The following is a 57,671-nucleotide window of genomic DNA, read 5'->3' as shown; positions in this document are numbered from 1 at the left end:
GATGACGTCATCGCTGTCCGAGCCGACATCGACGCGTTATGGCAACAAGTTGACGGGACGTTCCAAGCCAATCACTCATGTGGCCATGATGCCAATATCAGCATGGTGCTCGGTGCACTTGATGAGTTGCGACACGAACACTTGCCGAAACGGGTCCGGTTTATTTTCCAACCGGCCGAAGAACAAGGCAACGGGTCGCTCGCGATGATTCGACACGGGGCGTTACAAGACGTCAGTCAGCTGTACGGCATTCATTTGCGTCCGCTCGAGGAACTGAAACGCGGTCAATATGCGGCTGCGATTCAACATGGGGCCGCGTTCTTCTTGAAAGGCAAGATCAGCGGGGACGATGCTCATGGTGCGCGGCCGCATCAAGGTCAGAACGCGTTAGACGTCATCTTCACGATTCAACAGATGCTCAAAAGCATCTATTTGTCGCCGTTCGAGCCGCATTCGGTCAAACTGACGGGCGTCCAAGCCGGGAGTGAGAATTTGAATATCATTCCGGGCAATGCGACATTCTCGATTGACGTCCGGGCCCAACAGAACAAGGAACTGCTCGAGCTACGCGACCGGGTCGAGACGATGTTGCACCAGATTGCAGTCCTGCATGGAGTGACGATTGACTGGGAGTGGCAAGATTTCACCCCTGGCGCCTTGATTGGCGAGCGTTCGAGCCGTCATGCGGCCGAAGCGATTAGTCAGCGGTTCGGGGCCGATGTGCTTGTCGATCGCATCATCACGTCAGGTAGCGACGATTTTCATTTTTATACGGTCGAACAGCCGGGACTCGATGCGACGATGATTGGAATCGGGGCCAATTTGACGCCAGGGCTTCATCATCCACAGATGATGTTCGATCGTGACGTATTACCGGAAGCGGCCGCCCTGCTCGCCGATACGTTGCGCCGGGCCGTACACGCTATATGAACGACGAAATGAACGAGGCGACTTCGCTTCCGTTCATTTTTGTATTGCCTTCCCCGAATGTAAGCGTTATCATCATCTTATTAGCGACAATATAACGACAATTCAGAATCTTTCGCTATCGGGGAGGAAGACACATGGAACAACAGGGGAACAAGGTAGACATGAAGCTTCGCTGGGTAGTATTGCCGCTACTTGTCATGATCGGGGTCATGCTCGTAGCCATCGTCCAATTAAAACAAGGGCCACACATCCCGCTCATCATCGGGACGGCGGTGGCGGCACTTGTCGCCTGGCGACACGGCTATAAGTGGAAAGAGATTGAAGAGATGATGTACAAAGGGATTCGGCTCGCCTTGCCGGCGGTCGTCATCATCATCTTGGTCGGCTTGACGATTGGGGCGTGGATTGGGGGAGGTGTCGTCGCGACGATGATTTATTATGGGTTGACGATTATCTCGCCGGCCTATTTTCTTGTGACGATTTGTATCATCTGTGCGGTCGTTGCGCTCTCCATCGGCAGTTCATGGTCGACGATGGGGACGATTGGCGTCGCCGGGATGGGCATCGGGCTAAGTATGGGGATACCAGCACCGATGGTCGCCGGAGCGGTCATTTCTGGCGCCTATTTTGGGGACAAGATGTCGCCGCTGTCGGATACGACGAACTTGGCGGCCGGTTTGACGCATACTGACCTATTCGTCCATATCCGTCACATGCTCTATACGACTATCCCGGGCCTTATCATTGCGCTTGGCGCGTATTGGTGGCTCGGCCGCCGCTTCAGCGAGACGATGACGGACTCGTCGGAAATCGTCCAGACGCTCGCGATTTTAAAAGACAGTTTTGTCATCTCACCGTGGTTGTTGCTAATCCCGCTCGCCGTCATCGCGCTCGTCGCGAAAAAAGTGCCGGCCATTCCGGCACTCGTCGTCGGCATCGCCCTTGGCTTTTTGGCGCAAGTCATCGTCCAAGGCGGCTCGCTCTCAGATAGTGTCGGCGCGCTCCAAAGTGGATACGTGATCGACACCGGCAACGAACTCGTCGATAACTTGTTCAGTCGGGGTGGTCTCGATGCGATGATGTATACCGTTTCGATGACGATCGTCGCGATGACGTTTGGGGGCATCTTGGAATACTCGGGCATGCTCCAGTCCATCATGAACCAAATCGTCAAACTTGCGAAGACGGCCGGATCGATGGTCGCTTCGACGATTTTAGCGGCGTTCGCGACGAACGCATCATGTTCCGAACAATACATCTCGATCGTCGTGCCGTCACGCATGTTCGCCAGTGCCTACGAGAAGATGGGACTTCATTCGAAGAACTTGTCGCGAGCGCTTGAAGACGGCGGTACGCTCACGTCGGTCTTCATCCCGTGGAATACGTGCGGCGTGTTCATTCTCGGGACACTCGGCGTCGGGGCGTTCGAATACGCGCCATACGCTATCTTAAACTTTGTCGTTCCTGTCATTTCAATCATCTATGCGTTCACAGGCTTCACGATTGAACGGATCGCTGTGTTGAGTGCAGAACCACCGATTGAACAACAAGCGGCGCAATAAAAAATTTCCCGGCCTCATGAGGTCGGGAAATTGAATTTATAGACGGCGCGAGGCCGGCCTTGGCCATAGCTCATCTCTTCACCGATCACATCGACGATGCCGGCGTCATGTAGTTTTTTGATGAGCCGTTCCGTCGTACGTCGCGTCACGTCGAGATAGTCGGTCAACTCTTTAGCCGTGAACTCGTGCTTTCGTTTGGCGAATTGTAAAATCTTCCCGATATTGACGGGGCTGACTCCGGCTTGTTTGATGAAGTCGAAGGCAAGTTGTTCCGTCACGCGATACGGGATGTGCGCGTCACGGGTCGGGAACGATAATCGTTTGGAATCATCGACGATGCGGATGCGCTCTTCACTTGCGGCAGACAAGGCGATTTGAGCATGCTCGTCCGCCTGTTGATAGTCCGTGCCATAACCGATTCCAATGCGGTACGTCCCGTTCGGTGCGAGCGTATCTTCTTCGAACGCGTTCAGCACTTCACCTTTGGTCGTCAATACTGTGATGTGATGGTCCTCCGCGGACTCGAGATGTCCACCCAGATACCGGACCGAGTCGAGATGGTCACGCAACGCCATATCGTCCGTGTCGTAGCGGATGATGGCGAACTGGGCGGCATCGGCCAACTGTTGCCGAACTTGTTGAATTAACTGTTCGAGATGGTTCCTGACGGTCACTGTCGGCTCAATCATCAGTTGACTGTTGAACCCGGCACGAACGAGCTCATGATGTACCCGCTCGATGCTCGTGATGGCCAGATTCGTTTGTTTGCCTTGGTGATTGGTATGAAAGGCGATGACGTCCTCGAATGCGAGATCAGGACTGATGCGCATGACGGTGGGGGCGACCCGTTCGTTTGGAAACGAGTCGAGAATCGACGTCAGTCGTCTCGGTTCGACCAAATCGATTGATACTTGATTGAGCGACACGGAGTGGGTGAGCGTCGCATATAGAAGCGTCGTCAAGAGGACAGTCTCGTCTTGGACGACGTGATGTGCCGCCACGTGGCTAAGATGAGGGGTCGCATAGGCGAACGGGAATGAGCCGGAAAAAAAGACGCCGTCGAACGAGCCGAGCGTTTGAGCGATGGTCGCTGCTTCGTGCGGATGCTCATACGGATGATAGGCGAACCGGACGTCCTCTGGTGAACCGAGCGAGCGAATCGTCTCCACAAATTCGTGCGATCCGACGATGGCGATATGGATGGACATCAAAACTCCTCCTTGCAATTTAACGACTATTTAACGACAATATAGCTAATGACAAGTAAGAAGTAAAGGAGAATGGATATGAGAATAGAGAAAATCGAACTGTTTGCGATTCGTTTACCGTTAAAAGTGCCGTTCATCGTCAGTTACCATCGTTATGACGACATGCCTTCAGTGATTGTAAAATTGACAACCGAATGTGGTCACGTCGGCTATGGAGAGGCCGTCGCCGATGAACATGTCACGGGCGAATCGCTCGATAGTACAATCAGTGTGATTCGACATGTGCTCGGACCGCTCTTAATCGGAGAAAATCCGATACAGATGGAACGGATTCACGACGTGATGGACCGGGCCATCCGTGACGTGCCGGCGGCGAAGGCGGCTCTCGATATCGCCTGTCATGATGTCGTCGGGAAAAAGCTCGGGCTTCCAGTGTATGATTTGCTCGGTGGCCGTTATCACGACGCGTTTCCGGTCACGCACGTCCTCAGTATCGGCGAGCCGGAGGCGATGGCGGCCGAGGCTCGCGAACAGATTGAACAAGGGTACACGGCCGTCAAGATGAAAGTCGGCGTCGACGTCGCCTCGGACGTACGTCGGGTCGAGGCGGTCCGTCGTGCCGTCGGCCCAGACGTGCCGATTCGGGTCGACGTCAATCAGGGTTGGGTGAATGCCGCCAAGACACTCCAAGCGATGAAGCAGCTCGAGCCATTCCAAATCGATTGGGTCGAACAGCCGGTCAAGGCCGACGACTTTGAAGGCATGGTCGAAGTGAAAGGGAAAATCACGGTGCCGCTCATGATTGATGAAGGGGTGCGCGGCGTGACGGAGATGCGTCGGTTGACGATGATGCAGGCCGCCCACAAAGTGAACATCAAACTGATGAAGTGTGGCGGCATCTACCCGGCGAAAAAACTCGTGCATATGGCCGAAATGTCGGGCATCGAGTGTCAAATCGGGTCGATGGTCGAGTCGTCGGTCGCCTCGAGTGCAGGCTTTCATGTCGCCTTCTCGAGCAAAATCGTCCAATCGGTCGAGTTGACAGGTCCGCTTCGTTTCGCCGAAGACATCGGCAACTTGATGTACGACTTGCCGTTCATCCGCCTGTCCGATGGGGCAGGTCTCGGTGTCGACGTCGACGAGGCCGTCTTGTCACGGCTTACAAAGGCGACGTATGTCATCGGAGGGGTCGACCATGTGGCGCAGTGAGTGTAACGGCCTCGACATCGAGGTCAACTATTTGACGATGACAGAGCTCGCACAAGTCGAGGCGGTGCAACAGGCCGTCATGGCCACATTGACGGAAGGAAGCCAGTACCAGTCCCTCACGACTGAGGAGTTCGTAAAGCTGTTGACCGACCGCACATTGATTGGGGCGTACCACGAGGGCACGTTGATCGCATTCCGCGCGCTCCTGATCCCGCCGCTCGACGAAGAGCATCTAGGATACGACATCGGTTATCCGCTTGATGCGCTCGACCGTATCTTGTATCAAGAAGTGACGAACGTCCATCCGGACTACCGCGGCTACGGTCTGCAACAGTATCTCGGTAGGCTACTCATGAAAGAGCTTGAACATGGCAGTCGGTTCGACCTCGTCTGTGCGACCGTGGCGCCTTTCAATATCCCGAGCCTGAAGGATAAGTTCGCCCTCGGCCTTCGCATCGGTGCCCTCAAACCGAAATATGGCGGAAAGCTGCGCTACATTTTTATGAAAGAACTGCACAGCGACTGGCTCCCGACTGGTGACACGACGTGGCTCGATATGGGCGAGACGGAGCAACAAGTCGCCTTATTGAAGGCAGGCTGGTTTGGGACGACGATGACACGCGACGGGGAGAGCTGGCTCGTCAAATATGAACGATAAAACATGGCCTGATCGCGACGATCAGGCCATGTTGCTTATTCGAGGATGAACAATACGTCCTCGGCTAACTTCTCATATGTCCGGTCGCTCGGATGGAACTGGTCGGTCGCAAGGTCACGGCCGACGTCCGAGACGTAAGCGAACGGATCGATCACATCGATGCGTTGCGCGTTAGCGAACGTGGATGCCGAGGCGTTCCAATCGAGAATCAATTGATTGAACGCCTCTCCGTTTTCGTTCTCTTGGAACGGGTTATAGAGCGCGATATAGACGATTTGCGCCGTATCGTTCAATCCGCGAACTTGTTCGAAGATCTCATTCAAGTTCGTCTTCGCTTCGGTCACGACTTGATCGATATCGACCGATTCGAAATTGTCGACATTCTCGCCGCGGTTGAACAAGTCGTTGCCGCCGATTGTGAGCGTGATATAGCGGGCGTTCTCAATCGTGCGTCTTACTTCAGGTTGTTCGAGCTGCGCCAATAAGTCTTCCGTCCGGGCGCCGGAGACGGCCAGATTCTGCGTACGGATATTATTCTCTTCGAGCGCTTCACCGACCGGTTGGACGTAGCCCGCACCGGATGTAGAGCCGACACCGCGTGTCAATGAATCTCCGAGTGCGACGTAAACATCACCGACCGGTTCGGGTCTCGTATCTTCGCTGACCGAGAGTGTCCGTTCCGGCGGATTGACGATATCTTGGTAACCGATCCATAAACCGTATAGGGCGATGCCCGTCAAGAAAACAGAACCGATTAAAAACGTATACCATTTCCCATTTTTCATGTGATGACCTCACTTTCTATAGAACTATCATATCAAATAAGTGTGAACCTGCCCTATGTGAATGTTCGAATAGGACAGATGCGATCGAGTCCGATAGAATGTAGGAGAGGTGAGATGATGCAACCAACATTGAAGATAGATCATTTGACAAAAGTAATCGGTAAAAAAACGATCATCGATGACATCTCGTTCGATGTGTTCCCCGGTGAAGTGTTCGGCTTCTTAGGGCCGAACGGGGCCGGTAAAACGACGACGATTCGGATGATTGTCGGATTGATTAAGCCGACGAACGGGACCGTCTCGATTTGTGGGTTCAGCGTCGAACGTCAATTCGTTCAGGCGATGAATCAAATCGGCGCCATCGTTGAGAATCCGGAATTGTACAAGTTCATGAGCGGGCGTGAGAACTTGAACGCCTTCGCGCGGATGTTGCCCGGTGTCGATGAGGCCCGGATTCAAGAAGTAATCGATCTCGTCGATTTGACGGCACGAATCGATGATAAAGTGAAGACCTACTCGCTCGGGATGCGGCAACGTCTCGGCATCGCCCAGGCCATGTTGAACAACCCCCGTGTCTTGATTCTCGATGAGCCGACGAACGGGCTAGACCCGATGGGGATTCGTGACCTTCGACTCTTCATCCGCCGTCTCGTTGAAGAGACAGGACTGAGCGTCCTCGTCTCTAGCCACATCTTGGCCGAGATTGAACTGCTCGCGGACCGCGTCGCCATCATGTCGCGCGGGAAAATCGTGAAAGTCGGCACGGTCGAGGAACTGATTCATGAGTTGGCGTCGACGGTCGATGTCCACGTGGCCGACAGTTTTGAAGTCTTGCCGATCATCCGCGGATTCGAGTCGATTGATCACGCCGATGTTGTCGATGAACGGACGATTCGGGTCTCAATGAATCTGGAAGAAACGGCTCGCTTGAATCGCTACTTGCTCGATCGAGGCGTCGACGTGTTCGGTCTCGAACGACGCGTCCAGACGCTAGAAGAATTGTTTATTTCATTGACCGGGGGTGACCATATTGTCTAATCCGTCAATCCTTGGCCTCATTCGGAACGAAGTCTTAAAGATTCATAAGAAACGTCGGCTTCTCGTCGTGTCGACCATTCTCATCGTGCTCGTCTCGATGTTCACGTATGCCAACTACCGGCAGATCGAGAAACAACGGGAAGAACAAGGAACGATTGACTGGCGTGTCGATTTACAGCAAGAGATCGTTGATACGCAAAACCGGCTCGCCTCGGCGAACGTTCAGGATGAGTTCCGTCAAATTTTGGAGTTCCAGGTCCAACAGAATCAATATTACTTAGATAATGATATTAACCCGAACTATCCTGGGGCGCCGACGTTCATGCGTGTCTTCTTCTCGCAAGGAACGACGCTCGTGCTCCCACTCTTCATCATCGTCCTGATGGCCGATATCGTCAGCGGTGAGCATAATGATGGCACAATCAAGACGCTGTTGTCCCGTCCGGTCCGGCGCTTTAAGATTTTGCTTGCTAAATGGATGACGACGCTGCTGTATACGTCGATTCTTATCTTCATCACGGCACTCGTCAGTTATGTCATCTCTGGCATCGTGCTCGGTTGGGACGGATGGACCGCGCCGATTTTGACTGGGTTCCAAGCCTCGGCGACCGGGACGTTCTCGACCGACTTCGTCCATACGCTGCCGATGTGGCAATATTTGCTCATGTCGGTCGGCCTATCCTGGTTCGTCGTCGCGGCCGTCGGGACGATCGCACTCATGATCTCGGTCATCGTCAAAAATACGGCGACTGGGATTGGGATCATGATGGCGGTCCTGATTTCAGGACCGCTCCTCACGTCGCTCGGGTCGAATTGGGACAGCTCGAAATATTTGGTGAACGTCAACTTCGGTCTTCATACCTATCTCGAGGGGCAAGCCCCACCGATCGAGGGGATGACATTACCGTTCTCGCTCATCGTCATATTCGTCTGGTCGCTAGCGGCTCTCGCTTATGCGTTCTACCATTTCACACAAAAAGATGTTTATTGATGACTGGCGTCACCTTCCACGGTGACGCTTTTTTTGTTACGGCTGATACGACTAGAGAAAATGATGGGTTAGTCCAAATGTCTTAATAATTTGAATTGTCAAAATAATTAAAAAGTTGGATACATTAAATGTGGGAAACTATGTAAAGTAGGAGACACCACATAAGGAGGGAAACACACATGAAAAAAGTTTTATCTACATCACTCATCGCAGGCGTCTTGCTTGTGCCGCAACTTGTCGGCGCGGCGGAGCTCAAGTCAGGTACGTTGACGAAACCATCGAACGAGGCGCCGACGACAATCGTCAAAGAGTATGCGAAAGCGAAAGGCGAATTCAAAACGCTCGAATCGAAGCGTGACAAAGTCGGACAAGTCGTCAAATTACAACAGACGGTTGACGGTGTACCGGTCTTCGGTGGAATCGTCGTCGGTGTCGTCGATAATGATGGCCAATTGAAAACGGTCGTCGATGATACGAAACAACTCAAAGGATTACATAAGTCAATCAAGCTGAATGAACAAAAAGCGGTCGCTCGTTATAAAGAGCTTGTCGGCCACAAAGGCGCATACGAGCTTGAGCCGGCAGCGGAACTCGTCGTCTATCCGAACGGGGAAGAGGCGGTCTATGCGTATGAAGTGACCGGGACGATTCTTGATGCGGATGAGCCGTCACGTTGGACGTATTTCATCGATGCGGCAAGCGGGAAAGTATTGAACAAGTACAACCAATTGGCACACGCCAAACCGACGAACGGTGTCACGGGTACGACGTATACCGGCACGGGAATCGACGTCCTTGGCCAGAGCCAAACGTTCAAGACGACGAAGAGCGGTTCATATTACTATCTCCAGGACTCGACACGCGGCAAAGGCATCTATACGTATGACGCCGGTAACCGGACGCGCCTTCCTGGATCGCTTTGGGCCGATGTCGATAACGTCTTGAACACGACGTACGACCGGGCCGCGGTCAGCGCCCACGTCAACGCGACGAAGACGTATGACTTCTTCAAGAACACGTACGGTCGTAACAGCTATGACAACAACGGTGCGGCCCTCAACTCGACGGTCCACTATAGCCGCAGCTACAACAACGCGTTCTGGGATGGCAGCAAGATGGTGTACGGTGACGGGGACGGCCAAACGTTCACATACCTCTCGGGCGCCCTTGACGTCGTTGCTCACGAATTGTCACACGCGGTCACAGAGTACACGGCCGGTTTGATCTATCAGAACGAATCAGGAGCCATCAACGAGGCGATCTCTGATATCTTCGGTACGGTCGCGGAGTACAGCGTCGGCTCGAACTTCGACTGGTTGGTCGGGGAAGACATCTATACGCCGGGTATTGCCGGGGACGGTCTCCGTTCGATGTCGAACCCAGCGGCCAACGGTGACCCGGACCACTACTCGGTCCGCTACACAGGGACGCAAGACAACGGTGGCGTCCATATCAACTCAGGTATCGTCAACAAGGCGGCCTACTTGTTCGCGAGCGGGGGCTCACACTACGGCGTATCGGTTCAAGGCATCGGCGTCAAGCAAATGGGCGATGTCTACTACCGCGCGCTCACTGTCTACTTGACACCGACATCGAACTTCTCGAGCCTACGTCAAGCAGTCGTACAGTCAGCCAAAGACTTGTACGGTCCAACGAGTACACAAGCGGTCGCGGCAGCGAAATCGTTCGACGCGGTCGGAATCTACTAAGCCGAGTCCATTCAAACATCCTTTCCGTTTCGGCGGAAAGGATGTTTTTGTCGCTATTTTTTGAAAGAATAGGGTAAATACGGATTGTACGTAAAAATTGTCGCAATCAAGGAGGACATATGGACATTCAATCATTTCGCATTGACCATAAAAACGGGATTCGTCTGAACGATTACCCAACCACGATCAAGGGCCGCCCATCGGACGAGACGTTGCAAAACAAGCTGATTCCGGAGAGTGTCGAAAAATTGAAAGAGTTGCATTGGAAACTATATGCCGAAGCCAAAAAGGGTGTCGTCGTCGTCTTACAGGCGCTCGATGCGGGTGGTAAAGATGAGGCGATCAGTTACATTTTCTCGAATTTGAACGCGCAAGGGTTAAAGACGAATGCGTTCCAAAAACCATCGGATACAGAGAAGAAACATGACTATCTCTGGCGGATGCATGACCTCATGCCGGAACGCGGTCAGGTCGGCATCTTGAACCGTTCCCATTACGAGGAAGTGATTGCCCCGCGCGTCCATGATCTGCTCGGAGAAGAGGTCATCCCGGACGATGAGGACAAAGAGTCGGTATGGAAAGTCCGCTATCGTCAAATCAACGATTTCGAGCAATATTTGAACGAGAACGGATTCGCGGTCATCAAGTTCTTTTTCAATGTATCGAAAGAAGTGCAACGAGACCGTCTCCTCGAACGACTAAAAGACCCGAGCAAGAATTGGGAGTTCTCGTTCAGTGATGTCGAGGAACGAAAGCATTGGGACGATTATCAAGCTATTTTTGAGGATATGTTGTCGAACACAGCAACAGAACTTTCCCCGTGGTATGTACTGCCGGCAGATGATGACTGGTACGCACGTTATATCGTCTCGACGGTCATGATTGATGTTCTTGAAGACATCGATCCACAATTCCCGACGTTTACAGAAGACGAACAGGAACGAATCGATGAAGCGATTCAAACGCTCGAAAACGAGTGACGTTTGTCGAGTCCGTGAACGTCCATTTCTCCACTTGCACTGAAAGCGAATTCAAGTTACAGTGGACGTAGATAAAATTAGACGTCAGACATCTGTATGAAGGAGCAATGAGTGTGGGGAATATAAGTTTATTATTTGGAGGCGTAGCACTGTTCATCAACAGCCTCGTTTTGTTTGGAAAAGTGGACGTTAAGAGTGCGGGTGTGTTTAGTCTGTTCACTGGACTATTGCAGACGTTCATCGCGACGTGGCTCGTCATCGGGGCGAGTTCGGCGGAGATGTTTGGATATGCGAGCATCTACTTGTTCGCGTTCACATATTTGTACGTCGGTGTGACGTTCCTGTTCGATTTGGACGGTCGGGGCGTCGGATGGTTCTCGCTCTTCGTATCGATTTCGGCCGTCTTCTATGCGGTGATCGCATTCACGACGAGCGATGTGATGGGAGCAGTCACGTGGTTGTTTTGGTCGCTCTTGTGGGGACTGTTCTTCATGGGGATGGGCCTAGGGTGGCAGATTGACGGCTTGACGGCCCGGATCGCCTTCGTGCTCGCTTGGTTGACCTTGATTATTCCGGCGCTGTTCGGTCTCGCAAATTTGATGACGCCGCTCTATGGCGTTATGTGGTGGGCCGCGAGCGGCACCGCGATTCTTTATTTTGGATTGACGATGTGGCGCCAGCGCCGTTTAGTAGAAGTGACACAATGAACGATGCTCCTTTGGGAGCGTCGTTTTTTTGCGCATTCATTTGTGTCTAAAATGTGAAAAGCGGGAATGAGATACGTAAAGGAGGCGACCTCGGATGAGTGACGGCTTAATTTTACTGATGGGACTATTATTATGCGGATGGATGCTGTTTGCGGTCGTGTTTGATGATACAATAAAAAGAAGAATTTAACGGGCCGTTTCCTTTAAGGGACGGTCTTTCGTTTGAGGAGTGACAAGGATGGAAAAGACACCAGTCATCGTCCTCGTCGGACCGACGGCTGTCGGGAAGACGACGACAGGGATTGAGCTCGCCAAAGCGTTCAACGGTGAAATCGTATCGGGCGACTCGGTCCAAGTGTACCGCGGGATGGATATCGGTTCGGCAAAAGTGACGGTCGAGGAGGCGGAAGGGGTTCCGCATCATTTGATTGATATATGCGACCCGGACGAGGCGATGAGCGTCGCCACTTTCCAAAAGTTGGCCCGGGCGGCGATCGATGATATTTATGCGCGCGGAAAATTGCCGATTCTGGTCGGCGGGACAGGTCTCTACATCCGTGCGATTCTATATGACTATGAGTTCACAGAACGACCGGTCAATCACGAATTGCGTGAAGCGCTCGAGTTAGAAGCTGAAACGGGTGGACCTGAGGCGCTGCATGCGCGTCTGCAATCGCTCGATCCAAAACGGGCCGAGAGCATTCATCCGAATAACGTCCGCCGCGTCATCCGGGCCCTTGAAGTCGCGCTCCAAGGCGACGCCCAGGCGATGGACAGCCTCCCGTCGGAACATTACGCCTATAAACTGTTCGTCTTGCATGCGGACCGGGACGTGCTCTACTCGCGCATCAACCATCGTGTCGACTTGATGCTCGAAGCGGGCCTCATCGAGGAAGTCGAGCGCTTGCTCGCGGCTGGTTATCGGGACACGCAAGCGATGCGCGCCATCGGTTACAAGGAAGTCGTTCCGTATCTTGATGGATTGATGACCCGAGAACAGATGAGCGAGACGCTCAAACAGCACACGCGCAAGTTCGCAAAACGTCAATTGACATGGTTCCGTCATCAATTTAATGGGATTTGGGTCGATATGGGACGAAAATCATTTGAACTATCGTATCAAAATATTTATGATGAAGTTGAGGAGTTTTTTCGAAAATTCCGATTATTTCAAAGAGACATAGACTAGGGGGAATGCAACATGAAGGCTAGCTATAACATTCAAGATCATTTTTTGAATCAGTTACGTAAAGAAATGGTGCCGACGACCGTGTTTTTAGTCAGCGGGTTTCAAATTCGGGGAGTCATCAAATCGTTTGACAACTTCACGGTCATCGTCGAATCGGAAGGGCGCCAACAGTTGATTTATAAGCATGCGATTTCAACATTCTCACCAGCACGGAACGTCACATTGTTCGAACCGGAAGCGGTCGAAGTGACAGAAGGATAATTGAAGGCATAAAGAAAGAGCGGCCCGGGGACCGCTCTTTCTTTATGCCGTTTTGACGTTCGGATTGAAATCGATGGCCTCGAGCACACGATGGACGGCACAACCGCCGAGAAGTGAGTCGAGTTGGTCACAAAGCTGACTTGGTGCCGAGCGGTATAAGTGTGTATACGTCCGCTTCCATGACCGTTCGGCCGACTGGATGCGCACGAGCAGGTCGGCATGACCGAGTTCTTTCAGTTTCTCGATATTCATCCGGTTCGTCCGAGCGAATGCCGATAAGACGACGGCTTTGGCGAGCGGTGTTTGAATCGGATAACCGGCGACGACGAGGACGGCCATTGCGCCTTTCATCTCATGCTCGATGACCGAGTCGACGAGTTGGTCCGGCGTATATGGATTCCCCGCATGTCCCGAGACCGCCGCCACGAGTTCGTGATGTGAGACCGGGCAAGCCGATGCCTGTAAAATGCTATCAATTGTTGAGTGCGTTGTTGCGTAACGTGTCGCTTCCCCTGTTGCGATCAACCGTTCATACGTATCTATCAATGAAATCATGTGAGTTCCCCCTTTATCTGGCTGTCTTAATCGTATCAATTCTAGTAAGCGCTTTCAATATAATTTAGGAATCTTCATGACCTATAACGAAAGTATGTTCGCCTCGAAGTGGAAAACACGATACAATGGGCAAAGAGAAGAAGGAGGGCATTGTATATGAACTATTACCAACAGATTGATCCGATCACGGGGAGCGGCTTCGACCGGACGCGGTTCCAACTCCCGACCGTCGAAAAAGCGTCGACGCGATTGACTGACCTTACGGACGGGACACCGGTCCAGACGAAAGCGCTCGTCAGTACAGTCGAAGTGAGAGAAGGCAAATCGGGTGCCAAATGGCTGCAACTGAATTTGACGACATCGAGCGGACTTATCCGTGCCAAGCAATGGTTGCGTGGCAACGAAGAGCAGTTGTTACCGATTTACGAGTCTGGTGTGATCGAGCTTGAAGGGAAAATCGACGTCTATCCGAAACCGGACGGCGCCAAGTCGATCACAATCGACCGGGCCAAACCGATTGCCCGGGACGAGGCAGTCTCATTGTTGCCAGGTCTTCCTGGAGACGAGACGATGGAACAATACGCCGATGAGCTGTTCGCGATTCTGTCGACGCTCTCGCCTGACTATCAAGCGATTGCGATGTCGCTACTCGACCGCTATTGGGACGATTTCGTACTCGCACCGGCTGCACTGTATCATCATCATAACTATGTCGGCGGCCTCTTGAAGCATACGGTCTGTATGCTTCGACTCGGTTATCGCATCCAAGAACAGGACGACCATTTGGCGATGGCGTTCCGGGTCATCAAAGAAGCCGAGCAGTTGCACAAAGTAGACGTATGGAATACGATGAACGGTGTAAAAGTTGAACAGGCGTTCCGGGGCACGTTCGAGTCGCTTTACGCGGCCTGCGAGGCCATCGCGGAATTGAAGGAGCCGCTCCGTTGGGACGAACTCGCGCTCGGGATTTTATTCCATGATATCGGCAAGTTGTTCGAGTACAGTCACTTGCTGTCGTCCCCGAATCGGTTCGAGCAACTGTTCTCGGTCAAAGGTACAAGTGAGACGACCGGCATCTCGATCAATCCGATGGGAAGCTTCATCGGACATATGCCATACGGCGGACTGTTGTTCGAGAAGAGTCAACAGGCCGCAAGTGTCACATTGTCGCTCGACGCCCATCATCGGATTTGGCATATGATTTTATCCCACCACGGCAAGCGCGAGTGGGGATCGAGCGTGTTACCGGTCACGACAGAAGCGTGGATGCTACATTTGATCGACTTGCTGGATGCGCGCTATGAGAAATGGGCGCGGGTCCACGAAAATTTATAAGGTGAGGTGCAGTACATGATTCCCGTGCAATTGGTGACCGGTTTTTTAGGCGCCGGAAAAACGACCTATATGAATCGCTTGCTAGAAGCGACGGACGAGCGGCTGCTCGTCATCGTCAACGAGCTCGGGTCGGTGAATATCGACGAACAGTTAATTGTCAAGATGGACCAAGAGCAGATCGAGCTGTCGAACGGTTGCATCTGTTGCTCGATTCAAAGCGATTTAAGCAAGACGTTCTATCAGCTCGCATCGAAAAACACGTTCGACCGCATCGTCATCGAGACGACCGGTGTGGCCGACCCGGCGCCGATCATTCAGACGATTTATTATGATGACTACTTGCGCACGCGCTTCAAGTTGACGGCGATTTTGACAGTCGTCGATGCCAGTCAATTGGACCGTGAGCTATTTATTGAAGGAATTCATCAAATCGCCTATGCGGACGTTATCTTATTGAATAAAGTCGACCTCGTCGATGCGGATGCGCTCGAACAGGCGCATGAGCGGATTAATGCGCTGAATCCGACCGTTCGAGTCATCGAGACGGTTCAGACGGTCGGCGACTATGACTTGACGGAGAATACGTTCCAGCTCTCACGAGTCGACGAACAGCTCCTCGGCCAACTGACGGCAGGACACTCCTCGGTCTCATCACTTCGGGCCATCACGCTCACGACGGACGTGCCGCTCAAACGGGAACGCGTCACTCAATACGTCCGAGAAGTGCTCATGCACTATGAAGATGATGTCTATCGCTTGAAGGCGATTGTTCGTTTAGACGGAGAAACATCAAAATTCGTCGTCCAAGCGACGAATCAACTGATGGGGGCGACGTTCGCGAACGAACCGAGCGACGACTCACGTTCCGTCTTCGTCTGGATTGGAAAAAATCTTGACCGGGACGCGCTCACGCGCGGATTACAAGCTTGTGAGGTGAATGCATGATGAAATTGATGTTGGTCGATGGGTTTAACCTCTTGTCGCGATATTATTTTGCCACAGAGCGTCGTCGGGCTCTCGACCCCGATGTGACGTTGAAGGGACTGCTTCGAAAAGTTGACGGGTGGACGAACGACTTCACGCATATCGCTTTCTTTTGGGACGGACCACGCGAGACGACGCACCGTTACGCCCTGTTTCCGGACTATAAAGCGACTCGCACCGGCTTGCCGGAACCGTTGTTCCACGATTACGTCAAGTTGCGGGCAGCGTTGACCGAGCGCGGGATTTTTCAGTCTGAGCTCGCCGGGTACGAGGCTGATGACTTGATTGGGGCCGTCGCAACCGCATTCCCGGGCGAATCGTATATGTATTCGTCAGACCGCGATTTGCATCAGTTGCTTTCCCCGAACGTGTTTCAAATCGTTCCGAAAAAAGGGGAAGAGATGATGATGAATCGGGAAGTGTTCGTTGCGACATACGGCGTCCGACCAGAGCAGTTCGTCGATGTGAAGGCGCTCCAAGGCGACGCCTCAGATAATATTCCCGGTGTCCGCGGCATCGGACCGAAGACAGCGACCATCCTCGTCCAGTCGTATGACACGGTCGAAACGCTATACGACATCGTGAGACAAGAAGCGCTTCAAGAGGCGCATCAGAAGTTTGCGAAGAAACTTGATGGGCAAGAAGAAGTGGCGCTCTTGTCGAAACGTCTCTCGCTCATCGATATTCATGCACCGATTGAGACCGATTGGGAGGCGTATCGCTTTGGTTCACATTTATTTTGATGCGGCGACGAACCAAGAGGCTGGTGAGAACGGTATTGGCGTCTGGATCAAGAAGACCGACGGCACGGTGTCCACGTACATTGCCCAACGCGTCGGGTTAACGAGCGTTCAGGCGGAGCTCGCCGCGCTCGCGTTCGCCCTCGAACAAGCGCACGAACTGACGGGCGAATCGACGTTCATGTTCTATTCAGACGCCGAGACGGTCGTACGGGCGCTCGAACAGCGCTTCCTCAAAGACCAATCGATGCGTCCGTTGTTCGTCAAGGCGCTGACGCTTTATGACGAATTGCCGAATAAATTCATCAAATGGATTCCTCGAGCGGAGAACCGGGCCCATGACGTGGCTAAACGGGCATTGATGACAGGCTAAAAGTCGGGCGTGGGCCCGACTTTTTGTCAATTGCGGGGGAATGATTTCTTTTTTGCAAAAGTTTCGCTAAAATGAAAGCGTAGTCAAAAAAAGAGGGGGAATTTTCATGGAATATCGGATCGAACGGGACACGATGGGGGAAATCAACGTTCCGGCTTCAGCCAAATGGGGAGCCCAAACACAGCGCAGTCTAGAGAACTTTAAAATCGGGACTGAAAAAATGCCGCTTGAGGTCGTGCATGCCTTCGCGATTTTGAAGAAAGGTGCCGCACTTGCCAACGCCGAGCTCGGTGTGTTGGAGCAAGCGAAAGCCGACGTCATCGCCGAAGTCGCAGATGAAATCGTCGCTGGGCAACATGACGCCGAGTTTCCACTCGTCGTCTGGCAGACGGGTTCAGGGACACAGTCGAACATGAACGTCAACGAAGTCATCGCCCACTTGGCGAACGATAAGTTGAAGGCGCGCGGTCAGACGCTTACGATCCATCCAAATGACGACGTCAACAAGTCGCAAAGCTCGAACGACACGTATCCGACGGCGATGCACATTGCGGCCATCCTAGCAGTCGAGGATCATGTGTTGCCGTCAATCGAGGCGCTCCACGCGACGCTCGCGAAGAAAGCCGAGTCATTCATGGACATCGTCAAGATTGGTCGGACGCACTTGCAAGACGCGACGCCGGTCACGCTCGGTCAAGAGATTAGCGGTTGGGTCCGTATGCTCGAGCTGTCGAAACAGATGATTGAGCGTACGCTTGAACCGTTGACAGAGCTCGCTCTCGGCGGGACGGCAGTTGGGACGGGCATCAACGCCCATCCGCAGTTCGGCGAAGTCGTGGCCGAGAAAATCTCGCAAGAGACCGGAAAACAGTTCATCACGGCCGTCAACAAGTTCCATGCGCTCACGAGCCACGATCAGCTCGTATTCACCCATGGTGCCTTGAAAGCACTCGCCATGGACGCGATGAAGATCGCCAACGACGTCCGTTGGCTCGCTTCTGGTCCGCGTGCCGGTATCGGCGAGATTTTGATTCCGGAAAACGAACCGGGCAGCTCGATCATGCCAGGAAAAGTCAACCCGACGCAGAGCGAGGCGTTGACGATGGTCGCGGCTCAAGTGCTCGGCAATGATGCGACCATCGGATTCGGGGCGAGCCAAGGAAACTTCGAGTTAAACGTGTTCAAGCCTGTCATCATGTACAACTTCCTCCAGACGTGCCGCTTGTTGACGGACAGTCTACATTCGTTCGACGTGCATTGCGCCGTCGGCATCGAACCGGATTTGGACGTCATCGCTCACAACGTGGAACGGTCGCTCATGCTCGTGACGGCACTCAACCCGCATATCGGTTACGAGAACGCAGCCAAAATCGCGAAACTCGCCCATAAAAATGGGACGTCGTTGAAGGAAGCGGCGCTCGAGACCGGACTATTGACGGAAGAGCAGTTCGATCAATGGATTCGTCCGGAAGAGATGACGTCTCCTAACTTAAAAGTTGGTAAATAAGGGAAGGGCGGTCCATGACCGCTCTTTTCTGCTGTCTTATGGGTCTTAAGAACCATCTTACTGTCAAACAATAGGAAAAAAATAAGTAAATAGTTGTATTTTCGTGGATGAAGTCGCATAATCATAGTCAGAAGCGAATATCGGGAGAACGAAACTGGGGGGTCGGGAATGAAGCAGCAACTCACAGATCGTATACATAAGATTTTGGCGCAAATCACGAGCGCGAGACAGATTCAAACAACAGACATCGAGTTTTTATTGGATTGGATGAAACAAGAAGTGAAACAGAGACGGTTCATGCACTTGCTTGAAATCTTCAGTCGTGTCGAATCTGACGTGCGTGAGTTGCCGGCCGTCCTGACGCAAGCAGAAGCGATGGCATTGATTGCCCCGGTGAAACGATATATCCATACGATCCTGGGCATCGAGCAAGAAGACGAGGACCTCGTCTTGATTTTGTCGAACAACTTTGCGACGTTCAGCCGCTATAAGCCGCGGGTGGAAAAGCTCGGGGCACGTCCTGTTTTTTTACAGACGTTAGAAGAAGCCGGTGAATACGATTATGAGGACGTGCCGAAGGCGATCATCATGGATGTCGAACTGTGGGCCCGTTTCCCGGAACGGGCGATCCAATCGTTCGTCAGCAAGATGAAGAAGCTGTACGTCCCGCTCATCGTGATCGGAACGAATGAACATTATCGGCTCGCCGCCTACTCGTATGGGTTCGATGATTATTGGGAAGAGTGGATTCCGATGGAAGAGCGGCTCGTGCGGCTTGGACATCATATCGAGAAGGCACGGCTCGTTTCGAACGCGCTGCTCGTCGACGAATTGACAGGCGCCTTCAACCGTAAATATTTGAAAGCGACGTTCAGTCGCTTTATGTCCCGCGTGGAGCGGTCCGGTGAAAGCTTCACGCTCGCGTTGCTCGACATCGATCATTTCAAGCAGTTGAACGATACGTTCGGTCATGCGTATGGGGACGAGGTGTTGCATCGCGTTGCCGAGGAGATTCGTTTGGCGATTCGCTCGAGTGACGAGTTGATTCGTTACGGCGGGGAAGAGTTCCTCATCATCTTGAACGTGTCCGAGCGCCACGTCGTCGATGCGGTGCTCGAACGGGTCCGCAGCCGCATTGAGGAGATGACGTTCACATACGAACATCACGTGACGGTGTCCATCGGCTATGCGCGCGTCTGTCAGACCGGGATGACACTCGGGGAGTGGTGCGCTTACGCCGACGAGGCGCTCTACAAGGCGAAGCGTGACGGTCGCAATCGAATCATCCGTTATTCGACGGCGGTCCGGGAGGAGAAGCGGCTCGCTTACGTGACGATGAGCCCGGAGAAGTACACCATGCTCGCCGAACAATTGCCGAAACAGCATCGACGATACGAGGTCATCTATCGTCCTTACGACCGTTACGCCTGTAACGATCATATGGAGATGTTCATCTTAGACGAATCGAGTACGACGGAGACGAGAGGGACGCTCTCGGCCGTCAAAGAGCAGCGTGGCAAGTACAGTCATGTGTTAGCGTTGTCGAAACGGACGGCACTCGAGCTCGGTACGCTATACGACGATTTGGCCGAACAGGACCATCATGATGTCATCACTGAAAAAATCGAGAAGTGGCTCGAAAAATTGCCCGACTAAAAAGGGACGTCGACTCAGTCGATGTCCCTTTTGTCATATTGACGGAAAGTGAAGCTATAGGCATGTCGCTCGTCGACCGGATGGAACTGTTCGTCCGACACGGTGAGTCCGTCCGGCAGCGGTGGATAATACGTGTCCGCCTCGAACGTGCCATCGACCTCGGTGACATAGAACCGGTCCGTCATCGAAAGCGTCTGCTCATAAAGCGTGGCGCCGCCGATGATGTAAAGGTCTGTCGTCTCATTTTTGAGCGAATCGAGGTCGTACCAGACATCGACACCTTCAGCTGAAAACGATCGGTCGGACGTGACGACGATATTGCGGCGGTTCGGTAACGGACGACCGATTGATTCGAACGTCTTTCGACCCATGACGACCGTTTGGCCCGTCGTGATGGCCTTGAATTGTTTCAAGTCATCGGGCAGGCGCCACAACAAGGCGTTATCTTTCCCGATTTCCCGATTTCTCCCGATGGCGACGACGTGGACGATCATACGCTGACCGCTCCCTTGATATGCGGGTGCGGGTCATAGTCGACAATCTCGAAGTCCTCGAAGCGGAAGTCCTCGATTGACGTCACGTCACGCAAGATGTTCAATGTCGGGAGTGGGCGTGGCTCACGCGTCAATTGAAGGTTCACTTGTTCAAAGTGGTTATGGTAAATGTGGGCGTCGCCGAGCGTATGGACGAAGTCCCCGACCTCAAGGCCGGTCACATGGGCAACCATGTGCGTGAGCAAGGCGTATGACGCGATATTGAACGGGACGCCGAGGAACGTATCGGCGCTACGTTGATAGAGCTGACACGATAGTTTGCCGTCCGCGACGTAAAATTGGAACAACAGGTGGCACGGTGGGAGCGCCATGTCCTCGAGTTGCCCAGGGTTCCATGCCGAGACGATGAGTCGGCGCGAGTCCGGATTCGTCTTAATCTGCTCGATCACTTGTGCGAGCTGGTCGACACTCGTGCCGTCTGGTTTTGGGAATGAGCGCCACTGTGCCCCATAAACCGGACCGAGATTGCCGTCCTCGTCTGCCCATTCGTTCCAAATACGGACACCGTTGTCTTGAAGGTACTTGACGTTCGTATCACCGGTGATGAACCAGAGCAGTTCATGGATGATTGAGCGGGTATGTAGTTTTTTCGTCGTGACCAGGGGGAATCCCTCCTGAAGATTGAACCGCATCTGGTAGCCGAACACGCTCGTCGTCCCGGTCCCGGTCCGGTCCTCTTTGACGACACCGTGCTCAAGAATATGGGTGCATAAATCATGATATTGCTTCATGTGGGAAGTCCCCTTTCTCGTTCAAATTTACAAAAAGTCGCACTCATTATAACACAATATGTGGACTTCAGAACGTTTCGCTTTCCATATACAGATTTACTCTCGTACACATCTCGAGGATGCATAATCAGTCCCTTCTAGAGCGGGGGTGAAAAATTAGTGGCAAAGGACTTGGTTTCAGGTAGCTTCGTCATGTTTCGATTCGAGTACAAATAGACGTCACCGAAGATATCGAATTGATCGCCTTGAACACGAAGCGCACAATCTTTGTTCGACAAATAGATTGGTATTTCTTCAGAGAACGAGGCTAGCTCTTGCTTGACGACGTGCATGTGTTGTTCGAGATTGAAGTGGGAGAGCATCGAAAAATCGTTGAGGGCCACGCCTTGAAAAATAGTTGAGGTTGTTACGTTATAACCCATATTTGGCGAGCATAACCAAGACGAAGACATATTGATGGCGCCAGCACTAGCACCTAAGACGATAGCGTCGCTTTGTTGAATCGATTGGATTAGGTCATATTCATGAATAAACTGATTTTGCTTGATGGTGTCCCCACCTAATAAGAAAATCATCGAAGCTGCGTCGAGAAGATGTTTCGCATTAGTGCGATCCATTTCATAATTGATTACGTGAGAATCGTTGAACAAGATGCCAGCCTCCTGTAGCCACGATTGCTCGATAACACCATTAACCGCAGTTGAGGCAGGATCTGAGCTAATCATTACAAGGGACTGCCGATCTGTCACGTCTCGTGACAAGGCATTTGCCAAATAAGTTGGGAAAAAATCATTGAACCATCCAAGATAATAGCACGTCTTCATTGTAAACCTCCTTCGTGTAAGAGTTCTTTCAATAAATTGATATAGAAGCCACCTCATTGTAACCGAACTAGTTGAATTTTTTTCCATAAACAATATGTGATTGCTTATAATGAAGAAGACAAGCGAGTCTAGCTCGTCATGTTTATTGAAATACTTTTAAAAGGAGGATCATCTTGAAACAGCACTCATTACTTTTTGCATTATCTTTATGCTTACTGAGTCTTGGCCTAATCGGAAATGTTGTTTTTGAAACGATGGGTTTTTTCTCAAATCCAACCGTTCAGGTGATCAGTATCCCAATCGCATCCGCCGAAGGGTATTTCATCCATGGATTCCTAATCCTCGCCATCACTGTTCTTGGGCTATTTTTGCTTCCTTTTTCGTTGAATCGAAATAAAGCAAAGACCACTGCCGTATTTCTGTTGGCGGTCATTCTAATTCCTCAGCTTGTATGATGAAAAACCAATTTCAGAGATCAGATGACTCTTTCATCTGGTTTTATTTTATTGAAACGGTGAATTCCTCTAGTAACAACATCACGTCTTAAGAGGAGGGATACGATGAAAGCAGTAATTTGTACCGCATATGGACCACCGGACGTATTGCAGCTTCAAGAAGTCGACAAACCGGTGCCAAAATCGGATGAGTTATTGATTCAAGTTTACACCACAGCCGTTCATTCCGGGGACCGTCGGCTACGGTCACTCGATGTACCGGCTCTAGGTAAGCTTCCGATGCGAATCGTCGTCGGTTTCAAGGCACCGCGTCAACCGATTCTGGGTGTCGTCTTGGCAGGCGAGGTCGTCGAGACGGGCAGCCGCATCGAGCACTTCAAGGTCGGCGACCGTGTCTATGCGCTGACCGGGATGCGGTTCGGTGGCTATGCCGAATATGCGTGTGTCAAAGCGAGTAAATGTGTCGAGCGCATGCCGAACAACGCTAGTTTTGTCGAAGCAGCCAGCTTGCCGTTTGGCGGGACGACGACTCTTCACTTTTTGCGAAAAGTGAACATCGAACAAGCGAAGACCGTATTAATTTACGGGGCCTCCGGAGCAGTTGGTTCGATGGCCGTTCAAATCGCGAAATATTACGGGGCTCACGTAACGGCAGTTTGTCGGGAGCGAAACTTCGAACTGGTGAGAAGTCTCGGCGCGGACGTCGTGGTCGACTACACGAAGCCTAACTACGACGAGAAACTGACCACATACGACGCTGTGTTCGATGCGGCTGGAAACATCGATAAGCGGTTGGCACGGAAACATGTTGCCGAACACGGGAAATTCAGTTCTGTCGCCGGGCAAGGACCTGCGAGTGAACGGAAAGAGGATTTGGCTTTCTTGAACGAGCTATTCGAAGCCGGTCGGTTAAAGGCCGTCATCGATTCGGTTTACCCGCTCGAGGACATCGTCGCGGTGCATCGATACGTCGATGCTGGAGGAAAGGCTGGCAATGTGATTGTGACCGTGACATAAACGAATTGATGGGAGGCACGTACTTGGTGGACAGTCACTGTTTTCGCCACGTAGCTTATGGGGTATACTTGTGAAAGACAAATAAAGGGAGGGATTCGATGCAATTACAAGGTAAAAACGTCCTGCAAATCGTCAGCGACGACTTCGAAGATTTAGAATTATGGTATCCGGTCCATCGGTTACGCGAGGAAGGCGCAAACGTCATCCTGGCCGGTGAAAAGGCGGATCATGCTTATATCGGCAAATACGGCGTTCCGGCCAAATCGGACATTGCGTTCGATGACGTCGACATCTCATCGTACGACGCTATCCTCGTCCCGGGTGGCTGGTCACCAGACTTGTTGCGCCGATTCGATTCGGTGAAAGGCTTCGTCCGCTTTATGCATGACGAGAAGCGGCCAATCGGTCAAATCTGTCACGCCGGATGGGTGTTGATTTCAGCGAAGATTCTCGATGGTGTCAACGTCACGAGCACGCCGGGCATTAAAGATGATATGGAAAACGCGGGTGCGATTTGGCATGATGAGCCGGTCGTCGTCGACGGTCATATCGTCTCGAGCCGCCGTCCGCCTGACCTGCCTGACTATATGCGCGAATTCATCAAGGTCATGGCTAAACACTGAAAATAGAATAAAGGGGTTAACGACAGTTGAGACTTAAATCGAATCCAGTTCTCCGTAAATCGATGGAGACAACAGCTTATAGCACCACGCCGATGACGAAAGCCGGCACGTGGTCGAAAGTGTTCACACTACTCTTGCTCGTCACGGCAGCCGCCGGGACGACGTGGATGCTCGTGCCGACAATCGGGGAGGCGTTGTTGTTCCCGCTCATGATCGGCTCACTCATCCTTGGTTTGGTGTTAGCACTCGTCATCACGTTCAAACCGAGAACGGCACCGGTCGTTGCGCCATTGTATGGTATCGTCGAAGGTGTGTTCGTCGGGTTGATTTCGTACTTCTTCGAAGCGATGCTTCCGGGCATCGTTGGCCGTGCCGTGTTGACGACGTTCATCGTCGCGTTCGCGATGTGGTTCGTCTACTCGACGGGTCTCGTCAAAGTGACGCAAAAGTTCCGTGCCGGCGTCACGGCCGCAATCTTTACGGTCATGTTGCTCTATCTCGTCCAAATCGGGATGAGTTTCTTCGGTTCAGGGCTCCCGTTCATGACGGGCTCATCACCGCTTGCGATCGGTGTGCAGTTTGTGATCGTCATCATCGCCTCGCTCGCGCTCGTACTCGATTTCGATTACATCGCGCGTCAAGTCGAGAGCCGGGCTCCGAAAGAGCTCGAATGGGTGGCAGCGTTCGGTTTGATTGTGACGCTCATCTGGCTCTACATTGAACTACTCGATTTACTCTATCGCCTCGCCATGCGCGACTGATCATCGGCCCTCGGGCCGGTGATTTTTTTAAGAAAGGATGTGAAGCCGTCATCGAACCGATGAGGGCGCAACTGTTATGAAAAAAGTGATTGTGATTGGATCAGGAATCGTCGGCATCTCGACCGCGTATCATTTGGCGGGGAAAGCCGACGTCACCGTCATCGACCGGAAAGAAAAGGGCCGTGCGACCGACGCGGCAGCAGGAATCGTCTGCCCATGGATCGCCCAGCGTCGCAATAAGGCATGGTACGCGCTCGCCAAAGGCGGCGCTCACTACTATGCGACGGTCGTCGATGACTTGAAACGAGAAGGAGAGACCGAGACCGGCTATAAACGAGTCGGGACGCTCGCCTTGCATGAAGACAAGAAATTGAACGAGATGCAAGAACGGACGGCGCTGCGCCGGGAAGAAGCACCAGAAATCGGGGAGTTGACCCGGATGACAGCGGAAGAGGCGAGAGCGCTATTTCCACCGCTCTCGGACGAATATGACGCCCTCCTTGTCGAAGGCGGGGCTCGTGTCGATGGAGAGAAATTGCGAGCTGCCCTCGAACGGGTCGCCGTGAAGCGTGGCGTGACCTTGGTTGACGGTTCGGCCGTCCTCGTCGAAGCGGACGGCTATCATGTCGAGTGCGACGGTGTCCGCTTTGAGGCGGATGAGATCGTGCTCGCCTGTGGGGCGTGGTTGCCCGAGTTGATGGAGCCGATCGGCTATACGGCCCGTGTCGCCGGCGAAAAAGCGCAAATCGTGCACGTCCAGCTGCCGGACACGGATGCTTCCGACTGGCCGGTCGTCATGCCGCCGCGGCGCCGCTATTTGCTCGGATTTGAAGAAGGACGAATCGTCATCGGCTCGACGCATGAGCGTGACAAGGCGTTCGACGCACGGCCGACGGCAATCGGAATTCATGAAGTGCTCTCGAAAGGGCTAGAATCGGCTCCGGGACTCGCTGAGGCTGAACTGATTGAGACGCGGGTCGGCTTTCGCCCGGTCACCCCGAACTCGATTCCGATTCTCGGACGCGTACCGGGAGCGGAGCAGTTGCTCGTCGCGAACGGTCTCGGCTCGTCCGGCTTGACGGTCGGTCCGTTCATCGGGAAAGTGCTCGCAGACCTCGTTCTGACAGGAGATTGCGAGCTCGACCTGTCGCTTTATCCAATCAAGGAATCGGTGTTTAGAACGAATGATAAATAACAACGAAATATAAAAAGTCGCCTCCCCCTTGCTATACACAAAAGAAGGGGAAGGCGACTTTTTAGTTATTTCCGAATGATGCCGTGCAAGAAAAATCGGAAATAGTCTTGCATCGATTCGCTTATCGGTGACGTGAACAGGCCCGGGTCAGATAAAATCGCTTGTTGCACGAGTTGCACGTACCGTAAATACGAATCGGTCGACAGCTCCGGGTCGATGGCCCCGCTCGTCTTCCCATATTCAATCAATTGCCGGAATGCGGCGTAGCCCCGCCCGGCCAACTGTTGCCATGAGGCGTCCGCTTGATTCATCGACTCGCTCGTTTCGAGGTCCAATCGTTGTCGAGCGGCACCGACGAGCTTGAGCATCTGTTCATGCAATATTACGGGGAGGCGAACTAAATGGTTCTCATCGCGGCACTGTTCAAACAAAACCGGAGCTGGATTTTTGGATACTCGCTCGGGACGAGTCTCTCTTTGTTCTTTTTGGCGGCGGTGTTCCCGTCCATCCAAGAGACGGGGCTGATTGAAGGCAAACTGGATTCGTTGCCACCTGAGCTACTCGATGTGTTCAAAATCGATCCGAATTTGGCGATGGACAACGTCATGAACTTGTTGGCCGGCAATTACTATGGGCTCATCTTTTACGTGTTGGCGATTCTGTTCGCACTCACATTCGCCTCACGGCTCATGGCCAAACCGGTGGACTCAGGCGAGGTCATGCTCTATTTGGCCGCACCGATTTCGCGTGGCGGTTACGTGACGGCCAGTCTGGTCGTACTCTTGATGGCGTCAGCCTTGCTCGTCGGACTGAACGGGCTCAGCCTGATGCTCGCCAACGTCTTGTTTGATTTACAGATTGACCTTGGCTTATTGTGGACGTTGCAGTTAAACGCGGGTCTGCTGCTGCTCGTGCTTGGGACGCTCGCTTATGTGCTCGCGAGCCTGTTCGACGACAGCTCACGGTCGTATATGGTCACGGGAGGCATATTCGCCCTCTTCTTGATGGCGAATGTGTTCTCAGGATTTAGTGACCAACTCGACTGGTTGAATGCGCTGTCGATATTCTCGTTGTTTGACGCCAACGCACAAATCCAAGGGGATTCCACGCTTCGTTCTTTCTTCTTGTTGGCGGGGATTCTCGTCGTCAGCGTGCTCCTATCTTATGGACGCTTCACACGAAAAGATTTGACGATTTAGTTTTTCGAAATAGAATGACGGGTATGATACAATCAGCTCGAACAGATTGGAAAGGGGAATGATTGTATGCAACTCGCAACGTTACGCAACGGTGTTAAAATTCCAATGATCGGCTTTGGGGTATGGCAAGTTGATAACGAGACGGAGGCGCCACAGGCCGTCGCCGAGGCACTCAAAGTCGGATATCGCCATATAGATACGGCAGCCGTCTATAAGAATGAAGAGGGTGTCGCCAAAGGGATTCAAACATCAGGCGTCGCTCGTGAAGATATCTTTTTGACGTCGAAGATTTGGAACGAAGACATTCGCCAGCGTCGGACGAAAGAGGCGTTTGACGAATCACTCGCTCGACTCGAGACTGACTATTTAGATCTCTGTCTGCTCCACTGGCCAGTCGACGGGTTCGTCGAGGCATGGAAAGATTTGATTGACCTCTATGAGGCCGGTAAAATCAAGGCGATTGGCGTGTCGAACTTCAAAGAGCATCATCTCGAGACGTTGAAACAGGAAGGCCTGATGACGCCGCTCATCAACCAAATCGAGCTCCATCCGCAACTCCCGCAACCGGATGTCGTCGAATATTGCCAAGACGAGGGCATCCAAGTCGAGGCATGGAGCCCGCTCATGCAAGGGAAGTTCCTCGATATCCCGGCCTTTGCCGAGATTGCTGAGAAACATGGGAAGACGCCGGCCCAAGTCGTGCTTCGCTGGCATTTGGACACGGGGAACGTCGCGCTTCCGAAATCGGTCACGCCGCACCGGATTCAAGAGAACTTCGATGTGTTCGACTTCGCGCTCGACGCGGACGATTTGGCGAAAATCGATGCCGTGGCGACCCATGACCGTCTCGGTCCAGATCCGGACGAGATCGACTTTTAAACAATTGATGCCTTTTGTCCATGAACTCAGATGGGCGATCCCGAATGCGGTGACACTGCCGCTTCTTTGAAACGACTCCGGTTGAGATCGGGGTCGTTTTATTGTGTAATTAGCGATTCTTCCTAGAGCTAGTCCGGATGTGTATGAGCGTTGGCACATGGGTATAGAAAACTATGCTAATAAAGGAGGTGTCAGGTCTTCTTCGGAGGATCCTACTTATGGACTTATCAAAATGGCCATTAATCAACTGGCTGGCATTTTTGGCGACGGTCGTCATCAACTACTTCGCGAGCGGTGAAAACGCTGCTGTGTCGGACCGCATCGATATTTACTTCAAACCGGCCGGCTATGCGTTCTCGATTTGGGGCGTGATTTATGTCGCGCTCGCCGTCTGGCTCGTCTTGCAATTGAAGAAAGGGTCGGTCGCGAACCGGCAGGCGAATCGGATGAAAGCGGGCTTTCTCGTCTCGTGTATCTTGAACGGCCTTTGGTTGCTCACGTTTACGAACGAGTGGTTCATCGCCTCGCTCGTCGTCATGGTCGCGTTCTTGGCGACGCTCGCTTGGCTCTATTACATCGCCTTCCGGACGTCGACGAGCTGGCTCGACCGGTTCCCATTCTCGATATATATCGGCTGGGTGTCCGTCGCGACGATCGTCAACGTGTTCGTCGTCATGAATCGAGAGCGGGTCACAACCGTGCTCGGACTCGACGAGCTTGCTTGGACGTCGCTCATGCTCATGGTCGGGGTCGTCCTAGCACTCGTCTTCATGTGGTGGCATCGTGACTTCATCTATCCGCTCGTCTTCGTCTGGGCGTACATCGCCATCTTCGCGCGAATCGAGGAAGCAACGCTTTACGTCGTCCTCGTCAGTGCCTTGATTTTGCTCACGCTCGGTTATGTAGGCTTGATCATTTGGAAGAAGCCACGGGCATTTTTACACCATTCTCGCAAGATGGTCGAATAAGTTGGTTGAAGTTGAAGCGGTAGCCTAATTTGGTTATCGCTTTTTCTTGTGCATATTTAAGTTCTTTTGAACCTATATACTAATATATTTGATGGATAATTATTCTTTATAGATTATAAGTGGTTTTCATAAATAGCTTGATAAAGCTAATGAATCCGCTTTCAATTATGACTTTGACGATTTGTGTTATGCAGAATAGTATACAACCCACTTGATTTATCAGAATATTTAGAACAAAATAAAATTTACGAAACAAGATCGAGAGAGAGGGGTTGATTCGATGAAGCGAACAGGCTTGTACGATTCACGATTCGAAAAAGACGCATGTGGCATTGGGCTATATGTCAACCTAAATGGAGAGAAAAAACATGACATCGTTAGTAAATCGCTGTCGATGCTCTGCAAGCTAGAACATCGTGGCGGACAAGGGGTCATCGATGCGGGAGACGGCGCGGGCATCATGACCGAGCTGCCGCACGAACTGTTCCTGGAGACGATGAATTTGCCGACGCCAGGTCGCTATGCAGTCGGAATGGTCTTTTTCCAACCGGATGAGTCGAGACTTCGGGACAAGCAACGTCAGATGGAAGCAATCGCCGACGAATTCGATTTTGCGACCATCGCCTGGCGCGAAGTCCCGGTCAATCCACATGCGATTGGTGAACATGCCCGCGTGACACAGCCGACCATCTATCAATGGTTCGTCTCGTGCCCGTTCGCGGACTATGACTCGAACGAGCGGACGCTCTATCAGCTCCGGCGGATGATTGAAAAGACCGAAGCGTTGAACCTGTACATGCCGAGCTTGTCGACAAAGACGATCGTCTATAAGGGGATGCTCACGCCGGAACAAATCGAGCGCTTCTATCTCGATTTGCAGGCGCCGTCCTTTAAGAGCACGTTCGGCATCGTCCATTCCCGCTTCTCGACGAACACGTTCCCGTCATGGGAACGGGCGCATCCGAACCGCATGATTGTCCATAACGGGGAAATCAATACGCTCCGTGGCAACATCGATGCGATGCGGGCCCGCGAAGGCGTGACCTCGACCGATTTGTTCGAGGATGTGAATCAGCTGTTCCCGGTCCTCCAAGAGACGGGGAGTGACTCGTCGATGCTCGACAACGCTTTCGAGTTCTTCACCCGGACCGGGCGTTCCATCGCCCATACGGCGATGATGCTCATCCCTGAGCCGTTCGCGGAAGTGAAAATAGACCCGTTCAAAAAAGACTTCTATCAATATCATTCGTCGATCATGGAGCCTTGGGATGGACCGACTGGTGTCGTCTTCACGGACGGCCGTCAAATCGGTGCCATCTTGGATCGGAACGGACTGCGGCCGATGCGCTATATCGAGACGCTCGATGGCGAGCTCATTTTATCGTCAGAGAGCGGCGTCATCCCGGTTCAAGCCGAGAACGTGAAGTCGAAGCAACGACTTCGTCCCGGGCAACTGTTGTTAATCGACTTGGAGTCGAAACGACTCATCCCGGACGCGGAAATCAAACAGACGATTGCACGGGCCGAGCCGTACGGCAAATGGTTGAAGCAGATGACCGAGCTCAGCGATGGACCGGTCGACGAGCCGTTCGTCGCCGACCTGCATCGGAAGCAGCGTGCGTTCGGATACACGAAAGAGGACATTGAACAATATCTCGTCCCGCTCATCCTCGAGAAAAAAGATCCAATCGGGTCGATGGGACATGACCAACCGGTCGCGGTGTTATCCGAGCGGCCACGTTCTTTGTTCCATTACTTCAAACAGCACTTCGCCCAAGTTACGAACCCGCCGATCGATGCGTTGCGTGAGAAAATTGTCACTGCGACATTCACATGGCTCGGGCCACAAGCGAACCCGGTCCATACCGGGCGAGGTCACGCCCGTCGTGTCTGGCTCAAGCATCCGTTCCTCGATGCGGCCGCGCTCGAGAAAGTGAACGAGACACTACGCGTCGAGCGGGTCGATACGTCATATGCGTACGATTTGGAAGCTTCGCTAAAGACGCTGTTCGAGCGAGTCGACGGTCTGATCCGTGACGGCGTCGACGTCATCGTCTTGTCGGACCGCAACATGAACGAAAATATGCTCGCCATGCCGGCGCTTCTCGTATTGAGCGCCGTCCACCAACATTTGATTCGCGTCAATCTACGGGCATCATGCAGTCTCGTCGCCGAGAGCGGCGAAGTTCGTGAAGTCCATCAAGCTGCCGCCTTAATCGGTTACGGCGCCGACGCCGTCTACCCATATCTCGCCTATGCGACCATCGCCGAGGCGGTCGAGGCGGGCCAGCTGTCCTACTCGTTCGACGAGGCGGTCCGCCGCTATCAGACGGCCTCTGTCGACGGCATCGTCAAAATCATGTCGAAGATGGGCATCTCTACCGTCCAAAGTTACCGTGGCGCCCAAATCTTCGAGGCGGTCGGCATCGACCGCGCCTTGATTGAGCGTCACTTCCGCGGTACGACGTCACAGTTGTCCGGTGTCGGTTTCACCGAACTTGAAGACGAGTCGCGCCGGCAGCACGAATCCGCCTATAAACACGAACGACCACTCGAGGCCGGGACCGACTTCCAGTGGCGCGCCGATGGGGAAGAACACGCCTTCAATCCGAAGACGATTCACCTCTTGCAACGAGCCTGCCGCGAGAACGAGCGCCGGTATTACGATGCCTACGTCAAGCTCCATGAGTCGTCAGGTCAATTCTTGCGCCAATTGTTCTCCTTTAAACAACAGGATGCAATTCCACTCGACGAGGTCGAGTCGGTCGCATCAATCGTCAGTCGGTTCAAGACGGGAGCGATGTCGTTCGGTTCTCTATCGAAAGAGGCCCATGAGACGCTTGCCATCGCCATGAACCGAATCGGTGGCAAGAGCAACTCCGGAGAAGGCGGTGAAGACCGGAAGCGATTCACCCCTGATGAGGACGGCAGTGAACGCGTCAGTCGTATCAAGCAAGTCGCGAGTGGACGTTTCGGCGTGACGGCCGAGTACTTGTATCACGCCGATGAGATTCAAATCAAGATGGCGCAAGGGGCGAAACCGGGTGAGGGCGGACAACTGCCGGGTAACAAAGTTTACCCATGGGTCGCCGAAGTGCGCGGCTCCGTCCCAGGCGTCGGACTCATCTCGCCTCCACCGCACCACGACATCTATTCGATTGAAGATTTGGCGCAACTCATCTTCGATTTGAAGCATGTCAATCCGAACGCGAAAATCAGCGTCAAGCTCGTCTCGAAGTCAGGCGTCGGGACAATCGCGGCCGGTGTCGCCAAGGCGAACGCCGATACGATCGTCATCAGCGGCTACGACGGTGGGACCGGGGCGTCGCCGCGGACGTCAATCAAGCATACGGGACTCCCGTGGGAGCTCGGTCTGCTCGAGACGCACCAGACGCTCGCGTTAAACGGGCTCCGGGGTCGCGTCACGCTCGAGACTGACGGCAAACTCATGACCGGGCGCGATATCGTCCTCGCCGCCATCTTCGGGGCCGAGGAATACGCGTTCGCGACGGCACCGCTCGTCGTGCTCGGTTGCATCATGATGCGGGCGTGTCACCTCGATACGTGCCCGGTCGGTGTCGCGACCCAAGACCCGGCGTTGCGTGCGAAGTTCATGGGCAAGCCCGAACATGTCGTCAACTTGATGACGTTCCTCGCCGAGGAAGTACGGGAGATTTTAGCCTCGCTCGGAGCGACCTCGCTTCGTGACGTCATCGGGCGGACGGACTTGTTGGAGGAGAGTGCCTGGAAACAAGCTCATCCGAAAGCGAAAACGCTCGACTTGACGCCGATGCTGTCGATTCCGACGGCTTTGCCGGAGAAAGAGGAATTGGCCCATCCGGCCTATCAGTCTTATGATCATCGCAAATTGATTCCGGCCGTCTCCCGTTCCATCAAATCGCTCCAACCGACGTTCTTCGTCGGGCGCGTCCGCAATACGGACCGCGCCGTCGGAACGATGCTCGGCCATGAAGTGACGAAAGTGCATGGCAACGTCGGACTCGCCGAGGACACGATTTCACTCCGTCTCAGCGGTTCGGCCGGACAAAGCCTCGGCGCCTTCTTGCCGAACGGGATCACCATCTCGGTCATCGGTGACGCCAACGATTATGTCGGCAAAGGCCTGAGCGGTGGAAAGCTCGCCATCATCGCAGAGAAACATGCCCCGTTCGAAGAGAGTGAACAAGTCATCGCCGGTAACGTCTGCCTGTATGGCGCGACATCAGGGATGGCGTTCTTCAACGGTCATGTCGGAGAACGGTTTGCCGTCCGGAACTCCGGTGCCGTCGCCGTGACTGAAGGCGTCGGCGACCATGGCTGTGAGTATATGACCGGTGGCACGGTCGTCGTCCTCGGGGATATCGGGCGTAACTTCGGTGCCGGGATGTCGGGCGGGGTCGCCTATCTGTACGGGGACCAAGCGTACGAACAGCTCGTCAACCAAGAACTCGTCTCGGTCGACCGTGAGTTGACCGACGAGGATGCCGAACAAATTTATGCACTGCTCGAGATGCACCAGTTCCATACGGACAGTGTCAAAGCGAGAGCTGTGCTCGAGGCGTTCGAGCAAGAACGCAAACGCTTCGTCAAAATCGTGCCGCGTGACTATGCGAACGTGCTTGACGTCATGCGTCACATCGAGGCGACGCGTCCGGAATTGAGTGACGCCGACCGCGCCCTCGAACTATTCCGTGTCGTGACTGAAGGAGGGGGAGTATGAGACATAAATTTATCGATATCCCACGACAGACATTGCCGGAGCGCTCAGTCGTCGAACGGGTTCATGATTATAAAGAATACGCTTCCCGCATGGAAGACGGACCAATCGTCAAACAAGCCGAGCGCTGCATGGATTGCGGCACCCCGTTCTGTCACGTCGGGGATATGATTGGACAAGAGACGATCGGTTGCCCGATTCACAATTTGATTCCGGAGTGGAACAAGCTCGTAACGGATCAGGACTGGTATCGAGCCTATGAACGGTTGATGGAGACGAATAACTTCCCGGAGTTCACGGGTCGTGTCTGTCCGGCGCCGTGTGAAGGATCTTGTACGCTCGGTATCAGCGAAGACCCGGTCGCCATCAAATCGATTGAGCGGACGATTATCGACCGCGCCTTCGAGGAAGGCTGGGTCAAACCTCGTCACGTCGTGAAGCGGACCGGACGCCGTGTCGCCATCATCGGCAGCGGGCCGGCCGGGCTCGCAGCGGCCGATCAGTTGAATCAGCTCGGCCATGCGGTCACGATTTATGAGAAAGCGGATGAGGCGGGTGGCCTGTTGTTCTATGGCATCCCGAATATGAAGCTCGAGAAAGATGTCGTCCGACGTCGTGTACGTCTGCTTGAGGCGGAGGGGATTCGCTTCAGAACGGGCGTGAACGTCGGGACCGATGTGACCATCGAGTCACTTCGTCACACGTACGATGCCGTCATTCTCGCCACGGGAGCTCAAAAACAGCGTACGCTCGGCATCGATGGGGATGATGCCACAGGCGTCGAGCCGGCGATGGATTATTTGACCGAGTCGACGCGTTCGCTCGGCGGGAAATCGCTCGACGCTCGATTCGACGCCAACGGGAAAGACGTCATCGTCATCGGTGGCGGGGACACGGGCGCGGACTGTGTGGCGACGGCGATCCGTCAAGGAGCCAAGTCGGTGACGCAGTTCGGGAAGCATCCGGAGAAAGGCATGTTCCGGGCGCCGGAGAAGCCATGGCCGCTCCAACCGGACACGTTATCGACCGATTACGCCTATGCGGAAGCAATCGAACACTTCGACCGTGACCCGCGCACATATTTGATTCGCTCGAACCGGGTCATCAAACAAGGGGACCGGGTCGTCGGGATTGAGACGGAGCGGATGGAGAAAATCGTCAAACCGGACGGAAAGGCGACGTTCTTCGTCGTCGACGGTTCGGTCGAGACGTATCCAGCCGATCTCGTGCTTGTCGCCATCGGATTCGAACGACCGGAGCGTGAACTCCGGAAAGTCGGCATCGAGGCGAACCATGACTATACGTCGAACGTCGAGGGTGTGTTTGTCGCAGGGGATGCGAGACGGGGACAAAGCTTGATTGTTTGGGCAATCCGGGAAGGCCGCGAAGTCGCGGATACCGTCGACGGATACTTGAACACTTGTCAACAACAGCTAAAAACTTCATCATAAAAAGGAGCGACGATTTCGTCGCTCCTTTTTACATGGACATTTAGGAGGAATTAGCAATGATTATCGAGATCCTCATGTATACCGGGATTTGGTTCTTACTCGTGCTCGTCTTGCTCGGCACGATTTACGCTCGGCGCAATCGGAAGTGATTACAGTACCATGGCGGCAATCAAGCCGAAGATGATGAGCGGGATATTGTAGTGGAGGAACGTCGGCCACACCGTCTCACGCAAGTGATCGTGTTGACCGTCGGCGTTCAAGCCGCTCGTTGGTCCGAGTGTCGAGTCACTCGCCGGGCTACCGGCGTCACCGAGTGCACCGGCCGTCCCGATGATGGCGATTGTCGCCTCGACCGAGAAACCGTATTGGATGCAGAGCGGGACGAAGATGGCTGCGATAATCGGAACCGTCGAGAAACTCGAACCGATGCCGAGCGTGATGACGAGTCCGACGAGGAGCATGACGAGTGCGGCCACGAATTGTGAGTCACCCATAATGCCGCTCGCACCACTGACGAGCGGTTCGATGGCACCGGTCGCGCGAATGACGGCGGCGAAACCGCTCGCTGCGATCATGACGAAACCGATAAAAGCCATCATGCGCATGCCGCTCGTGAAGATGTCATCGGCCTCTGACCAAGGGATGAGGCGAAGCAACGTCAACAAGATGAGTCCTGTGACGGCCGAGGCGATCATCGACTCGGTTTGAAGCTGTACGACGAGCACGACGAGGATGACAGCGGCCGTGAGCCAAATCTTGAGCGGGCTCAACGTCCGGACCTCATAGTCGCTTGGTCCGAGTTGAATCGTCTCATACGAACGCGGCTTCCGATAGTGGAAGAAGGCAGTGATGAGACCGACGAGCATTCCGAGCGCCGGGATGGCCATGATGCTGACGATGTTGACATCACCGACGGTCATGCCGTTCGTTTCCACGTTCGGCAGCAAAATCTCGTTCAAGTAAATGCCACCGAATCCGACCGGGAGTAACATGTACGGGGTGACGAGACCGAATGTGAGAATCGTCGCCACGAGCCGGCGGTCGAGCTTCAACTCGTTAAACAGCACGAGGAGCGGCGGGATGACGATCGGGATGAACGCGATGTGAATCGGTAGCGCGTTTTGTGAACTTATCGCTAGAAGTAATAAGAACGATAGCAATAGCGCCTTGACCCGTGTCACACTTTTGCCAGTGACGTCGCGTCCTGACATGCTGATTAACTTTTCAGCCAGGATGTCTGGGAGTCCAGTTTTTGATAGACCGACGGCGAAGGCGCCGAGCAACGCGTAACTGAGGGCGATTGTCGCACCTCCGCCGAGCCCGTCACTGAAGGCGGTCAACGTCTCATTGAATCCGAGACCTCCGACTAGACCACCGACGACGGCGGCAAGGATGAGTGACAAGACGATGTGCACGCGACTGATCGCGAGCGCGAATAATACGATAACAGCTAATAAGACAGCATTCATCATTTCCAACACCTTTCATTCAAAACTCTTTCTCTTGTTATCACTTTAATATGATAAAGACTTTTGAAATTTAACATACGTGTTTCGGGTTGTCAAATCGATTGTTCAAAAAAAGCGATAACTCCGAAAAGTTATCGCTCGTTCGTCATCCTTCAACGTTATGGTATACCTGGCGCACGTCTTCGAGGTCTTCGAGGACGTCGAGTAATTTTTCAAACTGTTCTTTCGACTCGTCGTCGAGGGTAATCTCGTTTTGGGGCAGCATCGTCAACTCGGCGACTTCAAACGTCTCGATGCCTGCTGCTTTGAAGGCAGTCTGGACGGCATGGAACGCTTCTGGTTCCGCATAGACGATCACCGTCTCATCTTCTTCGATGACATCACGGACGTCGAGGTCGTGCTCCATCATGAGTTCGAGTACATCGTCGGCAGACATGCCGTTGACACCGATGACGGCCGTCGCGTCGAACATGTAAGCGACCGACCCGCTGACACCCATGTTGCCGCCGTTTTTACCGAAAGCGGCGCGGACTTCAGACGCCGTCCGGTTGACGTTGTTCGTGAGCGTGTCGACGATGAGCATCGAGCCGTTCGGTCCGAATCCTTCATAGCGGAGCTCGTCGAAGTTCTCTTCGTCGCCGCCCTTCGCTTTGTCGATAGCACGGTCGATGATTGCGCGCGGGACGTTGTACGTTTTCGCTCGTTCGACGACGAACTTGAGTGCTTGGTTTGATTCTGGATCTGGTTCCCCTTGACGGGCGACTACGTAGATTTCACGGCCGAACTTCGCATAGATGCGACTCGTATTGGCGTCTTTTGACGCCTTTTTCTCTTTAATGTTGTTCCATTTACGACCCATTACATGTCATCTCTCTTTCCATTGTTCGATTGATTCATCCTCGATTATATAAGAAGACGTGGATGTTGACGAGCAAAAATCATCCCTCGCTTTTATCCATCTTCTCGACGATCTCCGTCAACGTCTTCAAACTGTCGATCAGGCGGTCCGTCTCTTCCTCGTTCAGAAACGCGAGACGGTCCTCGAACAGGCGACGGAACGAATCGCGACGCTCGCGGAGGACGAGTTCGCCCTTTTCGGTCAGTTGATTCCAGATGACGCGGCGATCGCGTTCGTCCGGGACGCGGGTGATGTAGCCCTCATCGACGAGCTTCGTGATGAGCGGCGTCACGTTCGGCGGGGCAATCGATAACGTCTCACTGATGTGTCCGTTCGTGACCGCGCCTTCATCTTCAATCAACATGAGGAGATGAAAGTGGGAAAAGTTTAAGTTTGGGATTTGCGGAAGGTCGGAACGACGTAACAACTTCCGGCGAATAAATGGGATCAGTTTCACGAACTGATCGGCTGCGTCTTGTCTCGGCATAATCATGTCACTTCCTAATTAGGTTCTTTCTTCATTATACACGACCGAGCGCAGGGTGGACGACCAATCCTCATCCCGTGACATTTTGCACAGCGCATTCGCCCATCATGGACACAACGTATGTAAGCGTTTTCATATCGCATATACTTTATTTTCATGAAAACGCATTCGATTTTACTGAGCGACATATGAAAAAGCAAGCCCTATCCTCATTCCCCTGAAAAATATTGTGAAAGAGTTCACATTGTTGTCACGCACAAAATGCGAGAAACGTTGTATTCTATGAATGTGAAGGAAAGCACAAACTCTTCTCGAACCAATTGATTGCCCCGTGCTCTCCATCAAGTCAACAGTATAAGCTCTCATTCATGAGGAGGAAACCAACATGGCAGTTAAAGAGAAAGCAGTAGTAGAAACATCAGCAGAACAGATGGTCGACACGCTCGTCACTAGAGCCCACACGGCGCTTGAGACATTGATGACGTTCGACCAAGAGAAAATCGATGCAATCGTTCAAGCGATGGCGCTCGCAGGTCTCGAACAACACGTCGCCCTCGCGAAACATGCATATGAAGAAACCGGTCGCGGTGTGTTTGAAGATAAAATGATCAAAAACATCTTTGCGACAGAATATATTTATAACTCACTCCGTGGCGAGAAGACGGTCGGCGTCATCGAGGACGATGAGCAAAACGGTATCACGTACATCGCGGAACCAGTCGGAGTCGTCGCCGGGGTCACACCGGTCACGAACCCGACATCAACGACGATGTTCAAAGCAATCATCGCCATCAAAACACGTAACCCGATCATCTTCGGTTTCCACCCGTCGGCACAACAGTGTTCAAGTGAAGCGGCACGGATCCTTCGTGACGCAGCCATCGAAGCGGGAGCTCCGGAACACTTGATTCAATGGGTCGAAAAACCGTCACTCGACGCGACGAAAGCGCTCATGAATCACCCAGGTGTTGCCATGGTCCTCGCAACTGGTGGAGCGGCGATGGTCAAATCAGCCTACTCGACTGGTAAACCAGCCCTTGGCGTCGGTCCTGGTAACGTTCCGGCCTACATCGACAAAACAGCAAAAGTGAAACGTGCCATCTCGGACGTCATCTTGTCGAAAACGTTCGATAACGGCATGATCTGTGCATCTGAACAAGCAATTATCGTCGACCAAGAAGTGTATGAAGAAGTGAAAGCGGAAATGACGGCGCTCGGTTGCTACTTCTGCTCACCAGAAGAGAAAGCGAAACTCGAGACACTCGTTATCAAAACAGACTCTTGTGCGGTCAACCCGGAAATCGTCGGGAAGCCGGCAGCCTGGATCGCCGAACGAGCTGGACTCACAGTCCCGGCCGATACAAAAATCTTGATCGCCGAACTCGAGACGGTCGGTGCGACAGAGTTGCTCTCACACGAGAAACTCAGCCCGGTGCTCGGTGCTTATAAAGTCCAATCGCGTGAAGAAGGATTTGCCATCGCAGAGAAGATGCTCGAAATCGGTGGTCTCGGACATACGGCAGCGATCCACTCGACTGACGACGACGCCATCCTCGCCTTCGGACTCCGGATGAAAGCTTGCCGCATCATCGTCAACTCGCCAACGGCACACGGTGGGATTGGTGACCTCTATAACGAAATGACACCATCACTCACACTCGGTTGTGGGTCGTACGGTAAAAACTCCGTCTCTGAGAACGTGACGGCGAAACATCTACTCAACGTGAAAAAGGTGGCGAGACGTCGCGTGAATATGCAGTGGTTTAAAGTCCCTGAAAAGATTTACTTTGAGAAAAACTCAGTCCAGTACCTTCAATCGCTCACATCGAAAAAACGGGCGATGATCGTCACGGATGAAATGATGGTCAAACTCGGATTTGCCGATAAAGTCGTCAAAAACTTGCCTGCTGGCATCGAGTACCGCATCTTCGACCAAGTCGAGCCAGACCCGTCAGTTGAGACGGTCATGCGCGGTGCCGAAGCGATGCGTCACTTCCAACCAGATATGATTATCGCACTCGGCGGTGGATCACCAATGGATGCCGCGAAAGGCATGTGGCTCTTCTACGAACGCCCAGAAGAGAAGTTCTCGAACCTTCGCCAAAAATTCATGGATATCCGCAAGCGGACGTACAAGTTCCCGACGCTCGGTAACAAGTCGATGTTCGTCGCCATCCCGACAACATCAGGCACGGGTTCTGAAGTGACACCCTTCACGGTCATCACGGATAAGAAACGCAACGTCAAATACCCGATCGCTGACTACGCGATCACACCGGACGTCGCCATCGTCGACCCTGAGTTCGTCATGACGGTCCCAGCATCAATCACGGCCGATACAGGAATGGACGTGTTGACACACGCCATCGAAGCGTACGTCTCAGTCATGGCTAACGATTATACAGACGGACTCGCGCTTCGTTCGATGAAGATGATCTTCGATTACCTCCCGAAAGCGTATGAGAACGGAAGTGACGCCGAAGCGCGTCAGAAAGTCCACAACGCATCGACAATGGCTGGTATGGCGTTCGCGAACGCGTTCCTCGGTATCAACCACTCGATCGCACACAAAATCGGTGGCGAGTTCCACGTCCCACACGGACGGACGAACGCGATCCTCATGCCGCACGTCATCCGCTACAATGCGACACGCCCATCGAAACTCGCGGCGTTCCCGAAATATGAGTCATTCATCGCCGACGAGCGTTACGCAGAAATCGCGCGCTACCTCGGACTTCCAGCCAGCACGACTGAGGAAGGCGTCGAGTCACTCATTCAAGCTGTCATCGAGCTCGGTCAGCGCTTGAACATCAAACTCTCGTTCAAAGCCCAAGGCATCAAGAAAGCGGAGCTCGACGCGAAAGTCGACAAGATGGCAGTCGACGCGTTCGAAGACCAATGTACGACGGCCAATCCGAAAATGCCGCTCGTCGAAGAATTGAAAGAGATCATGTACGCTGCATACGAAGGTGTATAAGTCTTGCACCGATCAAAACGGTTTCCCTCATTCAGAGGGAGGCCGTTTTTTGTGAAAAAGAAATATACAATTGTCAGATAACTTAATATAATAGGATAATACAACCATTTATTGATGAGTTTTTTTTCATGGAGATACGCAGATGACAATTATGTACAGCTTACTGTCGGCACTATTTACCGTTTTTCTTTATTTCAATCCGCTCTCATCAACAAGTCCTTATGAGACGGCTGAATATTTTGCGTCACAAGATCGAGATGCAGATAGTTACGATAGTTTTGAGTTTTTGACACATTTGGTACAGAGCTAGAAGTGAGTGCGAAGAGTATCGTCCATTACGTCCAGCGCTCTACTTATTGGACGGACATTTATCTAGGCGACGATTATTTTGAAGGATACTCGAGCATGGCGCTCGAACAGGAGATCGAAGGTGAACTTTTACATATGAACTGGGATGACCCCATCGAACAAGTAGAAGGCAAAGTGATCGTGTTGCCGATGACAGACACTTCTCTCGAAAAGTCGCATACGGCCTATACGTCAGATTATTACGGGGTCATCGATAATGATGAAGCGGGCAACCGTTACTTAGGTAAACTCGCTGAAACAGGGGCAGCCGGTTACGTCATTACACCGCATCCAAATGAACCGGATGAGAGCGGCTTCGTGATTGTTTCCTATACATTACCGATTGGGGGTACCGGAGTCGATGGAGAGGCGGCCAAAGCTTTTCGTGATGGCGAAATGATTGTCATCGAACCGTACCTCGAAGAAATACCGTATATAGAGTATGTACAACAAGGGGAAGGGGATGAAGAAATTGTCATCATGTCTCGCCTTGACGCTTCGTGGAAAGGGGATCATGTCCTATCAAGCGTTAGTGGGTCTTCCGTCCTTTATCATTTATTAGAAAAGAGGGACGGTGTGAAAACCGATGCCACAATCCGCTACGTTTTTTTAAATGGTAGTGGGTTTGGAGAAGAGGCAAGTGATGACTATCTCGCTCAATTGAAAGAGCGTCAACCATCGTTGAAGACGATTCTGCAGTTAGATGCCATGGGAACGGGGGACGACCCACTTTACATTCGAACGATTGGGATGAAACGCCACTCCTTTTTAGAGACAGAACCGTTCGAAGCACTTGATGTGACGATATTAGGCAGTTCAAGTCTGGACAGCTACGGAGAAGCTGACTTACCTCTAGCCGTCCTGAGCGATTCGCGGTTGGCGGTTTATGACTTGCATACTGAATACGATAATCTAGATCGTCTATCCAATGAAGTGATGGAAGAGCAAGTTGAATGGCTGAAGCAGTGGCTGATTACTCAATGAAACGATTTTCCCCGAGACGTTCCTAATAAGAACGTCTTTTCTTTACGGATAAACACTCGTCCTCTCTTAAATACTTCGGTATGATGAAAGGGGAGGCGATACAATGGAACGACAACTGAACGTGACAACGAATTATGGACAACTGGCCGGTACGTGGATGACCCACGGCGAACCCCGTAAGACGGTCGTCCTGCTCAGCGGGAGTGGGCCGAGCGACCGGGACGGCAATCTTGGACCATCCCAATTCGGCACATATAAAAAGTTGGCCGAGGCGCTCTTTGAGATGGGTGTCAACGTCTACCGCTATGATAAACAAGGCATCGGTGAATCGGACGGTGATTTCAATAAAGTCGGGCTGCACGATTTGGTTACAGATGCGATCACCGTCGTCAACGCCATCAAACAGGAGCCGGACGCAGGTGACATGTATGTGCTTGGTCACAGCGAAGGGGCAGTGATCGCCCCGGCGGTCCAGCTCGAGACGAACGCGGCCGGACTGCTTCTTCTTGCCGGATTCAACGATTCCTCGAAGAAGATGTTCTTGCTGCAAGCCGACGCACTCGCAACTGAAGTCGGTTCGGTGAAAGGACTCAAGGGCGTGTTCTATCGATTGACCGGCGTCCCGAAGAAGATTCGCCAGCGCCAAGACGATTTGCTCGAACGGTCGCTGCGGACGAACGTCGCCGCCTTCAAGTACCGCGGCCAAGTCGTGAACGCCAAATGGATTCGCGAGCATGCGTCGTATGACGTCCGCGAGCGACTCGAACATGTGCGGGTCCCGGTGCTCGCCCTGACCGGTGACCGCGATGTCCAAGTCCCGCCGGAGCATGTCCACTCGATTCGGACGAAAGGGGACATCGACAGCCACATCATCCACAACATGAACCACTTGCTCGTCGAACGGACGAGTCCGCACGCGCTCCTCACATTGCATAAGGAATATCGAAACGCCATTGAGGCACCGCTTCATCCCGAACTCATTCGCCGATTGAACGATTGGTTGATGAAACGATAACGAACTGTCAAAAACGGTCACTAAGTGACCGTTTTTTATGTTATAATTGTGAAAACGTAAAAAAATATGAATGTTTTTGAATGTTTATGATTGTTTTTTAAATGAAAACGCTTTATATTAGAGCTACGGAGGGAATATGATGTTAACGAAGCAACGACATCAACTGATTTTGCAACGTCTGTCGGAGCAAAAGATTGTCAAATTGAAAGAATTGGTCGAGTTGACGGCATCGTCGGAGTCGACGATTCGCCGGGATTTGACCGACCTCGAAGCAGAAGGTTATCTCGAACGGGTACACGGCGGCGCAACGCTCGTGGCCCGCTACGAAGAAGAGCCGACGTTCGAGGAGAAACGAGATCAGCACGTCGATGAAAAAGTCGCGATTGCACGGAAGGCCGCGACATTCATCGAAGACGGGATGTCCGTCTATCTCGATGCCGGGACGACGACGCAAGCGATGGTTCCTTTTTTAGATGGAAAAGACGTCATCGTCGTGACGAACAGTTTACCAATCGCCAACGACTTGTTCGACCTCGATATCAAGACGTTCGTGATCGGTGGTGAGTTGAAACGGTCGACACAGGCACTCGTCGGCTATAACGCTCGGGAGAGCATGATGAACTATCGGGTCGACCTCGCTTTTCTTGGCATCAATGGCGTCGACCTAGAGGCCGGGTACACAACCCCAGACCCGGAAGAGGCACTCGTCAAAAAAACAGCAATCGAACTGGCTCGCGAGGCGTACATTTTGGCGGACGATTCAAAATTCGGGAAACGTTCGTTCAGTCGGGTGGCTCCGCTCGAAGCGGCTACACTCGTCACATGGAGCGACTCGACAAGCGTCAGTTCAATTCAATCAATCACAAAGGTGGTGAACGCCCAATGATTTACACGTTAACACTGAACCCCTCAATCGATTATTACGTGACGCTCCCTGAAGTCGTCCTCGGTGAAGTCAACCGGATTCAAGAGACGACGCAGCGGGCCGGAGGAAAAGGCATCAACGTCGCGTTCGTCTTACGTGAATATGACGTCGACACAGTCGCGTTAGGATTCGTCGGCGGCACGACGGGAGACTTCATCAAGAAGGCGCTGACCGACAAGGGCGTCCAAACCGATTTCGTCGAAGTCGATGGTCAGACGCGCATCAACGTCAAGATTCGAGCGCAAGAAGAGACGGAATTGAACGCGAGCGGCCCGGTCATCTCGGACACGGAACTTGAACGGTTGACGCGTCAGTTCGATCACGTTCAACCGGGCGACATCGTCGTCCTCGCCGGAAGCATTCCGGGCAATCTGCCGGATACACTCTACCGCACGCTCGCTGAGACGGTGCGGGCAAACGGTGCCGAGTTCGTCGTCGATACGACGAAGGAAGCGATGCTCGAAGTCCTCTCACTCAATCCGCTCATGATTAAACCGAACCACCATGAACTTGGTGAACTGTTCGATACAGACATCGAGACGTTCGAACAGGCGCTCCCGTATGCGGAGCAGTTGGTCGAACGCGGTGCCCAAAACGTCATCGTCTCATTCGCCGGTGACGGTGCGATGCTCGTCAACAATTCAGGCGCCTATACGGCGAACACACCGAGCGGCAAACTCGTCAACTCGGTAGGAGCAGGCGATTCACTCGTCGCCGGATTCGTCGCCAACATTCTCGACCACGACGCAACCGAAGCGTTCCGCTATGCGGTCACGACCGGCAGCGCGTCTGCATATACGTTCGGGCTGTGCACAAAAGAAGACGTGGACCGCCTGGTCGGCGAAGTCAGCGTCATCCCACTATCTCGATTGGAGGAAACAACATGAACATCACGGACCTTCTTAAAAAGGACACGATTCAACTGAATCTCCGCAGCCGTTCGAAAGCCGAAGTCATCGAAGAACTCGTCGACGTGCTCGACCGCGCCGGCAAACTATCAGACCGTAACGGCTACCGCGACGCCATCCTCGCACGTGAAGCACAAAGCACGACCGGACTCGGTGAAGGGATTGCCATCCCGCACGCGAAGACGAAGGCCGTCAAACAACCGGCCATCGCCTTCGGACGCTCGGAAGGCATCGATTACGAAGCACTCGACGGCCAAAACAGCCGCTTGTTCTTCATGATCGCCGCTGGAGAACACGCCAATAACGAACACTTGGAAACACTCTCGAAATTATCTGTCTTCCTTATGGACCCTGCGTTCCAAGAACGTCTCTATGCAGCCACGTCAGAAGATGACGTCATCCGGGCCATCGAAGAAAAAGAAGCGGCTGAGGCGGCTCCTGTCGCATCGAAACCGGTTCAAGCCGATGCACCTTACATCCTTGCCGTCACGGCTTGTCCAACGGGTATCGCTCACACGTACATGGCGGCCGATAGCTTGAAGCAGAAAGCGGAAGCGATGGGTGTCGATATCAAAGTCGAGACGAACGGTTCGACCGGCGTCAAGAACGAATTGACAGCGGCCGATATCGCGAAAGCGACAGCCATCATCGTCGCGGCCGATAAAGCCGTCGAGATGGATCGTTTCGCCGGTAAACACGTCATTGAAGTCCCGGTCGCCCAAGGGATCCGGAAGCCAGAAGAGTTGATCAACCGGGCTGTGAAACAAGATGGACCGGTCTATCAAGCGACTGGGAAGTTAGGTCAGCAAAAAGAACAGCGCACCGGCATCTACAAGCACTTGATGAGCGGGGTATCTGCGATGCTTCCTCTCGTCGTCGCTGGTGGTCTCTTGATTGCCCTCAGTTTCTTCTGGGGCATCAACTCGGCTAACCCGGATGACCCGTCATACAACGAATTCGCCGCCCAACTCATGACAATCGGTGGCGCAGCGTTCGGCTTCCTCGTCCCGATTCTTGCTGGTTTCATCGCGATGTCGATTGCCGACCGTCCAGGTCTCGCACCAGGTCTCGTCGCCGGGGCACTCGCCAGCCAAGGGAACGCCGGATTCCTCGGTGGACTCATCGCCGGTTTCCTTGCCGGTTATGTCGTCCTCTTCTTGAAGAAAGCGCTCGCGAAATTGCCGGCCACACTTGAAGGAATCAAGCCAGTCCTGTTGTATCCGTTACTCGGCTCATTCATCTCTGGGATGATCATGTTGCTCGTCGTCAACGAACCAATCGCTGCACTCATGACATGGTTGATGGACACACTCAACGGCATGAGCGGAGCGAACGCCATCTTGCTCGGTGTTATCGTTGGTGGAATGATGGCCGTCGATATGGGCGGTCCAATCAACAAGACAGCCTACGTCTTCGGTACAGCGGCACTTACTGCCGGTAACCAAGAAGTCATGGCGGCCGTCATGGCCGGCGGGATGGTGCCACCACTTCTCGTCGCACTCGCATCGACTGTATTCGCCCGTCAAAAGTTCTCGAAACAAGAACGTGAAGCCGGGAAGACAGCGTATATCATGGGAGCCTCGTTCATCACAGAAGCGGCCATTCCGTTCGCAGCGGCCGATCCGATTCGGGTATTGCCGTCAGCGATTCTCGGATCAGCCATCGCTGGTGGATTGTCAGCCTTCTTCGCCATCCAATTGCCAGCGCCGCACGGCGGAATCTTCGTCTTCCCACTCCTTGAAGGAGCCGGAAACGTCGCTATGAGCATGGGTCTTTACGCCCTTGCGATTCTTGCGGGAGCCTTGATTGGAGCATTGCTCTTGTCATTCTTGAAAAAACCATTGACGGACACGCAAGCTACAACAACGCGTAACGTCGCTTGACCAGTACGACCGTAGGATTTCCTACGGTCGTTTTTTGTCAAATGATTGTCAGTCAAATCTGGAAGAAGTCTGATTTCGATTGGGTGATTTGTGGTAAAATACTTGTAAAACTTACGCTAAGGAGGGGGTACGGATGCTCGTACGGAAAGCCGAGCCAAAAGACGCTTACGGGATTGCGCGGGTGAGGGTGAACGGATGGCGCACAACCTATCGGGGAATTGTGCCGACCGACTTTCTCTTGAAGCTCGGTTCGAACGCGATCGAGTGGTCTGAAAAGGTCCGCAGCGCCCTCGCGAAACGAGAAGTCGAAGGGTTTGTCGCCATCGTCGAAGAGGAAATCGTCGGGTTCGTTCTTTACGGGGAAGAACGGACGGGCGAATATCCGGACCATCCGAATGAGATTTATGCGATTTACATTCTAGAGGACCATCAGCGTAACGGGATTGGTTCGCTATTGCTAGAGCGAGCGATTCAAGCGATGTCGAATCACGGGCTCATCATTTGGGCGCTCGAATTGAACCCTTACCGCACGTTCTATGAGCAACGTGATGGGCAGGTCATCGATGCGAAAGAGCGCTTGTTCGGGGAACTTGCCCTCCGTGAAGTCGCCTATGGATGGACAAAAGGGAATCACGACGCCATCGTCGGCGCATAATCGGACACGACTCTACTGTCGTGTCCTTTTTTTAGACTACACACAAAACAAAGGAACAGGCTAGGTGACTATATGAACATCTATAGCATAACCAAATATCATCCTGAAACGAGAGGAAAAATTGACGAGTGGACGGAAATCACGGACATCCTCCGAACGTTTGACGGTGTCGTCTTCACGTTGGAGGAATATCTCCGCGTGGAATCGAATTACGTTGAAGCGATTGAGCGAATCATGGGTTATTTAGGAGTGAAGACATTGACTGTCTCCTACCTTGAACGACGTGATTATGCGTATCGCCCCTCTTCGAAAAGCGCGTTCAATGCGCTTTATCCGATCCGGATGAGAGATCTTCTTAAAAAAGTGAGGCCAGGGAAGGCACTGTCATGAGACCAAATCCCGAACATACTTCGACTCATGTTAAGGAATGCGCTTTACGCTGAGTTAGAGTCTAAAGTGAATGAGTCAGACGAAGAGTATAGGTTCAAAGTGTTCTTTAGATACGACTATATGATGGGCGTCCATTCGGTTATAGATTTATCCCCGCTTCGAGACGAATTGTTGCGGATGGATATGTATCTTGAGAGTTGATTTGGCGAAGGAATTTAAAAGGAAGTTCCGCACGACTGACTGTACTGTAGCATGCGCTAAAGGAGTGATCCAATATGAACCGACGCATCGATACAGCTATGGCTTGGATGGATGCAACGCCAGACCGGATTTACAACGCTTTCCTTGATTCTGCCGAGCTCGTCGAGTGGCTCCCACCGGAAGGTATGTCGGCTCGCGCGACCGTGTTCGAGCCTTGGATTGGCGGCACGTACCAGCTCGTCCTTACGTATGAAGAAACTGATTTCGCCTCCGGTAAAACGACTGACCGGACCGATGTGTCGAAAGGACGCTTTGTTGACCTCGTCCCCGGTCTCAAGATTGTGCAGGTGGGTACATTCGAGTCAGCAGACCCCGCCTTTGCTGGAGAGATGATTCAGACGTGGTATTTAGAGGCACTCGATGGAGGAACACGCGTTACAATTGTTTGTGAGAACGTCCCACCGGTGATTCAGAAACAAGATCACGACACCGGGCTTCGCTCCACGCTCGACAATTTGGCCCGCTATTTGACCAACGACTGAGGCCGTTTGTTCGCTTTATGTGAACAAATGGTCTTTTTGTGTATGAAAAGGGTTTCAATAACGAAAAATAGAAAAAGGTGATGTTTTTTTGTCTAGGGTGTCAACATTCTCCTGCTTTGTCCGATACAAAGGTTAACATAACGAGTTTTCTCGAGAATGGGAGTTGTTTTATGAGACGAAAGCACGACCGCACGATTACCATTAAACAAAAATTGATTACGATGTCGCTGGTGCTATTATTGATTCCTTCTTTATTGATTGGATTTGTCGCCTACAATCAGGCGAAACAGAAAATCACCGAACAAATCATGCAATCGGCCCACGCGGGAGTGGAGCGGATGAATGATGAGATCACCAACCTGATTGAACCGATTCAACGCGATGTCGCGTTCTTTGCCGGACGGATTGATTCGTCCCTCTACGAGTCGGGGGCGGAGAACCTTGACTTGGAAGAGAAGTTTCTCGAGTATTTGGAGACGCATCCGAACGTGACGAATATTTACTACGCCTCGACTGGTGGCGAGATGACGATTTATCCGGCGCAAGAGTTACCGGATGATTATGACCCACGGACACGTCCGTGGTATGAGGCGGCAGAAGCGGCCGGTGGGAGCGTCGTCGTGACGGATCCATATGTCGATGCAGCCTCGAACAAGATGATGATCACTCTGTCGCAGACAGGGACAGATGGTCGCGGGGTGATCGCGGTGGACGTCGACGTCGACGATATCGCAGCCGTCGCGGCAAGCATTCAAATCGGGAAAGAAGGCTACGTGACGATTCTTGATGCGTTGCAACAGTTCGTCACCCATCCGACAATGGCGGCCGGAGAGAAAGGGGAGGGCGAATGGATCGAACCGCTCTATGCAGAAGATGCGGGCCGCTTTGCCTATGAGTTCGAAAATAAAGGCAAGCAGATGGATTTCATGACGAACGAGTTGACTGGTTGGAAGATTGCCGGGACGTTACATGATGAGGAAATCACGGATGAGACGTCCGGAATTCTTTGGACGACCGTTGGGGTCATCGGATTGATGCTCGTCTTGGCAGCGGGACTGCTCTATGTCATCTTACGCTCGATTTTGCGACCATTGAACCGTTTGACGGTCGGGGCTGAACGGATTCAAGCCGGTGATTTGACCGAAGATATCGTCGTCGAGTCGAATGACGAAGTCGGTCGTGTCGCCGCGAGCTTCAACGAGATGACGCGTTCCTTGCGTGCCATCATCCAAAATCTCGATCAATCAATCGGACAAGTCGCCGCCTCGTCACAGGAACTGATGGCGAACTCGGCGCAGAACACGGCTGCCTCGGAACAAATCGCCGGAGCGGTCCAACAGATGGCCGCCGGAGCGGACGACTCGAAACGTCAACTCGACGATAACGCTGTCTCGCTCCAAGCTATCACCGGTGGCATCATGCGTATCGCAGAAAGCTCGACCGACGTGTCTGAGCTGTCCCGCGAGACGGCGCTCGAGGCTGAGAACGGGACGACTGCCGTCACTGAAAACGTGGCCCAGATGCAAGCGATTGACTCATCGGTCGAGACGTTCGGGAAAGTCATTCACTCGCTCGCCGAACGTTCGAACGAGATTGGCAATATCGTCGACGTCATCAACGGCATCGCGACCCAGACGAACTTGCTCGCTTTGAACGCTGCGATTGAAGCGGCACGGGCCGGTGAGAACGGGAAAGGCTTCGCCGTCGTCGCGAGCGAAGTGCGGAAGCTCGCCGAACAATCGCAACAGTCGACGAAACAGATTTCTGAGTTGATTGACAATATCAAACAAGAGACGGAGCGTTCGGTCCAGTTGATGAAAGAAGTGTCGGCCCATACGAAAGCCGGGCTCGAGACGACGGAAAACACGGCCAAGCGTTTCCGAACGATTATGACCCAGACGCAGGCGATGACGCCGCGCATCGAAGACGTGACGGCGACGGTCGAAGAGATTGCCGCCAACGTCGAAGAGGTCTCGGCCGCAGCGACACAAATCGCCCATATCGCCGACGAGAACTCGGTCGCCTCGAAGCAAGTGGCGGCGACGACGGAGGACCAACTCGGTTCGATGGAAGAAATCGCTCAATCCGCGAAGTCACTTGCGGATATGGCCGAAGAATTGCAGGAGCTCGTATCACGCTTCAACGTATAATAAAAAAAGGGATGATGATCTGTTCTAGGCAGATTATCATCCCTTTTTGTTGTTACAAATATGCTTTACTGACTGATGACCGATTGAATGCTCTGATTTGAAAGATAGTCGAAGAACTGTGACTCGGCGGCATCCATGACGCGCTTGATTCGGCAGCCCGATGCAGGTGTTTCCTGGACGAGCATACTGTGTTGTTTGGACGTCGTGTTCGAGCACTCGAACAGTTGTTGACGGCCTTCCATCGCCAGAATGACATCGAGGAAAGAAATGCGTGAAGCTGGGCGTGCGAGTTCGTATCCACCTTTTGCGCCAGGGACTGCATTGACGAGTCCATCTTTGCGTAAGTTGGTCATGATTTTTGACAGATAGCTTTCCGAGACGTTCAACACATCAGCCAATTGTTTGATCCCGGTCGGCCCGGACGGATTGAGGTTTGCCAAATAGGCTAACGCATGAAGGGCGTAGTCCGTACTTTTGGAGAATTGCATGGATCATGCCTCCTTTTTGGCAATAATGATATAGACTGGTTGATTCGCAATCGTCGAATCGGGGTGAACGATTTCAAGGATATTGAATCCGCTCGCCCGCATCGATTGCTCCATCTCGTTGGCAGTGACGCGGGGTCCTCGTGCCGTACTCTGTTTCTCTAATTCGAGGCATAAGAAGCGTCCGCCTGGTTTCAAAGTCCGATAAATTTCCGTGAGGGCGTCGTGCAGCGGAGACACCTCGTGGAGCGAAATCGTGGCGACCGTTTTGTCAATCGTATCGTTATCCAAAGGTAACTTTCGAAAATCTGCGAGGAGGGGAGATACATTCTCATGACCGAGCTTTAGCGCTTTCGTCTCGAGATAATCGAGAATCCCTTGATCGTGATCGGCCGCAAACACCCGTGTGACCAAAGGAGCGAGTGGGAGACTCAAATAACCGGTCCCTGCACCCAAATCGAGAACATGGTCATCAGGTGCGAAAGACAAGAAACTTAATACTTCTTCTGCCGGCATCCGTTGAAGGGAGTCGAGTCGGGCCGCTTTTTTAGTGACTTGCTCATGCATGCATAAACACTCCTTTTATTATAGATATAATGAGTCTGCAATAACTATAATCAATCATCTCAAGTTTGTAAAGGCTAGCCGACTTGACGGAATCGTTTGTCCACAAAAAAAGGATGCGGGGACGCATCCTTTTTCAAAACTATCGTTTGCTCGACACTTGGTTGCGACCGCGGTTCTTGGCGACGTAAAGTGCCTCGTCCGCGTCTTGGAGCGCCTGTTCGACTGTCTTTCCGCCTTCGAGCGAACTGACGCCGAACGAGCACGTGACGCGCGGGACGGGACCGAATGGCTCGGCGTTAATCTTCTGCCGAAGCTTATCCGCGAGCTGGACACCATCGGCGAGCGTCGACTGCGGGGCGACGATTAGAAACTCTTCACCGCCCCAGCGGCCGATTGAGTCCGACTTGCGAATGTTGCGCCTGAGCAGTTGGGCGATCGATCGCAAGACGAGGTCACCGGTCGGGTGGCCAAACGTGTCGTTGACGAGTTTGAAATAATCGATATCGAGCATGATGACGGCGGCGGGTGCCCGGGTATCGACCGTCTCTTGAGCCGTCGTCGATAAGACGTCACCGACTTTCTTTCGGTTATAGAGCTCCGTCAACGGGTCGAGTGACGATAAGTGCTCCATCCGCTCTTCGTAGCGCCGTTGTTCGGTCGCATCCTCTAAAATACCGACACCGCCATCGAGTTGTCCTTCGGCTGAGAAGCTCGGGGACATCGTCGTCCGGATGAAGCGTGGCTGCCGCTCCGGTGCCTTGTACCAGCCCGCCATGCGAATCGTCTCCCCGTTCAAGACGTTCCGGATGGCGCCCAAGAAGTCGAACGAGGAAGAGCTACATCGCTCGAATATTAGATTCGAGGTCGGAAGTATCCCAAGTAAATGGACAAATGATTCATTGTAGCTCACGATTTGGCCGTGCCGATCGAAGGCGAACAGGCCGATTGGAAGCTGGTCCCATGAGGAAGGATCGGGTTTCGTGGTGTGCGTGTCATGATGAGTCCGTTCTTGATCAGCCATTGTATGACATATGCGTGAACGCATACTTCCTCCTTTCCTAACCGTAGCGGTAGTGTAGGACGTTCGTACTGATACTTTATACCCTAAATCGGGAAAGAACTAGCGAGTATTCTTTTAAAAGCTAACAAAATTTAGAATATGACGAGAAACCGTCACAGCTTGTTGTGAGATGATCTTTCAGCTCAACCACATCAAAATCGCCCCATCATGTCGATGGCTAATCCGACACGATAGGGCGACTCAAAAGAATAGAGATTATAAGATTGGACTGAGCAATCGTGACACGCCTTCGCGCATCCGGACGGTCCATTTCCGGGCTGCGTAATCGTCGACAGTGTACTTCCGGCTGACGGCGACGTCTGACTCGAACAATGAGGCAAGTTCGAGCGCGACTCGCTCGTCATAAATGACGGCGTTCACTTCGAAGTTCAAGCGGAAGCTGCGGGCGTCCAAGTTCGTCGTCCCGACGGTTGAAATCTCATCATCGACGACGAGCGTCTTGGCGTGCAGGAAACCTTGTCCGTACATATACACGTTCGCCCCATAGTCAAGCAGTTCACCGAGAAACGATAGTGACGCCCACATGACGAACGGGTGGTCGGGTTTGCCGGGAATCATGATGTCCATCTTGACGCCGGACAGGAGTGCCATCTTACAGGCGTCCATGAAACTCGCATCCGGGATGAAGTAAGGCGTCTGAATAATGACGCGCTCCTTCGCCGACATAATCATTTTAATCATCATGTTTTTCAAATGTTCCGTGTCGGAGTTCGGACCGCTCGTCACAATCTGCATCGGCGACATATCCTTGATATCGTGGCGGGCGAAACAGAACGAGTTCTCCGGGTCGTGATGCTTGCTGCCGGAATAGTTCCAATCGAGAATGAACCGGTGTTGCAGGTGATAGACGACATCCCCCTCAACACGGAGGTGTGTATCGCGCCAGTAACCAAACTTCTCGACGAGGCCGAGGTATTCAGTCCCGACGTTGAACCCGCCGACGTAACCGATTTTGCCGTCGATGATGACAACTTTCCGGTGGTTCCGATTATTCAATTTAAAGTTGATGAGGCCAAATGTCGGCGGGAAGAAGACACGGACCTCGCCGTTATGGGCAATCAATTCTTTGAAGTCGGAGTTGCGGAGGCTGCGCGAACCGACCGCGTCATAGAGGAGCCGCACTTTGACACCGGCCTTGGCCCGTTCAATCAGTTCATGGATGAGCGCCTTCCCGAGCGCATCCCGCTGAATGATGTAGTACTGGATATTGATTTCCGTCTCGGCGCTCCGAATATCGTCCATGAGCGCTTTAAACTTCTGTTCCCCGTCGTGCATGATGGCAGATTTGTTGTGGACGCTAATGAGCGATTTCGAAGAGCGCAAGTTCATCTCGAGCAGTTGCTCGTACTTCTCGAATAACGGTTGAGCAATCATCGTCTCTTTCCGGCGAATCTGCTCGATTTGACTGTCGACTTGAAGGGCGTGGAACGAGCGCTCTTCGACGCTCAAGTTGAAGAAGTTATCTTTCTTCAACTGACGTCCGAGAAACATGTAGACGATGAACCCTAGGATTGGTAAGAAAAATAAAACGAGCAGCCATGCCCACGTCGCCCCGACGTCACGGCGCTCCGCGAATATGACGGCTAATGCGAACAATAAATTCAATCCGAGGACGATATATAGTCCCCAACTAATAATGACCGACCAATCCATGCGACCAACTCCCTAAACGACAATTTCACTGCATAGATTAATAATACCTCATTCAAGGGAATAGTAAGCTATCGAAACATAAGGAGGAGACAGAGATGCATTTACAAGTGAATTGGAAACAAGGGATGGCGTTCCAGACGACGACGCCGTCGGGGCATGATGTGACGCTCGACGCCGGGGAGGAAGTCGGTGGTCTCAACACCGGTCCACGGCCGACCGAGATGCTCCTGCAGGCGACGGCGGCCTGTACAGGCATCGATATCGTCTCGATTTTGCATAAGATGCGCTTACCGCTCGAGCGGTTCGAGATGAACATCGACGGTGTCCGGGCGACGGAACATCCGAAGAAGTTCACGGCGATTCACATCTTATACGTCCTCGATGGGGACATGCCTGAAGAGCGGGTCCGTCGTGCCATCGAGTTGTCGGTTGATCGCTACTGTTCCGTATCGCACAGTCTGAACGCGACAATGACGTATAGTTACCAGTTGAACGGAGGCGAGGTCGTCCCGTTCACGTGATGTGAGCAAGATGGTTGAAACGAGTCGAAACAGTCCGTTATATTTGTATTTCAAATACTGCAATACAAAGGAGGACGTTATGATTCGACTCGCGACGAAACGCGATGCCAAGCACATCGCGGACCTAATCGAACAACGAGCCGTAGCGTTAAAACAACAAGGTAGCGACCAATGGACGGAATATTTGGAGCAGGACCTCATGGATCGGGTGCAGACGGACATCACCTCGGGACACGTTTACGTGTACGAGCAAGACGAATCGGTATTGGCCTCGATCGCCTTACTTCCGGCAGATGACTGGGACCACAATTTATGGGAAGATGGCGAACGCGGTCAATACATCCATCGGATCGTCGTCAGCGAACGATTGAAAGGCAGAGGCGTCGGTCAGCAACTGATGGAGCACGTCTTGCGTGAGGCCGACACACATGAACCGATTCGGCTCGACTGTGTGGCTGACAATGCGTTCTTGAATAGTTATTATCCACGGTTTGGCTTCGTCTTCGTGGACTCACGGGACGGATACAACACGTTCGAATACAATATGGATGAGAGTGTCAGTGCGTAAGGGGTCGACCAACCCCTTTTTTTGATATACTGAGAAGCGAATTGATGGGAGGAAACAAGATGATCAACACAATACTTGTCGGTTTCGGTTTTTCCGCGACGACATTCCATTTACCATTTTTACAGGAGCTCGATGACTTCCATATCGCTGGTGTCGTCTCATCACGCCCTAAAGACGTACGAGCCGTCCTTGGCGACGTCACGGTGTATACGACGCTAGATGAGGCACTTGCAACAGAGGCCTCGTTGTTCGTCATCACGACGCCATCCCATTTACATAAAGACATGGTCGAACGGTGCCTGACAGCGGGGAAAGACGTGCTCGTCGAGAAGCCGGCGTTCGTGACGACAGAGGAAGGGGAGGCGTTGATCGCGCTCGAACAAGCAAGTGAGGGAATCGTCAACGTCTTCCATAATCGCCGAATGGACGGAGACTTCTTGACTGTCAAACGATTGCTCGAGGAACATCGTCTCGGTGATTGGAAAGTCGTCGAGTCACGGTTCGACCGGTTCCGTCCGACTGTCCGTGACCGTTGGCGCGAGAACGCTGGGCCGGGCGCGGGCATTCTATTTGACCTCGGCAGCCACTTGATCGACCAAGCACTCGTCTTGTTCGGGAAGCCGGACAAAGTATCGGCCGATGTCATGGTTCAACGTGACGGGGGCCAGTCCGATGATGGGTTCCATGTGACGTTGCATTATGGAGAGAAGCGGGTCTATCTTCGCTCGAACCCGTTCATCGCCATCGAGGCGCCGCGGTTCGAAGTGCACGGGACGGAAGGCAGCTTCCTCAAATTCGGGCTCGATCCACAGGAGGCGTGTCTCCGGAACGGAGAAGTCAGATGCCCCGACCGTGAGACCGGAGCGGTCGTCACGGATTCGGAAACAACGATTGACATCGAACCGGGCGGCTATGTGACATTCTATCAAGCGCTCGCGGATAGCTATACGACACGACGTCCGCTCGTCCTACTTGAGGACGCGCTATTGACGACACGTGTCATCGAGACGGCCCGTGAGTCGTCCCGTTCCCAACGTGTCCTCGACTTCAACTCATAATTTTGTAGGGCGACCTGCCGTGTTCGGCACGGTCGTCTTTTTCCATAATTTAAAAGAAATCATGATGATTTTATTGTGAATGAACAAACTCGCTTCATGTTTGTTAACAACAAAAAGCTATCCGTCTCTTTCAAATAGTCAGCGGTGAATGGGAA

The 57,671-nt window shown here is 52.9% G+C and carries 54 protein-coding genes (1 of these 54 only partly in view); 40 read left to right on the top strand and 14 right to left on the bottom strand.

What is annotated here, in order from left to right; translation table 11 throughout:
* Positions 1–930, top strand: partial view of an amidohydrolase gene (locus KNP72_RS07910; protein ID WP_214832762.1) — the 3' portion only. The gene continues 165 nt to the left of window position 1, outside the view; only the last 930 of its 1,095 coding nucleotides appear in the window; its start codon lies beyond the left edge, outside the window; the stop codon is at positions 928–930.
* 161 nt (positions 931–1,091) lie between these two features.
* The gene (nhaC, locus tag KNP72_RS07905; RefSeq protein WP_214832863.1) at positions 1,092–2,492 is read left to right on the top strand and encodes a Na+/H+ antiporter NhaC; all 1,401 of its coding nucleotides are present in this window, start codon (positions 1,092–1,094) and stop codon (positions 2,490–2,492) included.
* A gap of 14 nt (positions 2,493–2,506) precedes the next feature.
* Here the strand turns inward: nhaC and KNP72_RS07900 are convergent, their stop codons facing one another.
* Complete coding sequence (locus tag KNP72_RS07900; protein WP_214719706.1) at positions 2,507–3,700, bottom strand: HTH domain-containing protein; 1,194 nt, start codon at positions 3,698–3,700, stop codon at positions 2,507–2,509.
* Positions 3,701–3,778: 78 nt separating this feature from the next.
* On the opposite strand from KNP72_RS07900, the gene KNP72_RS07895 reads away from it, so the two are divergent.
* Both KNP72_RS07895 and KNP72_RS07890 read left to right on the top strand, forming a co-directional pair.
* Positions 3,779–4,909 carry a mandelate racemase/muconate lactonizing enzyme family protein gene (locus KNP72_RS07895; protein WP_214719705.1) on the top strand — a complete coding sequence of 377 codons (1,131 nt, stop codon included), beginning with the start codon at positions 3,779–3,781 and terminating at the stop codon, positions 4,907–4,909.
* Positions 4,896–5,567 carry a hypothetical protein gene (locus KNP72_RS07890; RefSeq protein ID WP_214719704.1) on the top strand — a complete coding sequence of 224 codons (672 nt, stop codon included), beginning with the start codon at positions 4,896–4,898 and terminating at the stop codon, positions 5,565–5,567. Before KNP72_RS07895 ends, KNP72_RS07890 begins: the two co-directional genes overlap by 14 nt.
* A gap of 35 nt (positions 5,568–5,602) precedes the next feature.
* Here KNP72_RS07890 and KNP72_RS07885 read toward each other — a convergent pair whose 3' ends face one another.
* Positions 5,603–6,352, bottom strand: coding sequence for a GDSL-type esterase/lipase family protein (locus KNP72_RS07885; RefSeq protein WP_214719703.1), 750 nt, complete (start codon positions 6,350–6,352; stop codon positions 5,603–5,605).
* Between the two features lie 117 nt (positions 6,353–6,469).
* Here KNP72_RS07885 and KNP72_RS07880 point away from each other — a divergent pair, with 117 nt between their 5' ends.
* From KNP72_RS07880 to hfq, 7 genes are all read left to right on the top strand, one after another.
* A complete protein-coding gene (locus KNP72_RS07880) occupies positions 6,470–7,390 on the top strand; it encodes an ABC transporter ATP-binding protein (protein ID WP_214711058.1) in 921 nt (306 codons plus the stop codon).
* The gene (locus tag KNP72_RS07875; RefSeq protein WP_021067298.1) at positions 7,383–8,381 is read left to right on the top strand and encodes an ABC transporter permease; all 999 of its coding nucleotides are present in this window, start codon (positions 7,383–7,385) and stop codon (positions 8,379–8,381) included. Before KNP72_RS07880 ends, KNP72_RS07875 begins: the two co-directional genes overlap by 8 nt.
* Positions 8,382–8,560: 179 nt before the next feature.
* Positions 8,561–10,090 carry a M4 family metallopeptidase gene (locus KNP72_RS07870; RefSeq protein ID WP_214719701.1) on the top strand — a complete coding sequence of 510 codons (1,530 nt, stop codon included), beginning with the start codon at positions 8,561–8,563 and terminating at the stop codon, positions 10,088–10,090.
* 119 nt (positions 10,091–10,209) lie between these two features.
* Entirely contained in the window at positions 10,210–11,070 is an 861-nt protein-coding gene (locus KNP72_RS07865; RefSeq protein ID WP_214832760.1) for a PPK2 family polyphosphate kinase, read from the top strand.
* Between the two features lie 113 nt (positions 11,071–11,183).
* Positions 11,184–11,777 (top strand): AmiS/UreI family transporter, encoded by a 594-nt coding sequence (locus KNP72_RS07860; protein ID WP_214832758.1) that lies wholly within the window; start codon positions 11,184–11,186, stop codon positions 11,775–11,777.
* Positions 11,778–12,015: 238 nt separating this feature from the next.
* Positions 12,016–12,966 carry a tRNA (adenosine(37)-N6)-dimethylallyltransferase MiaA gene (miaA, locus tag KNP72_RS07855; RefSeq protein ID WP_214719698.1) on the top strand — a complete coding sequence of 317 codons (951 nt, stop codon included), beginning with the start codon at positions 12,016–12,018 and terminating at the stop codon, positions 12,964–12,966.
* A 12-nt stretch (positions 12,967–12,978) separates the two neighbouring features.
* On the top strand, positions 12,979–13,227 hold the full coding sequence (gene hfq, locus KNP72_RS07850) for an RNA chaperone Hfq (RefSeq protein ID WP_021067304.1): 249 nt from the start codon (positions 12,979–12,981) through the stop codon (positions 13,225–13,227).
* A 42-nt stretch (positions 13,228–13,269) separates the two neighbouring features.
* Here the strand turns inward: hfq and KNP72_RS07845 are convergent, their stop codons facing one another.
* A complete protein-coding gene (locus tag KNP72_RS07845; protein WP_214832756.1) occupies positions 13,270–13,782 on the bottom strand; it encodes a hypothetical protein in 513 nt (170 codons plus the stop codon).
* Positions 13,783–13,938: 156 nt separating this feature from the next.
* On the opposite strand from KNP72_RS07845, the gene KNP72_RS07840 reads away from it, so the two are divergent.
* The 6 genes from KNP72_RS07840 (at position 13,939) to KNP72_RS07815 (ending at position 20,377) form a co-directional block, all read left to right on the top strand.
* Positions 13,939–15,117 (top strand): DNA-binding protein, encoded by a 1,179-nt coding sequence (locus tag KNP72_RS07840; protein WP_214832754.1) that lies wholly within the window; start codon positions 13,939–13,941, stop codon positions 15,115–15,117.
* A gap of 15 nt (positions 15,118–15,132) precedes the next feature.
* Positions 15,133–16,062 (top strand): CobW family GTP-binding protein, encoded by a 930-nt coding sequence (locus KNP72_RS07835; protein ID WP_214719695.1) that lies wholly within the window; start codon positions 15,133–15,135, stop codon positions 16,060–16,062.
* Complete coding sequence (locus KNP72_RS07830) at positions 16,062–16,844, top strand: 5'-3' exonuclease (protein WP_214719775.1); 783 nt, start codon at positions 16,062–16,064, stop codon at positions 16,842–16,844. Before KNP72_RS07835 ends, KNP72_RS07830 begins: the two co-directional genes overlap by 1 nt.
* The gene (locus KNP72_RS07825; RefSeq protein WP_214719694.1) at positions 16,825–17,214 is read left to right on the top strand and encodes a reverse transcriptase-like protein; all 390 of its coding nucleotides are present in this window, start codon (positions 16,825–16,827) and stop codon (positions 17,212–17,214) included. Before KNP72_RS07830 ends, KNP72_RS07825 begins: the two co-directional genes overlap by 20 nt.
* A 106-nt stretch (positions 17,215–17,320) precedes the next feature.
* Entirely contained in the window at positions 17,321–18,721 is a 1,401-nt protein-coding gene (fumC, locus tag KNP72_RS07820) for a class II fumarate hydratase (RefSeq protein ID WP_214719693.1), read from the top strand.
* A 168-nt stretch (positions 18,722–18,889) separates the two neighbouring features.
* Complete coding sequence (locus KNP72_RS07815) at positions 18,890–20,377, top strand: GGDEF domain-containing protein (RefSeq protein WP_214832752.1); 1,488 nt, start codon at positions 18,890–18,892, stop codon at positions 20,375–20,377.
* Positions 20,378–20,391: 14 nt separating this feature from the next.
* Here the strand turns inward: KNP72_RS07815 and KNP72_RS07810 are convergent, their stop codons facing one another.
* The 3 genes from KNP72_RS07810 to KNP72_RS07800 all read right to left on the bottom strand — a co-directional run bounded on the left by KNP72_RS07810 (position 20,392) and on the right by KNP72_RS07800 (position 22,486).
* Complete coding sequence (locus KNP72_RS07810; RefSeq protein WP_214719691.1) at positions 20,392–20,871, bottom strand: dihydrofolate reductase; 480 nt, start codon at positions 20,869–20,871, stop codon at positions 20,392–20,394.
* Positions 20,868–21,662 (bottom strand): thymidylate synthase, encoded by a 795-nt coding sequence (locus KNP72_RS07805; protein ID WP_214832750.1) that lies wholly within the window; start codon positions 21,660–21,662, stop codon positions 20,868–20,870. The genes KNP72_RS07810 and KNP72_RS07805 overlap by 4 nt, the downstream gene beginning before the upstream one ends.
* A gap of 137 nt (positions 21,663–21,799) precedes the next feature.
* Complete coding sequence (locus KNP72_RS07800) at positions 21,800–22,486, bottom strand: Type 1 glutamine amidotransferase-like domain-containing protein (RefSeq protein WP_214719689.1); 687 nt, start codon at positions 22,484–22,486, stop codon at positions 21,800–21,802.
* Between the two features lie 173 nt (positions 22,487–22,659).
* Between KNP72_RS07800 and KNP72_RS07795 the strand changes: the two genes are divergently transcribed.
* The 5 genes from KNP72_RS07795 to KNP72_RS07775 all read left to right on the top strand — a co-directional run bounded on the left by KNP72_RS07795 (position 22,660) and on the right by KNP72_RS07775 (position 26,537).
* Complete coding sequence (locus KNP72_RS07795; protein WP_214719688.1) at positions 22,660–22,941, top strand: hypothetical protein; 282 nt, start codon at positions 22,660–22,662, stop codon at positions 22,939–22,941.
* 105 nt (positions 22,942–23,046) lie between these two features.
* Positions 23,047–23,958: an NAD(P)-dependent alcohol dehydrogenase gene (locus KNP72_RS07790; protein ID WP_214719687.1), complete on the top strand. Its 912-nt coding sequence runs from the start codon at positions 23,047–23,049 to the stop codon at positions 23,956–23,958.
* 98 nt (positions 23,959–24,056) lie between these two features.
* Positions 24,057–24,581 (top strand): type 1 glutamine amidotransferase domain-containing protein, encoded by a 525-nt coding sequence (locus KNP72_RS07785; protein ID WP_214719686.1) that lies wholly within the window; start codon positions 24,057–24,059, stop codon positions 24,579–24,581.
* Between the two features lie 26 nt (positions 24,582–24,607).
* Positions 24,608–25,342: a Bax inhibitor-1/YccA family protein gene (locus KNP72_RS07780; RefSeq protein WP_214719685.1), complete on the top strand. Its 735-nt coding sequence runs from the start codon at positions 24,608–24,610 to the stop codon at positions 25,340–25,342.
* Between the two features lie 76 nt (positions 25,343–25,418).
* Positions 25,419–26,537: an NAD(P)/FAD-dependent oxidoreductase gene (locus tag KNP72_RS07775; protein WP_214719684.1), complete on the top strand. Its 1,119-nt coding sequence runs from the start codon at positions 25,419–25,421 to the stop codon at positions 26,535–26,537.
* A gap of 65 nt (positions 26,538–26,602) precedes the next feature.
* On the opposite strand, the gene KNP72_RS07770 is transcribed toward KNP72_RS07775, so the two are convergent.
* Positions 26,603–26,917, bottom strand: a complete 315-nt coding sequence (locus KNP72_RS07770) for a hypothetical protein (protein ID WP_214832748.1) — start codon at positions 26,915–26,917, stop codon at positions 26,603–26,605.
* Between the two features lie 21 nt (positions 26,918–26,938).
* Between KNP72_RS07770 and KNP72_RS07765 the strand changes: the two genes are divergently transcribed.
* The 5 genes from KNP72_RS07765 (at position 26,939) to KNP72_RS07745 (ending at position 35,751) form a co-directional block, all read left to right on the top strand.
* Positions 26,939–27,736 carry an ABC transporter permease subunit gene (locus KNP72_RS07765; RefSeq protein ID WP_214832747.1) on the top strand — a complete coding sequence of 266 codons (798 nt, stop codon included), beginning with the start codon at positions 26,939–26,941 and terminating at the stop codon, positions 27,734–27,736.
* Between the two features lie 66 nt (positions 27,737–27,802).
* A complete protein-coding gene (locus tag KNP72_RS07760; protein WP_214832745.1) occupies positions 27,803–28,615 on the top strand; it encodes an aldo/keto reductase in 813 nt (270 codons plus the stop codon).
* A gap of 218 nt (positions 28,616–28,833) precedes the next feature.
* Positions 28,834–29,583, top strand: coding sequence for a TspO/MBR family protein (locus KNP72_RS07755; protein WP_214719680.1), 750 nt, complete (start codon positions 28,834–28,836; stop codon positions 29,581–29,583).
* Positions 29,584–29,863: 280 nt separating this feature from the next.
* The gene (gene gltB, locus KNP72_RS07750; protein WP_214832743.1) at positions 29,864–34,303 is read left to right on the top strand and encodes a glutamate synthase large subunit; all 4,440 of its coding nucleotides are present in this window, start codon (positions 29,864–29,866) and stop codon (positions 34,301–34,303) included.
* Complete coding sequence (locus tag KNP72_RS07745; protein ID WP_214832741.1) at positions 34,300–35,751, top strand: glutamate synthase subunit beta; 1,452 nt, start codon at positions 34,300–34,302, stop codon at positions 35,749–35,751. Before gltB ends, KNP72_RS07745 begins: the two co-directional genes overlap by 4 nt.
* Positions 35,752–35,900: 149 nt before the next feature.
* Here KNP72_RS07745 and KNP72_RS07740 read toward each other — a convergent pair whose 3' ends face one another.
* The 3 genes from KNP72_RS07740 to KNP72_RS07730 form a co-directional block, all read right to left on the bottom strand.
* Complete coding sequence (locus tag KNP72_RS07740) at positions 35,901–37,220, bottom strand: Na+/H+ antiporter family protein (RefSeq protein WP_214719677.1); 1,320 nt, start codon at positions 37,218–37,220, stop codon at positions 35,901–35,903.
* A gap of 145 nt (positions 37,221–37,365) precedes the next feature.
* Positions 37,366–38,079, bottom strand: coding sequence for a YebC/PmpR family DNA-binding transcriptional regulator (locus tag KNP72_RS07735; protein WP_138859483.1), 714 nt, complete (start codon positions 38,077–38,079; stop codon positions 37,366–37,368).
* Positions 38,080–38,158: 79 nt separating this feature from the next.
* Positions 38,159–38,605 (bottom strand): MarR family winged helix-turn-helix transcriptional regulator, encoded by a 447-nt coding sequence (locus KNP72_RS07730; protein ID WP_138859482.1) that lies wholly within the window; start codon positions 38,603–38,605, stop codon positions 38,159–38,161.
* Positions 38,606–38,990: 385 nt separating this feature from the next.
* Here KNP72_RS07730 and adhE point away from each other — a divergent pair, with 385 nt between their 5' ends.
* The 10 genes from adhE to KNP72_RS07680 all read left to right on the top strand — a co-directional run bounded on the left by adhE (position 38,991) and on the right by KNP72_RS07680 (position 51,583).
* Complete coding sequence (adhE, locus tag KNP72_RS07725) at positions 38,991–41,582, top strand: bifunctional acetaldehyde-CoA/alcohol dehydrogenase (RefSeq protein WP_214832739.1); 2,592 nt, start codon at positions 38,991–38,993, stop codon at positions 41,580–41,582.
* Positions 41,583–41,894: 312 nt separating this feature from the next.
* Positions 41,895–42,914 (top strand): zinc-binding metallopeptidase family protein, encoded by a 1,020-nt coding sequence (locus KNP72_RS07720; RefSeq protein WP_214832737.1) that lies wholly within the window; start codon positions 41,895–41,897, stop codon positions 42,912–42,914.
* Between the two features lie 103 nt (positions 42,915–43,017).
* Positions 43,018–43,929, top strand: coding sequence for an alpha/beta hydrolase (locus tag KNP72_RS07715; RefSeq protein WP_214832735.1), 912 nt, complete (start codon positions 43,018–43,020; stop codon positions 43,927–43,929).
* Positions 43,930–44,068: 139 nt separating this feature from the next.
* The gene (locus KNP72_RS07710; RefSeq protein ID WP_029595570.1) at positions 44,069–44,815 is read left to right on the top strand and encodes a DeoR/GlpR family DNA-binding transcription regulator; all 747 of its coding nucleotides are present in this window, start codon (positions 44,069–44,071) and stop codon (positions 44,813–44,815) included.
* Positions 44,812–45,741 carry a 1-phosphofructokinase gene (pfkB, locus tag KNP72_RS07705; RefSeq protein ID WP_214832733.1) on the top strand — a complete coding sequence of 310 codons (930 nt, stop codon included), beginning with the start codon at positions 44,812–44,814 and terminating at the stop codon, positions 45,739–45,741. Before KNP72_RS07710 ends, pfkB begins: the two co-directional genes overlap by 4 nt.
* Positions 45,738–47,645 carry a PTS fructose transporter subunit IIABC gene (locus tag KNP72_RS07700; protein WP_214832731.1) on the top strand — a complete coding sequence of 636 codons (1,908 nt, stop codon included), beginning with the start codon at positions 45,738–45,740 and terminating at the stop codon, positions 47,643–47,645. The genes pfkB and KNP72_RS07700 overlap by 4 nt, the downstream gene beginning before the upstream one ends.
* A gap of 133 nt (positions 47,646–47,778) precedes the next feature.
* Positions 47,779–48,300, top strand: coding sequence for a GNAT family N-acetyltransferase (locus KNP72_RS07695; protein WP_214719670.1), 522 nt, complete (start codon positions 47,779–47,781; stop codon positions 48,298–48,300).
* A 72-nt stretch (positions 48,301–48,372) separates the two neighbouring features.
* On the top strand, positions 48,373–48,690 hold the full coding sequence (locus tag KNP72_RS07690; protein WP_214832729.1) for a hypothetical protein: 318 nt from the start codon (positions 48,373–48,375) through the stop codon (positions 48,688–48,690).
* A gap of 275 nt (positions 48,691–48,965) precedes the next feature.
* Complete coding sequence (locus KNP72_RS07685; protein WP_214719669.1) at positions 48,966–49,433, top strand: SRPBCC domain-containing protein; 468 nt, start codon at positions 48,966–48,968, stop codon at positions 49,431–49,433.
* A gap of 170 nt (positions 49,434–49,603) precedes the next feature.
* Entirely contained in the window at positions 49,604–51,583 is a 1,980-nt protein-coding gene (locus tag KNP72_RS07680; protein ID WP_214832727.1) for a methyl-accepting chemotaxis protein, read from the top strand.
* Between the two features lie 65 nt (positions 51,584–51,648).
* On the opposite strand, the gene KNP72_RS07675 is transcribed toward KNP72_RS07680, so the two are convergent.
* The 4 genes from KNP72_RS07675 to cls all read right to left on the bottom strand — a co-directional run bounded on the left by KNP72_RS07675 (position 51,649) and on the right by cls (position 55,369).
* The gene (locus tag KNP72_RS07675; RefSeq protein ID WP_214719668.1) at positions 51,649–52,071 is read right to left on the bottom strand and encodes an RrF2 family transcriptional regulator; all 423 of its coding nucleotides are present in this window, start codon (positions 52,069–52,071) and stop codon (positions 51,649–51,651) included.
* 3 nt (positions 52,072–52,074) lie between these two features.
* Positions 52,075–52,635 (bottom strand): class I SAM-dependent methyltransferase, encoded by a 561-nt coding sequence (locus KNP72_RS07670; protein ID WP_214719667.1) that lies wholly within the window; start codon positions 52,633–52,635, stop codon positions 52,075–52,077.
* 139 nt (positions 52,636–52,774) lie between these two features.
* A complete protein-coding gene (locus KNP72_RS07665) occupies positions 52,775–53,656 on the bottom strand; it encodes a GGDEF domain-containing protein (protein WP_214832725.1) in 882 nt (293 codons plus the stop codon).
* A 255-nt stretch (positions 53,657–53,911) separates the two neighbouring features.
* Positions 53,912–55,369: a cardiolipin synthase gene (gene cls, locus KNP72_RS07660; protein ID WP_214719665.1), complete on the bottom strand. Its 1,458-nt coding sequence runs from the start codon at positions 55,367–55,369 to the stop codon at positions 53,912–53,914.
* Positions 55,370–55,464: 95 nt separating this feature from the next.
* On the opposite strand from cls, the gene KNP72_RS07655 reads away from it, so the two are divergent.
* From KNP72_RS07655 to KNP72_RS07645, 3 genes are all read left to right on the top strand, one after another.
* Positions 55,465–55,890, top strand: coding sequence for an OsmC family protein (locus KNP72_RS07655; RefSeq protein ID WP_214713668.1), 426 nt, complete (start codon positions 55,465–55,467; stop codon positions 55,888–55,890).
* Positions 55,891–55,969: 79 nt separating this feature from the next.
* Complete coding sequence (locus KNP72_RS07650; RefSeq protein WP_029595557.1) at positions 55,970–56,458, top strand: GNAT family N-acetyltransferase; 489 nt, start codon at positions 55,970–55,972, stop codon at positions 56,456–56,458.
* Between the two features lie 59 nt (positions 56,459–56,517).
* Complete coding sequence (locus KNP72_RS07645) at positions 56,518–57,516, top strand: Gfo/Idh/MocA family oxidoreductase (protein WP_214719664.1); 999 nt, start codon at positions 56,518–56,520, stop codon at positions 57,514–57,516.
* The last annotated feature ends 155 nt before the right edge of the window (positions 57,517–57,671 follow it).

Origin of the sequence: Exiguobacterium sp. s152, assembly GCF_018618335.1 — a bacterium.
GTDB lineage: Bacteria > Bacillota > Bacilli > Exiguobacteriales > Exiguobacteriaceae > Exiguobacterium > Exiguobacterium chiriqhucha.
The sequence above is the reverse complement of the archived record's forward strand: the minus strand, read 5'-3'. Positions and strand labels throughout refer to the sequence as shown.

Coding starts and splice junctions, on each gene's coding strand:
- nhaC (WP_214832863.1), top strand. CDS start 1,092: ATGAAGCTTCGCTGGGTAGTATTGCCGCTACTTGTCATGATCGGGGTC.
- KNP72_RS07900 (WP_214719706.1), bottom strand. CDS start 3,700: ATGTCCATCCATATCGCCATCGTCGGATCGCACGAATTTGTGGAGACG.
- KNP72_RS07895 (WP_214719705.1), top strand. CDS start 3,779: ATGAGAATAGAGAAAATCGAACTGTTTGCGATTCGTTTACCGTTAAAA.
- KNP72_RS07890 (WP_214719704.1), top strand. CDS start 4,896: ATGTGGCGCAGTGAGTGTAACGGCCTCGACATCGAGGTCAACTATTTG.
- KNP72_RS07885 (WP_214719703.1), bottom strand. CDS start 6,352: ATGAAAAATGGGAAATGGTATACGTTTTTAATCGGTTCTGTTTTCTTG.
- KNP72_RS07880 (WP_214711058.1), top strand. CDS start 6,470: ATGCAACCAACATTGAAGATAGATCATTTGACAAAAGTAATCGGTAAA.
- KNP72_RS07870 (WP_214719701.1), top strand. CDS start 8,561: ATGAAAAAAGTTTTATCTACATCACTCATCGCAGGCGTCTTGCTTGTG.
- KNP72_RS07865 (WP_214832760.1), top strand. CDS start 10,210: ATGGACATTCAATCATTTCGCATTGACCATAAAAACGGGATTCGTCTG.
- miaA (WP_214719698.1), top strand. CDS start 12,016: ATGGAAAAGACACCAGTCATCGTCCTCGTCGGACCGACGGCTGTCGGG.
- hfq (WP_021067304.1), top strand. CDS start 12,979: ATGAAGGCTAGCTATAACATTCAAGATCATTTTTTGAATCAGTTACGT.
- KNP72_RS07845 (WP_214832756.1), bottom strand. CDS start 13,782: ATGATTTCATTGATAGATACGTATGAACGGTTGATCGCAACAGGGGAA.
- KNP72_RS07840 (WP_214832754.1), top strand. CDS start 13,939: ATGAACTATTACCAACAGATTGATCCGATCACGGGGAGCGGCTTCGAC.
- KNP72_RS07835 (WP_214719695.1), top strand. CDS start 15,133: ATGATTCCCGTGCAATTGGTGACCGGTTTTTTAGGCGCCGGAAAAACG.
- KNP72_RS07830 (WP_214719775.1), top strand. CDS start 16,062: ATGAAATTGATGTTGGTCGATGGGTTTAACCTCTTGTCGCGATATTAT.
- fumC (WP_214719693.1), top strand. CDS start 17,321: ATGGAATATCGGATCGAACGGGACACGATGGGGGAAATCAACGTTCCG.
- KNP72_RS07815 (WP_214832752.1), top strand. CDS start 18,890: ATGAAGCAGCAACTCACAGATCGTATACATAAGATTTTGGCGCAAATC.
- KNP72_RS07810 (WP_214719691.1), bottom strand. CDS start 20,871: ATGATCGTCCACGTCGTCGCCATCGGGAGAAATCGGGAAATCGGGAAA.
- KNP72_RS07805 (WP_214832750.1), bottom strand. CDS start 21,662: ATGAAGCAATATCATGATTTATGCACCCATATTCTTGAGCACGGTGTC.
- KNP72_RS07800 (WP_214719689.1), bottom strand. CDS start 22,486: ATGAAGACGTGCTATTATCTTGGATGGTTCAATGATTTTTTCCCAACT.
- KNP72_RS07790 (WP_214719687.1), top strand. CDS start 23,047: ATGAAAGCAGTAATTTGTACCGCATATGGACCACCGGACGTATTGCAG.
- KNP72_RS07785 (WP_214719686.1), top strand. CDS start 24,057: ATGCAATTACAAGGTAAAAACGTCCTGCAAATCGTCAGCGACGACTTC.
- KNP72_RS07775 (WP_214719684.1), top strand. CDS start 25,419: ATGAAAAAAGTGATTGTGATTGGATCAGGAATCGTCGGCATCTCGACC.
- KNP72_RS07765 (WP_214832747.1), top strand. CDS start 26,939: ATGGTTCTCATCGCGGCACTGTTCAAACAAAACCGGAGCTGGATTTTT.
- KNP72_RS07760 (WP_214832745.1), top strand. CDS start 27,803: ATGCAACTCGCAACGTTACGCAACGGTGTTAAAATTCCAATGATCGGC.
- KNP72_RS07755 (WP_214719680.1), top strand. CDS start 28,834: ATGGACTTATCAAAATGGCCATTAATCAACTGGCTGGCATTTTTGGCG.
- gltB (WP_214832743.1), top strand. CDS start 29,864: ATGAAGCGAACAGGCTTGTACGATTCACGATTCGAAAAAGACGCATGT.
- KNP72_RS07745 (WP_214832741.1), top strand. CDS start 34,300: ATGAGACATAAATTTATCGATATCCCACGACAGACATTGCCGGAGCGC.
- KNP72_RS07740 (WP_214719677.1), bottom strand. CDS start 37,220: ATGAATGCTGTCTTATTAGCTGTTATCGTATTATTCGCGCTCGCGATC.
- KNP72_RS07735 (WP_138859483.1), bottom strand. CDS start 38,079: ATGGGTCGTAAATGGAACAACATTAAAGAGAAAAAGGCGTCAAAAGAC.
- KNP72_RS07730 (WP_138859482.1), bottom strand. CDS start 38,605: ATGCCGAGACAAGACGCAGCCGATCAGTTCGTGAAACTGATCCCATTT.
- adhE (WP_214832739.1), top strand. CDS start 38,991: ATGGCAGTTAAAGAGAAAGCAGTAGTAGAAACATCAGCAGAACAGATG.
- KNP72_RS07715 (WP_214832735.1), top strand. CDS start 43,018: ATGGAACGACAACTGAACGTGACAACGAATTATGGACAACTGGCCGGT.
- KNP72_RS07710 (WP_029595570.1), top strand. CDS start 44,069: ATGTTAACGAAGCAACGACATCAACTGATTTTGCAACGTCTGTCGGAG.
- pfkB (WP_214832733.1), top strand. CDS start 44,812: ATGATTTACACGTTAACACTGAACCCCTCAATCGATTATTACGTGACG.
- KNP72_RS07700 (WP_214832731.1), top strand. CDS start 45,738: ATGAACATCACGGACCTTCTTAAAAAGGACACGATTCAACTGAATCTC.
- KNP72_RS07695 (WP_214719670.1), top strand. CDS start 47,779: ATGCTCGTACGGAAAGCCGAGCCAAAAGACGCTTACGGGATTGCGCGG.
- KNP72_RS07690 (WP_214832729.1), top strand. CDS start 48,373: ATGAACATCTATAGCATAACCAAATATCATCCTGAAACGAGAGGAAAA.
- KNP72_RS07685 (WP_214719669.1), top strand. CDS start 48,966: ATGAACCGACGCATCGATACAGCTATGGCTTGGATGGATGCAACGCCA.
- KNP72_RS07680 (WP_214832727.1), top strand. CDS start 49,604: ATGAGACGAAAGCACGACCGCACGATTACCATTAAACAAAAATTGATT.
- KNP72_RS07675 (WP_214719668.1), bottom strand. CDS start 52,071: ATGCAATTCTCCAAAAGTACGGACTACGCCCTTCATGCGTTAGCCTAT.
- KNP72_RS07670 (WP_214719667.1), bottom strand. CDS start 52,635: ATGCATGAGCAAGTCACTAAAAAAGCGGCCCGACTCGACTCCCTTCAA.
- KNP72_RS07665 (WP_214832725.1), bottom strand. CDS start 53,656: ATGGCTGATCAAGAACGGACTCATCATGACACGCACACCACGAAACCC.
- cls (WP_214719665.1), bottom strand. CDS start 55,369: ATGGATTGGTCGGTCATTATTAGTTGGGGACTATATATCGTCCTCGGA.
- KNP72_RS07655 (WP_214713668.1), top strand. CDS start 55,465: ATGCATTTACAAGTGAATTGGAAACAAGGGATGGCGTTCCAGACGACG.
- KNP72_RS07650 (WP_029595557.1), top strand. CDS start 55,970: ATGATTCGACTCGCGACGAAACGCGATGCCAAGCACATCGCGGACCTA.
- KNP72_RS07645 (WP_214719664.1), top strand. CDS start 56,518: ATGATCAACACAATACTTGTCGGTTTCGGTTTTTCCGCGACGACATTC.